Consider the following 50,767-nt stretch of genomic DNA (forward strand, 5'->3'; position numbering starts at 1 on the left):
ATGGCATCAAGATTTTGTCCGCTTTCTTTTAATCTCTGTAAATCTTGAATAATGCGTTCGGTTGCTTTTTCAGTATTTTCATTACGATTTATTTTTTGTTCGCCTACTAATTGGCGATCGAATGAATTGAGTTGAGTTTTAATTGCTTTTGTTAAGGTTAAGCTGTAAGGATCATCTTCATAGATCGTATAAATATTCTTCGCGTTCATGACATACTCAAGATAGTTTGCAAGAAATTTTCCTTGCTCTGTGTTACTGAAGATAGTACGAAAATACCACTTATTATTGGTAATCTTATCTGCAGTTGCACTTCCACTAATTGCAGGAATTCCATATTTCTGATAAATTTTCCCGGCTTCTAAAGAATTTTTGCTTGTATAATGTCCAAGTACAGCAACAGCAGCAGAATCGACAATTTCTTTCGCGGTAACTTCTGGATCGAGTCGATCGTCATGAATTTCTAATAGCAGTTGTTTTCCATTCACTCCTCCTGCTGCATTAATTTTATCGAAATATAGTTGAACACCGTCAATTATTTGTCCTCCTGTAAAATTTTCAGCCCTATCCTGTGTGGAAACAGCGATCGCGATCGTAATTGTTTCTTGTTTAAAGAGGTTGGGTAAAAATTGTATGGCAATAATACCTATCAAAACAAGTAGAAACAATATCTCGAAATAGTTCTTTTTTGTCCAGTTTTTCATTACGTTTCAAAATTAAAAATTAAAAATTACTGTATACTGTTCTGTCAAAGCCAAACTCTAGGCGCGATCGCCTTTTCTCCAAAATTGGATTGACGGTAAAACTGCCAAGTTTGTATAAACCAATTTTTTGCCTCTGTTACTGATGCCCCACGATAGCGACAAAGCAAGCCATTTCCTTGCATTTGCGTGACTCCTGCTTCTCCTTGTCTTTGATTATTTGTCCAGAGTTGCTGTTGCCGCATTGTTAATCCCTAAGTCTACACTACAAACATATACAGATGAAGAATATCAAGAAACCGAGCGATCGCAACTTTTACCCGATCTCAATCTCGATTTACTTCATCGCTGTATTAGGATTGAGAATCACGCACGATCGCTGCGAGAATTTCGTGCAGAAATTGGCATGAGATAAAAAAAGTTTGTAGAGGCATAAAAGTTTACATCTAATCTCTTTGTATGTGAACTTCCCTTTTTTTACAGACTATATATTGTAGAGCAAAAAAACAAACAATTGTGCATCTTTTTCAAGCGTCACAGGGATAAAAAAGTAAATAAAATCTAGGAACTTTTCTATTTTTGAAACGACAAAAGAAACACGCAACAAAAATAAATTGAGGGATTTAACCATGCAACGACTATTAATCAAAAGCGCGATCGCGATCGCCGCAATCTCTACTGCTTTATTCTCAGCCAATGCCGCATTTGCCGAACAAGATAATAAACCCGGCACTGATGCCACATATATTGGCGCTGGGGTTTCTGCGGGCGTAACCAATGGGGGACAAACTGGGGATGCTGCTACTTTTGGGGGCAATATTCAAGGACGTTTTGCGGTTCCTGAAGCCCCGGTTTCTGTCAGAGGGGCAATTCTCTTTAGCGATGAAACCAGCGCCCTGATGCCCATCGTTTCTTACGATATTCCTATTACGAATAACGCTAATGTTTACGTGGGTGGTGGCTATTCTTTTGTGGAAGCAGACGGACAACCCACCCCATTGGGCAATCGTAACTCGGTTGTTCTCACCGCCGGGGCTGAGGCACAATTTGGAGATAGCATCATCGTTTATGGCGATACGAAATGGGGGATCGATGCTTATCAAAACAGTTCCGCCGATGCCCTTAGTTTTCAAGGTGGTGTAGGCTACAAATTCTAGCTTAAGGAATCGTAAACTAGAAAGTGCGATCGCGCCCTCGCTGAGTTGGTATAATAGGGAGTCTAAAACGCCAGAATGCTTAAGGTTTTCTGGCGTTTCCCTGCCAAAACGATCGCCATAATTTAATTTCCTATGGTTCAAACACCTACCGCCCCTGCCAAAGTTTCTCGACTGGAGGGCATTAAAGAACGCAGTAATTGTTTACGCGAACCCCTAGCGACAGAACTGTTAAACGATTCCACCCATTTCAGCGAAGATGCCATTCAAATCCTGAAATTTCACGGTTCCTATCAACAAGATAATCGGGATAATCGAGTCAAAGGGCAAGAAAAAGACTATCAGATGATGTTGCGAACCCGCAGCCCTGGCGGTTATATTCCCCCAGAACTTTACTTAACTTTAGATCGCTTGGCGGATGAATACGGCAATCATACCTTGAGAATCACTACCCGCCAAGGATTTCAAGTTCACGGCATTCTCAAAAAGAATTTAAAAGCCACCATCAGCGCGATCGTTCACAATTTAGGATCGACTTTGGGTGCCTGCGGCGATCTCAATCGTAACGTCATGGCACCCCCAGCCCCTTACAAAAACCGCCCTGAATATGTATTGGCGCAAGAATATGCTAATAAAATCGCCGATTTGCTGACACCGCAAACTGGGGCATATTACGAGATTTGGTTGGATGGGGAAAAAGTCATCAGTGGGGAAGAAGCCCCGGAAGTAAAAGCAGCCAGGCAGCGCAATGGCAATGGGACGATCTTCCACGACAAAGAAGAACCCATTTACGGCACCCAGTATATGCCTCGCAAGTTCAAATGTAGCGTCACGGTACCGGGGGATAATTCCATTGACCTCTATACCCAAGATGTGAGTTTTGTGGTCATGACAGACGAACGAGGGGAATTGCAAGGCTTTAATGTCTTTGCTGGGGGAGGAATGGGAAGAACCCATAATAAGGAAGAAACCTTTGCACGGATGGCGGACGAGATCGGCTATATTGCCAAGGAGGATGTTTACGATCTGCTTAAAGCTATTGTTGCGACTCAACGAGACTATGGCGATCGCGTTCAACGCCGTCATGCGAGAATGAAATATCTCCTCAATGATTGGGGGGTAGACAAGTTTAAAGCGCAGGTTGAGAAATATTTCGGTAAAACTATCGAACCGTTGAAACCTTTGCCGGCATGGAAATATGAGGATTTTTTAGGCTGGCACGAACAGGGCGACGGTAAGTTATTCTTGGGCGTTTCCGTCGAAAACGGTCGGGTTAAAGATGAAGGGAAATTCCGCTTAAAAGCAGCTTTAAAGGAAATTGTAGAGACTTTTAATATTCCCATGCTGCTGACGGCCAATCACAATATTACCCTGTACGAAATTGCTCCAGAAGCGCGGGAAAAAATTGAGAGTATTTTGGTGCAGCATGGTGTCATTGTCGATCCTGGTGCGATCGCGCCCCTCGTCCGTTATTCAATGGCTTGTCCGGCACTCCCCACCTGCGGTTTAGCGATTACGGAGTCAGAACGGGTATTACCAAGCATTTTAGACCGCATTCAAGCCCTATTAAAGAAATTAGGCATGGGAAACGAGGAAATCGTCATTCGCATGACTGGATGCCCCAATGGTTGCGCCCGTCCCTATATGGCAGAATTAGGATTTGTGGGTAGTGCGCCAAAAGCCTATCAGATTTGGTTGGGAGGAAGCCCCAATCAAACTACTTTAGCGCGGCCTTTTGTGCAGAAAATGCCCATAGATGATTTAGAAACTTTCCTCGAACCTTTATTTGTTTATTTCAAAACAGATCGAAAACCTGGGGAAAGTTTTGGGATTTTCTGCGATCGCGTCGGTTTTGAAGCCTTACGAGAGTATGGGGAAAATTATCAGCCAGCGCCCCAGCCAATTAAATCCCGTCGTCCCCAAGGGCGTAAAATTCGCTATCGGGTGGGGATTTATGACGAAATTTACGATCGCATCAAAGTTGCAGCCAAAGAAAAGAATGTTTCCATGACTCAGCTTGTCGGTGATGCGTTAGAGAAATATCTCGCCGATCTTTAACACAACTGGTGAGGGATAAAAAATCCCCCTAGCAGCCAAACCACTAGGGGGATTTTTAAAGAATTGGTTCACCGCTTCGCCGTTTTACCTCAGTTTTTGACCTGGGCAAACCCAGGTGGGTGTCGTGTCTGCTGCATAAAGTTTCCGAGTACAAGCTCGGTTTACTGCCGCGCAAACGATTAAGGACTCCCTTATTATCAAAGCATAGATCTAAAAACAATATTGGCAGTCACCAACGTTGCAGCCGAACCAACTCTATTTTAGTCAATTTTGCCGGAAAGAGGAACAAAGAAGCAAAATAAAAAAATGCGATCGCGAGATGCTCCATTCTATTTTAAAATCTGCTATACTATATAACTGTCGAAAAAATTAACTCGGGGGCGTGGCGGAATGGTAGACGCTGCGGACTTAAAATCCGTTGACCTTTATCGGTCGTGAGAGTTCAAGTCTCTCCGCCCCCACTGCTTTAGCCCTTCTTTAATAATGAACAGGAAATCATTAACTCTTACACTCTATTTTTGCACTTTAGGACAGGGTTTTAGGGATTGTTTTCCTAAAGAACACTGGTTTGCTAAACAAGGCTGGCTGTAGGCTCGATCTTCCTCTGGAGGAGGGGGAGTCTGTCCAAAAATCATCTCGCAACTGAGGTCTTCAAAATTGGGAATCATGGTGAGGGGAATGCCAAATTTTTCTGTAAAGAATTCTTGAGTCGGAATTTTGCACATATTCACGCACATTCCCACGCAACCACTGTTCTCTAAATATCTACATTTTTTAATATGAATGCCACTTTTTTGGCTTTTTATGGTTTCATTTTCTGTGGGAATTTCTACTGCAACGACCTCACAAGAACCTACTAACCATTGAAATAAATTCGCCCCAAACCAAGCATTAAGTTCGCAAACTAATTTAGTCGGCGAAAAAACACTCCGCACGATCGCCAGAATTTGTTCGGGGACTAGGGACTGTAAAACAACTGCAACAAGTTCTTGCTGTTCCTTGGGGGTGCGACCGCGTACAATCTGTTCGGATAGGTCTACAAAGCCGTCATAACCCTTTAGTTTCGTTGTTTTATCCAAGACGATCGCCATTTTGTGGGTAAATAACGCGATAAATAGGCGATCGAAAAGATTATCATTGTAAATTTCCGGTGCGGTAGTATTCATCGAAAAATTGGGTAGAAACCCCGTCCTTATAGGACGGCTTTATATTAGTTTAGCTACCGCCTTGGAGTTGTTTAATTAGGGTGCTTTTGCATTGCACTTTTAACAGGACAATTACTGTATCTAATTAAACAACCCTGTACGCATAGCGGTTTTGCTCTTTCGAGCCTCCCTTTCGGGGTAATGTTAGCTTCGACAATGTTATTAGGGCTTGTTAGGTTAGCAGCACTATTTCAGTGACCTTAAAATTGTTTAACTGCTAACGACAGAGCGAGGAACTAGCTTCGCATTCCCAGGTGTCGTGACCCAAATAACGTAGTACGCTGGGTACTTAGTCTGGTCAGAATGGCTTGTCAGATTTCTCTTTCAAGCCTCACGCCTTTAGGCTGAGGTTCCTGACCGCCAAACTTTCACCCTATTGGTTTTTATGCCTTTCTATCATATCGCTTCCAACAGTGAAGATTCGCGATCGCGATAATTTCTCTCCCTGAGTCATACCATAGAAGGAGGAAATATTGTTTGCATTTCTGCACCCATGAGTTATTGTGTCGATCCCAACTGTTCTCAACCGGAAAATCCCGATGATGCGAAATATTGTCATGCTTGTGGGGGAGAATTAAAGCTCAAAGATCGCTATCGCACTCTCAAACCTTTGGGACAAGGGGGTTTTGGGAAAACATTTCTGGCGATCGACGAAGATAAACCTTCACAACCTTATTGCGTGATTAAGCAATTTTTTCCCCTCGCAACTGGAAAAAGTGCGATCGCCAAAGCCGCAGAATTGTTTCAACGAGAAGCAATTCAGTTGGATGAGTTGGGAAGTCATCCCCAAATTCCCGATTTATTGGCTTATTTTTCTTTGCGCGATCGCCAATATTTGGTACAGGAATTCATTGCGGGGGATCATTTAGGGAGAGAAGTTGGAAAATTAGGCATATTTGATGAAATTAAAGTTCGGGCTTTATTGGAAAATCTCCTCCCCGTGTTAGCATTTGTCCACGAACATCAAGTCATTCATCGCGATATTAAACCGGAAAATATTATTCGCCGTCAAAGCGATCGCTTGTTATTTTTGGTCGATTTTGGTGCATCTAAAGTCATTAATGCGGAAACTTTGCAAGAAACGGGAACGGCGATCGGATCTGCGGGATTTTTGGCACCGGAACAGGCGATCGGTCGGGCAACTTATGCCAGCGATATTTATAGTTTGGGGGTGACTTGTATTAGTTTATTAACGGGTTTGCATCCTTTCGATCTCTTCGATATTCATGAGGGATCGTGGACATGGAAAAAATATCTAAAGCACCCTATTCGTGCAGATTTAGGACAAATTCTTGATAAGATGTTAATGGCAGCAATGAGTCAGCGCTATGGTTCTATCTCAGAAATATTGCAAGATTTGCAAACAATTTCTACTGCGATCGATTTGGAGTTAGAACAGTTACAAACTCAATTTACTGGGGTAAGTTCACAAAAGGCGATCGCGCCTCCTACAGGAACATCTCAAAGCCAAATCGATCGCGAATTAGAAGAACTACAATCGGAATATTGGGGACAAAATAAAACAACCAATTGAGTATAAATTAGGATTGCTTGCCTTCATAATATTCGTGACTTAAAAATGGTACAGCAATCAATTCTCCTGTACTTTCACCTATTTTAACTTTTAAACCTTCTCCTCCTACTTTTGTTTTCAAATAAGCCAACCCTAATGACCCTTCGTTAGTATCGATAGAACTGGTAATTTTACCCACTTTTTTTTCCTCAATAATAATAGGAGTATCTGGTGCAACAGGTGCATCTAACTTGATCCCCCATAAGCGTTGTTTGACTCCTTTATAAGTATTAAGACGGGCGACAGTTTCTTGACCGATATAACAGCCTTTCTCAAAAGAAATCCTACTCCATAAACCCGCTTCTAAAGGATTGTATTCATCTGTTAATTCGGCTTTAGGAAGAGGTCTTCCTTGTTGAATTCGCAACTGTTCCCAAAGGCGATCGCCGGCAGGTATTGCTCCTTTTTTTACCAATTTGTCCCACAGTTTCCCTGCACTTGTCCCAGGCATTATCAAAGTATATCCAGGCAGTCCCAAACCATTTCCTACTGCAATTCTCACCTCCTCTCCCGCTAAGTTAAATTGGGTATGATTGCCCTCTAACTGACTCGATAACCCCTCTAAACCCAGATTTTTAGCAAAATCTTCACTTCCCTCGCCAATCAGGGTAAAAATCGCCATTTCTGCGGAAATATCCGTTAATTTAACGCGATCCATCGGGAAAAGATAGCGATCCAACCATTTCATCATCGATTGATTTTGACCAGGAGAAAGCCAAAGCAATAACTCTTCTTCTGTCGCGTAAACTGTTGCGAGATCGATTGTTCTAGCTGTAGAGGTCACAAATACCGTTTGACAGCCTTCTCCGGGTTGCAAGCGTTTAATATCGTTGGTACTTTGATTGTGGAGAAATTGGATTCTATCTTCTCCCGTCAGTCGAATTAGTCCAGAATTAGAGCGATCGCACAAGATAACACCCTTTTTAATCGCTGACAAAGCCGCTAAATCATTGCCAAAACTATTAGGAATCGTAGATTCTCCCTCAAAAACTGCTCCTAAACTGACCTGAATTTCTTGCAATGTTTGTGTCATATTCCGAATAACCGATAACTGATGACTAAATACTAGGATAAATCGGCAAAAATTGCATCTACCAATTGTTTGACTTTATCATCGAGTATATTCCAATCCACCTCTCCTTGTTCATCAAACAAGCGCAAGTCAATCTCAACTTCGACTTCCCCCTCGGGTTGGCAATGAGAAGGGGGAGGATAATTGAGAAAACAGGCTTGAAAGCATAAATCCCAAATATCGAAGGTAAGCGATCGCTTTTCATAAGTCAAGCGCAGTCGATGACCCGGAAAAGGTTCTTGAATATCCTCATAAGTCCCCTTCCAGCGAGAAGTATCAAGCTGCGTCCTAATATTATCGATAACGCGAATTAAGGAAGGCTGCATGAGAATTTGGGCTTTCTCCCAATCTTGAGTTGTTTTAAATTTAGGTTTCATTGATTTGTTGGGGTTTCTAGAGTTTGATACTATTTGTGTTATCCTTTTATTTTTAAAAATGACCGCGATCGAGAACGCGATCGATAGATGGACTCGAATCATCAATTATAGTTTGAATTTTATCGATCATTCTTTGAAAAACATCAGCATAATATTTTGAAGAATCCAAAAATTCTTCATACTCCGATCGATGGATATATCTTGCTTCTGGTGTTTTATATTCTTGTCTAAGATTAGCTGACATTCGCTTTGATTTGCGGACAATGAGAACATCATCAATCTGTGTTGACACAATTGAAACAGGCTTCATATCCAAAAATTCACAAATCAAAAAATATAGAGAACCAGGAACAGCTATTTTTAAGTCTCTGCTTGTTGCAACAGCTTCTTGAAACATAGTTTTATCTAAATTAGTTTTACATTCTGCACAAATATAACCAAGATGAGATTCAATTAACTGATATTGTTGAAAATTTGGCTCGAAAGATGTTTTGAGATATAACTTTTTCCCTAATATAAAATCTTGATCTTTAGAACGAATTGATGGTTTACCTGCATCGCCAAGATCGCCAATAGATGAAGAAAAACTCAGACCAGAAAAGGTTTTCTTTGGTCCCAACTCAAAGGATTCATCAATTCCTCGTAAACTGCGAAACATAAGATGAGGTAAAAACTCTTCTAAAATTGTATTGTCTAACTTTAGTTGTCCTTTTTGTCTGTAGAGAAAATTCTTGGAACTATCAAATATAAGATCGAGTTCCACAAACTTTTTATATCGATTGGTTGCATCTACCAATTTCTGAATACTATTAATTTGTCCACATTCAACTAACTTCAATTCCTCGATCCATTCGTGATATTTTTTGATTGCTTCTTCAACGCGATCGCGATCGGCACTAGGTAAGCGAGGATTATTCAGACAAGCTATTAACTTTGTATAATGCGGCTGTGGTAATTCAGGCATAGTTTTACTACAATGAAGTAATAGAGGAAGTGATGCTGATTTAAGTTCAATTTTTTCAAATTGATAGATATTTTCTTTGGGATTTAGAATTTTTGTTTTGCCAATATCAAAAACTTTTTCAATCGTATCTTCTAAATAAGTATGATTTTTGGGAGAAACTTGGCCAATGCTTTTTTCTAAAACATCGAGAGCCACATTTCTCGCAATAGAAGAAATATCTGTATGACAATTCTTTAAATTGCTAAAGTTTAGAATATCTTCTCTAATAATTTTACCAAATTTATTCTTAAATTCTCTCTTCTGCCTTAAAATTTTTTCATATAAACCCGATGCAATTCCAATTCTTTCAATAATGTCGGCATTATTGAAAGGAACACCTAGGACTTTAGATTCATATCCAACAATTAAAATAATACGGGCAAATTTCTTACTAACTCTTGAAAGTTCCTGTAAAACATCTGCCATATCTAAACAATATTGAACAACAGTATAAAAGCGATTTCCTCGATTAGCTCTATTTGAGCCAATTTCAGATTTTGCTATTTTTAGAACATCCCATCCTAAAATTTCAACAGATTTTCTATAATTTTGATGATAGTTAAAAACATTAATGTAAGGTGGAGAAGTGATAACAAAATCAACTATATTGTTATGAATAGGGAGTTGTCTTGCATCAGAAAAATCAACTTTAATTGCTTTGTGAGAGAAAGATAAACCTTCAATTATTTTAACTAAACAGAAAAACTTTTTTTGGATCAAATCACTGGTAATTTGATTTTTTCCTAGATCGAGAAGAATAATTAATGCTTCAAATAATATTTTTGTTTCCCGATCGAGTTCGCTGTCAATTTTCAGTATTGTCTCTTCTAAATTTTCAATAGTTTGTCCATATTCCATTAATATTCTTACAGGAAACTCTCGTTCTAGTTTTTCTCTAAACCGATCTATAACATCTTTTTTATTAGATTTATTAATAAACTCGTAGGTTTTACTCATCAGTAACGCGGCTGGATTAATTTCAAAACCATAGGCTGCAAGAGATAAATTCCCCGATTCAAATAAAACCGTTCCGCTTCCTGCAAAAGGATCGAGGACAATTGAATCAGGGAGACAGTAAAATTTGAGAAAAGTCTCAATCAACTGTGGAGAAAATTGACCGCGCCATGCAAATAAGTTTTTTCTCTTTTTATCAACAATATTTAATAATTTCTGTGGGATCGGCTTATCGAATTCTTTCAATTTTCGCTATTCCTTATGTCTAAATTCTATCACCTATATTTCTCCTTAATCAATCTAGGAAATTTCACGAAATAAACTTGCGAGTTAATGCGTTGAAAATTCAAGAGATTTTATACCATTCACTCTCTTTTTGATAATTTTATCAATTGTAGGATTAAGCACTTGTTCAATTTGATTATCTTGGCTATAAATTACGACCTCACACCATTGGACTTTGGCAATGCCAAGAGCATATTTTAATGCACTTTCCCGATCTGTAAAAATTCTTGCAGGCAATTCTTCATTTCTTTCAATTACACCCCATCCTTCTTCATGAGGTAAGACTTTTAAATGATGATTCAATTCTTGTTGAATGCGCTTTCGCAATCCAATTAAAGTAATGCCAACTACACGATCTCCTTCCTCATTGTAACGTGCAAGTACGCCATCTTCAATTTCAACAGCAACTGCTTCAGCCGGATCGCCCAAAGAAAGATATAATACATCGGCTTCCTTATCATAAAATCCTGTAATTTTATCAGAATCTTCAAGAATCTTTATGTTGTCCATATAATTTGTTTCCCCGATAATGGTTTTTTCTGTCATTTTCTCTAGAAAATATTCAAACAGGAAAGGACACTCAAACAAATGTCCTTTCCTCTCATCATAGCTTATGCGCCTACAGCTTCTTTGGCTGCATACATAACCTCTAAGGTGATTTCGCCGATATCGCGATCGCGGGCAAATTTCTCGGTATTGCGCTTGACTTTTCCGCGCACAAAACCAGGAATTTTATTCAATTCTCCTTTTGCTTCTTTACTCCAATTGAGATCGGAATCCGCCGAAATTCCTTTAGTAATTACTTCCTTGGTATCGTGACCGCCAAATATTTCTAAGAGGTGATCTTCCATGCCTAAAGTAAAGGAATTATAGACCAAATCGGCAATTTGATTAGTGCCTTCATAGCCCATAAATGGACTGTAACCGATGGGGAAATTTTGGATGTGAATCGGTGCCGCAATGACCCCACAAGGTATGCTTAAACGCTTACCCACGTGCCGTTCCATCTGAGTTCCAAAGATAGCAGAAGGCTCGATCCGCGCGATCGCATCGCCAATTTCTCCATTGTCGTTACTAATCAAAACTTCATCGCAATATTCGCTAACTTGTTCCTTGAACCAGTCTGCATCGTACTTGCAATACGTTCCCGCAAGAACGACATGAATGCCCATTTCTCGTGCTAGAATTTTGGTCATTGCTGCTGCATGAGTATTATCCCCAAAAACTACAGCTTTTTTACCCGTTAAATTCTGACAGTCAATGGAACGAGAGAACCATGCTGCTTGAGATACATAACGAGTTTGATTGTCGATAAAACTTTCGTAGTTAATATCTGCACCTTGCTCATTAAGTATCTTTTGTATGAGGCGAATACAGCGAGCAGTTTCAACAACTCCCATCGGTGTAATATCAACATAAGGCATATCAAATTCCTTTTGTAAATATTCTACCGTCATCATGCCCAATTCCCGATAAGGAGCGAGATTAAACCATGCTTTCGGCAGGTTTTTAAGCTCATTAACACTGGCACCTTCAGGAATCACTGCATTCACTTCAATTCCCAAATCTGTCATCAAACGCTTCAATTCCGTGCAGTCGTGTTGGTTGTGAAAACCAAGGGTAGAAACGCCGATAATGTTAACTGAAGGTTTCTCGGTTTTCCCTTCAGGAAGTTCGCCTTTTTTACGCGCTTTCTCAATGTAAAATTCAACGATTTGTTGGAGAGTCCGATCGCCAGCTTGCAATTCATTGACTCGATAGTGATTGACATCCGCCAGCATAACATCGCCTTTTGAGTCTAATTGCGCGCGATCGACAAAGTTTTGTAAATCTTCTTGCAAAATACTCGAAGTACAGGTAGGAGTCAGAACAATGAGATCGGGGGTTTCTTCTTGGTCTTTGCGGGTAATATTATCGACGACTTTTTCTTGAGAACCTCGCGCTAAAACATTGCGATCGACAACACTGATTGTAACGGGGGTAAACTCTCGTTCTCGTTCCAACATCGATCGCATGACGTTAAAATAATCATCCCCCAAAGGTGCGTGCATGATCGCATGGACATTTTTAAAAGAACTCGCAATGCGTAAGGTGCCAATGTGCGCGGGTCCAGCATACATCCAATAAGCCAATTTCATAAAAGATTGCCTCCAGCAAGTAATTGTAATATTTCGTAATGTTTGTCTGTTCGTTGCTAGAGCATTGTCTCAGAAATTTGGGCGATCGCAATTTTTGACGCATTCTCTTTATAAATGCTGCGTAAAACCTTGTATTTCTTGATGTTCGCTGCTTTTGCCAACTATTTAAACAACAAAATCATTGTTTAAATGAAATAATTCTTAATTCTTCTTTATTTTTGTTTGTCTCCATAACTTTTATCTTGTCGTAAGCTATGATCCCGAGGAACGAACATAAAATCGACATTCCACATCGCCAAGTCGAGAGGACGACGCCAAAAACCACAAATATCATAAGTCTCCCAATTGCGTTGGCTAAACCATTGCACCACTTCAGAGAGTAAAGGCGTTCCTTGATAAAGCTCTAAAACCGCAAGTTCTGCAATAATGACTTGAATTCCTGCCAAATTCTCTTCTACACCCTTAAGAATTTCTAACTCGTAACCTTGCACATCTAATTTAACCAAATCCGGTGCCTGACCGTTAAAATCTTTAGCAATGACATCATTCATGGTTCGCATGGGATGATATTTAGGTGGGAGGTTAAAAGAATTCGTCGCATCTAAAATACTCGACGCTGTTTCCGCATCTCCTTCTAACTCATAAAAGGGGATGCGATCGCAATTCTTTTGTCCCAAAAGTACGGGAAAAACCTTGACATTGGGATTTTTCTGTTCTAATTGTTGCAGTTCGACAACGCGATGGGGTAACACTTCAAAACAAGCAATTTGAGCATCCGGCCAAAGCTGAGTACAAAAGTGCGTAAAATCTCCTTTATTTGCACCACCATCAAAAATCAATTTCGGTTTAAAGCCTAAATTGTTAATCCGAATCAATGAACTTTCTATGTTATTAATGCGATTATTTAAAAGTCGATTGCGTTCGTGATCTAGATTAATCTTATAAATGACAGATTTGAGCAGAGATTTGATAAAAGCGATCGCGTCTCGGCTTACATTCCCAACCATTTTTCCTCTCCTCTGGATAGCAGGATTTGAGTTTAGAAAATATCACAAAATTCACCAAGATTTGGCGATCGCAATAAATCTTTACAGAACAAAGGTATTTAAACTGAGATCGGAGAGTTGTTAGTATTTATCTCCAAAAATCAAATAACTACCATAAACAAATTTGAGAGGAAAATAGTAGCCGAGATAGCGAGATAATTTTCCAGAACCCAATATTTGCACCCGAGAAAATCCGTGCATTTGTAAGCGTAATTTGAGAATTTGGGGAAAATGCTGGGTCAAATGACTGACTCCATAAACTGTTCCACCCGTTAATTTGTTTTTGAGATAATGGGGATGAGGTGTAGTTAATAATAAACGTCCCTTTATTTTCAAGATTCTTTGAAATTCACAAAGAGTGCGATCGACATCACTCGGGTATAAATGTTCGAGAAATTCTCCTGCAACAATGGCATCAAAAGATTCATCTTCTTGAGGAATATCATTCGATAATCCATAAATTTTTCCCGTATAGGCATCGGGTAAAGCATTTAATCTGTTTTGAACGCAGTCGAGTCCAAAAATTTCTAAAGTAGGATTGAGGGTTTTTAAACGTTCTCCGCCTCGACCGGTATTGCAGCCAACATCTAAAACTCGCCGTACATTTTGTGGGAAAAATCGACAAAATTGTTCGTATCGTTCTACTGTAAAAGGATCGTCTTCAGAGAACGTTTGTAATTGGTTTTGGCTTTCATATTTCTGTTGAATTTCTTGCATTTTTGTGAATGTAATTTGATTAAAGAATAAAGTCTATTGGGATTTTGTTGCTTGTCGGCAATTTCTGATAATTGTAATCGGAACACCTTGCCTGGAAACATTATGAACGATCGGACATTCGGGAAATAAATCGGGCAATTCGATATAAGGCATGGCAACATAGTAATCGGGACGACCTTTTAAACCATAATCTAAATCAAATTCTATATCTAAAACTTTAAGATCGGGTTTAGCAAACATTTGTCCGATATAAGTCGCACCGCCAATGGAAAGGGTAGAATTAGGCTCGGCATTTTCGTTAACCCATTCTGTCCCCTCTCGTAAAGTTAATCCCCAGTAATCCGTATCAAAACGCCCATGAGCATGACTCAAGCCTCCCGATATGCGACTAAAATAAAGATATTGGTGAGGGTGTAGCGTAATTGTATCAAAAATAATGGGACTAATTAAAACAATGAATAAGGCGATCGCGAATAATTTGCCCCAGTTTTGCCAGATTTTTTGATAAATCCAACTGAGAGTTGCAGCAGCAATAGCCGCAACCCCTGGAATAATAAAGAGAAATTGACGCATTCCCGAGTAAATGTTTGAGTGTAAGACAATGGCAAGGAAAGGAGAAAAGAAAACTTGTAGTAAAACCAAAACAATACAGGCACGTTGTAAATTGGTGAAAACTCGATAGTTTTGAACGATAAAAATTAGACCGAGAAGAAGAGAAACCAGCCAGATAAAAGGATTAGAAAGAAAGAACCATAAGGGCAAATAATACCAAGGATTTTCGCTGGGTTTAATCTCCACTCCTGCAAATAAATTAACCCCCGGCCAGCCATGATTAGAAGTATAGTGAAGCGTATCGAGAAACCAGCCAACAGGATTCGACCAAGAAGCCGGGTAAACTAGGGTTGTTGTCCCCATCCAAGCAATACCAATGAGAAGATAGAAAAGCCAATAACGAGGAATATCTCGCCCAATCTGGGGCAGATCGAACCGTGTCAAACAATGAGCCAGAACAATAAAAAATAATAAGAAAAATCCGCCAATTCGCGTTCCTGTTACTAAACCCACTAAAATACCATACAAGATAGAATAGAGAGTAATTTTATTCCATCCTACTTTGAGTTCCCATTCCTTCCTTTGCAAGTAAAAATTGACTAAAAGTGCGCCCATTAATGTTCCTAGAGTAAACATCGCTGCAAAAGGAATATCTTTAGGATTAAAAAATCCATGCGCCCAAAAACGAGGAAATAAAGCTAAAACAATGGGACCAAACCAAGCATAATCAATACCAACCAGAATACCAACGATCGCGGCAACACAAATATAAGCAATCATAGCCACTAAAAAAGTAACAGGATGCTTAACTTGTAATCGTTCGTAAATAGCTTGAGCCATTCCTGCATCACCTTCCTCGATCGCCTGTGCTTCTAAAGGATTGTGGGATAGTCCTTTGGTTGCATATTCTTTAATTTGAAAAGCAATTTCGCTGGTAACATTAAAAACAATGCCATAGTATTTTAAATCCTTGGGAATTTCGCGACCTCGTGTAATCAGTTCGTAATTGTACTTTACCGTGGAAATTTCTGTCCCTGCATCCCAGCAGACACCATAATCACCAACAGTCGAGAAGCCAATCGTTAACAGCACCAATAAGACCGTTGCCACCTTGAGGAGAGCCAACTTGAGATTGGGTTGTGGGAGAAAAGTTTTCATTACAGAAGTACAGACTTAACTTTGGCTCGATTATCCCATTTTTTTCCCTCCTGCGATCGCGCGATCGAGGCAATTCTGCAATCTTTGTCAAAAAAAGCTATTTTAGGTTAAGGATGTGGAAAAAGATTAAGAATAAAATACGATCTTTCTTAATCTAGACCTACGCATCAATCTTTATCGTACAATAGTGTTATTTATTGCGATCTCTCTTTGTAACTGTCACTAATGAAACGACTAGCGCTTTGGCAAAAACTCTTTTGTTACTTCTGTATTGCGGTTCTGGCTTGGAGTTTGCTTCCCAGCCGTGCTTTCGCCCAACAGACGACCTCGGCTTCTCAAGCGAATCTACAACCCTATCTCGATCGCGCGATCGAAAAGGTAACGGAATTTACCTTGGACAATGGCTTGAAATTCATTGTTTTGGAACGTCACGAAGCCCCAGTTATTTCCTTTGCCACCTATGCTGATGTGGGAGGGGTTGACGAACCTGATGGACAAACAGGAGTTGCTCATTTTCTCGAACACCTTGCCTTTAAAGGAACCAGTCGCATCGGGACTCGAGACTACAAAACCGAAAAATCTCTCCTCGATCGCCTTGATGAACTGGTTGCTGAAAAAAAAGCGGCGATCGCCGGCGATCGCAGCGAAGAAGCCAAAAAACTGGAAGCTGAATTCCTCGAAGTGCAAAAACAGGCTGACGATCTCAGTATTAAAAACCAATTCGGCCAAATCGTCGAACAAGCAGGGGGACAAGGTTTAAATGCAGCAACTTCAATCGATTTCACCGTTTATAGTTATAGTTTGCCCGCCAATAAACTTGAACTTTGGATGTCCCTCGAGTCGGAACGCTTTCTCGATCCCGTCTTTCGCGAATTCTTCAAGGAACAAGATGTTATTCTCGAGGAACGGCGGTGGCGTACCGATAATTCCCCCGTTGGACAGTTGGTTGAAGCCTTTCAAGATGCCGCCTTCACCGTTCACCCCTACAAACGTCCTATTATTGGTTACAACGAAGATATTCGCAATTTAACGCCGGAAGATGTGCGAAATTTTTTCGATATCTATTATGTACCGAATAATATTACCGTAGCCATCGTCGGAGATGTCTATCCCGATCGCGTCCGAGAACTGGCGCAAACTTATTTTAGCCGCTACTCCGCGAAACCTATCCCTCCAGAAGTCACTCTCGTAGAACCTCCGCAACGAGAAACCCGCGAAGTGTCCTTAAAACTCAAGTCTGAACCCATTTACCTAGAAGGCTTTCACCGTCCTTCCCTCAACCATCCCGATAGCGCTGTTTACGATGCGATCGTGGCAATTTTGAGCAACGGTCGCACATCTCGCCTTTATAAATCTTTAGTCGAAGAACAGCAAATTGCTCTCAGTGCATCAGGATTTACGGGATTTCCGGGAGATAAGTATCCTAACTTAATGATGTTGTATGCAACCACGGCTCCCGGCCATACTTTAGAAGAAGTAGAGGCCGCCTTAGATCGGGAAATCGAACGTTTAAAAACAGAACCCGTGACCTTGGAAGAATTAGAACGGGTTAAAACTCAGGCACGTGCCGATGTTCTTTATACTTTAGATTCTAATCAAGGGATGGCTTATTACCTCGTCGAATATCAAGCAAAAACAGGAACTTGGCGCAATTTATTCGAGCAATTGAATAAAATTGGAGCAGTAACTGCCGAGGATATTTTACGGGTTGCTAACCTAACATTCACCTCAGAAAATAAAACCATTGGACGACTTTTGACGGACGAAGAATGAATGCTGAAATGAAATTGTTCTTTTATTCCCTATTCTCTAAAACAAGAATGAAAAAAACACAAAACTATTTCAAGTGGTTGGTATTGTTTGTAAGTACGTTACTTTTGATTGCATTTTCGGCGCGATCGGTGACGGCTGCAACTCCAAAACATTACGACGAACTGGAATTCCCCCCGCTTTCAGAAGTTCAACTTCCTGACTACGATCGCTATCAACTCGATAATGGTATTGTCGTTTATCTCGTCCAAGATCGAGAATTACCTCTTGTGGGAGGAACGGCTTTATTTAAAACCGGTTCTCGTTTAGAACCCGCCGATAAAATCGGTTTAGCCGGACTCACTGGGGCAGTAATGCGGAGTGGAGGAACCCAGAAACATCCTCCCAATGAGTTAAACGAAATCTTGGAAAGTCTTGCCGCTTCTGTGGAAACAGATATTGGAGAAACGTCAGGAAGTGCAGGATTTAATACCCTCAGTGAAGATTTAGAACAAGTTTTTAGTCTCTTTGCTGAAGTCATTCAAGAACCTGCCTTCGATACCGCACAATTTGAGTTAGCAAAAAAGCAGATTGAAGGGGGAATTGCTCGGCGAAATGACGATCCCGATAGTATTGCCAGTCGAGAATTTTCTAAGCTGATTTACGGCGATAAAAGTCCTTATGCTCGTACAATAGAATACGAATATCTCGATAATATTTCTCGGCAAGATTTGATTGATTTTTATCATCGCTCTTTCCGTCCAGAGCAAATGTTGTTAGGAATTATTGGGGACTTCGATCGCGATCGCATGAAAGCCTTAATTGCGGAAAAATTTGGACGTTGGCAACCGAAAGCCACCGATCCATTGCCACCTATTCCCAATATTTCCGATCGACAAAAAAGCGGTACTTTTTTTGTCGAACAACCTCAACTGACCCAAAGTTACATTCAGATCGGTCATTTGGGAGGAATCTTAAAAAATCCTGATTATCCAGCTTTGAGTGTCTTAAATGGGGTCTTAAATGGATTTGGCGGACGATTATTTAATGAAGTGCGATCGCGCCAAGGGTTGGCTTATTCAGTCTATGGGTTTTGGAGTCCTCAATACGATTATCCTGGGATGTTTATTGCGGGAGGACAAACGCGATCGGATGCAACGGTGCCGTTTATTCAAGCCATTTTTAAAGAAATTGAAGTCCTGCGTACTTCCCCCATCTCGCAAGAAGAGTTAGACTATGCGAAAGAGTCTATTCTTAACTCTTTTGTTTTCAACTTTCAAGAACCCGGGCAAACAATTCAACGCTTAATGCGTTATGAATTTTATGGCTATCCTCCGGATTATATTTTCCAATACCAACGAGGAATTAAAGCCACGACTATTGAAGATGTGCAGAGGGTGGCTCAAAAATATCTCTATCCCGATCGCCTCACAACTTTAGTGGTTGGCAATTCAGCAGATATTCAACCGCCTTTGAGCAATTTAGATGATAATGTCAAGATCGTTGATATTACCATTCCCTCTTCTCAAAAAAGTTAAATCGAGCCAAGGTTATGAGTAAATATTAATTGCTCATAACCGCGATCGCCTCTTTTTCATCCTCGATCAAAATGAAAATCAAAAAGACAATCTCAAATCTTGCTATTTATGCTGGTATCTTTACCTTAAGTTATGTTTCTTTGACGACTTTGATGCCCTCGATCGCCTTCGCGCAGAATACCAAAGTCACTCAATGCGATCTTGTTATTAATATTGCCAATGAAGCCGTCACAGCAACACAGTCAGCAACCTCAGACGAAGGTGAAGATGAACTCCAAGCCCTTTTAACGGCTACCAATTTAATTGATGAAGCAGCTAATGACATGGCAAATTTACCCTTAAATGATGATACTTTGAATGGATATCGTCAAGAATTTATCGCCATGTATCGGCAAACCAGCCTCATGACAAGACGTTTTATCGATGCTTTTACAGCAGAAAACCGCGAAGCTGCTTTTGCTGCCCTTGATGGCTTACAAGTTGCTACCGAGGTGGAAGATCGCTTGGTAACAGAACTTAATCGTTATTGCGATCGCACTTAAATTTAATTGATTCCGGCGATCGCCAAAGTAACAGGCGATCGCCATATTAAGAGTTAATAACCTTCTTTTTGATGTTGTACTTCAATAACAGTATGGACATTTCCTCGAGGAGTAAAATCACCCTTAACCGTCACTGCCAAGGGATCGCAAGCTGCCACAAAATCATCTAAAATTTGATTTACCGATTCCTCATGGGAAATATAGCGATCGCGGTAACTATTGATATATAGTTTTAATGCTTTGAGTTCTACCACCCGCAGATTGGGAGAGTAAGTTAGATAAATCGTAGCAAAATCAGGATAGCCAGAAAAGGGACATTTACAAGTAAATTCCGGTAAAGTAATCTGGATATCGTATTTTCGCCCAATGCGAGGATTGGGAAAAGTAATTAGTTCTCCTTCATTGATTAATCTTTCCCCATATTTCACCTCTGGGGAAGTAATAATATCGCTTTGACTCATGTTCAATTGATTGATATTGAATGTTTTTTCCTTATTTTAAATTCTACAAAAAAGCTATTCTTTTTGTAATCGATTGAGTTTTTCTTTTAACGCTTCCACTTGACTACGCAAACGGTCTGCATCTTCTGTTTGTTTGCTATCTCCGGGAGAAGATTCTTCCTCCTCAGAAATCTCGATACGTCGAGGTTCTTTCTGTTTCGGGGGGGATTCTTCTTCCACAACAGGTTGCTGTGCCTTTTTCACCAGATCGTCTACAAACTTATTGGCTTCTTCAGCACTGAGTTCTCCGCGCTGTACCATTTCATCTGCTAGTTTTTGAGCCTGAACTCGCAACTGTTTTAACTGTTCTCCCGCTTTTTCGCCAGCGTAGGAAGCCACTCCCATGCCAAAATAGAAGGCTTTTTGAACTATATTCAAGATTCCCTCTCTTGTCTTGTCAATTCAACTCTTCAATTGTAACGTCTAGAACCCGTAAAAGTGTCAAGAGACGGGAGAGGCGATCGCCTTCTCTGCAAATTAACCAAACGCGATCGCCTATCACCAAAATACTCACACTTACTAGAATTAGAATGGTGAATACGGGGGCAAAATCCGTGTTAGCGAGTTTGTGGTATGTCTCTATATCACTCGCTCTCCCCATCTCACTTCTGCTAGTAAATCCTTTTTAACTGAATTATAGATTTACAAATTTGAGATGCACCTGTTTTTCCTGCAATTCATCCAAATGTTGCCAAATACTTTGTAAGAGGAGATCGAGTCCCGATCGCGTCACTGCGGAAACGGCAAAAATTGGCGAATCTGTGATTGTTGCAAATTCGGCTGTGAGAAAATCTTGCAATTCTGCATCGATCGCATCCAATTTATTGAGGGCGATAATTTGCTGGCGATCGCTCAATCCCTTCCCATAAGCCGCTAATTCAGCTTGAATGATGCGATAATCTTCAAGAGGATTATCTGCGGTACTATCAACTAAATGCACTAATAAGCGGGTGCGTTCGATATGGCGTAAAAATTCGTGTCCCAAGCCAATTCCCGCGTGGGCACCGGCAATTAATCCTGGTATATCTGCAAATACCGTCCCATCTCCCGATGGTTTGCGAACAACGCCCAAATTGGGAATGAGGGTAGTAAAGGGATAATTGGCAATTTTAGGACGGGCAGAAGAGAGGGAGGAAATTAAGGTAGATTTTCCTGCATTAGGTAAGCCAATAATTCCCACCTCTGCCAGTAATTTTAACTCCAAACGCAAGCGATATTGTTCCCCATCTAAACCCGGTAAAGCCTGTTGTGGAGCGCGATTTTGATTGCTGAGAAAACACTTATTTCCTAAGCCTCCTTTGCCGCCTTTGGCAATACAAAAAATTTGCGAAGGATGCACTAAATCGGCGATGGTTTCTTCGCGATCCAAATCGTAAACAATTGTCCCGCAAGGCACCTCAATTTCTAAGTCTTTTCCTGATGCCCCAGTACAATTATTAGAACCGCACCGCTTACCATGATCTGCTTTGAAGTAACGAGCATATTTGAAATCTAAGAGGGTTTGCAGGCGTTCTGAGGCTTTTAAAAAGATAGAACCACCCCGTCCTCCGTTTCCCCCGGACGGACCCCCTGCCGGGACGTATTTTTCCCGGCGAAAGGCAACGACTCCATCCCCTCCATTGCCAGCTTGTACTTCAATTTCTGCTTGGTCGATAAATTGCATTTGGGTAATGGGTAATGGGTAATGGATCATGGGTAATTAGCCCTTTAACAATATTTCGAGACATCTTCTTCACAATCATCGGCAAGATAGGTGAGGGCGCGGAAACGCAAACCCACTAATTGATCGTAAAGGGGATTGAGCTTGCACATGGGGGGAATATGCACAATTTTATGGCCAAAAAGTTTAATATCTCGTTCAAAAGGACATTGCGGGGGAACCATTTTACAGACAAAACGGGCAACGCGAGGGTCTTTCATGTCCATTCCCTCTAACCAATCTCTTACCGGTGCCAAAACGTCAACAGAGGGATCTTGCGGAGGGTTGAGGGCATTGGTTTCGAGTTTGTGTTTTTCGGGGTCGTAAAGGGTCTGTTCTAAAGATTTTAAGGCTTTCACCTCTAATCCCAAAGCGTCGAGAAATTCATTAATCACTTTGGCTTCTTCGAGGGAATATACGCCATTGGCCAAGGCCATCATAACTGCTGTTCTGATAAAGTTTTCGGCAGTGTCGCGATCGCCTCCGAGAATGGCGGCCAAATCTTGGGGAGAAATGGGTTCTAATGAACCTAATGCTGTAGCGGGGGCGAGTTCATCTTGGGTGAGTTGGGCGATCAATTCTTGTTCTTCGGGATCGAAGTGACCGTCAGCCCAAGCGATGGTTAGCAAGCCGCGCAGCCATGCAGCAATTTGTTGGTCGGTATATGGGGAGTTAGCCACAGTAGTAGTCATGGGAAATCACCAAATCCAAATAGAAGGTTATTTGTTCAATTTTAAGCGTTCGATCGCCGGGTTTGGGAAATCGGAGCGATTCTCTTACAATTTTGGTGTATGAATGGGAATAGAAATGCGGAATTGAGTTCCTTGACCCACTTGAGAAACACAATCCAATTGACCGCCATGCTTTTCAACGATAATTTGATAGCTAATAGAAAGTCCTAAACCCGTTCCTTTGCCGACTCTTTTGGTGGTGAAAAAGGGATCGAAAATTCGCGATCGCGCGGCTTCGGAAATCCCGCTACCATTATCAGCAATCTCAATATTGACGCGATCGCCTTCTGCGCTGGTGCGAATTAATATGGTCGCATCTTCCTTGGAGTTACATTCCTCGATCGCATCGATAGCATTAGTGAGGAGGTTCATAAATACTTGATTGAGGGGGGCGGGATAGCACTCAACTAAGGGTAAATCGCCATAGTCTTTAAGCAGTTGAATTGGGCGATCGCCATGAGAGTTCCAGCGATGTTGCAAAATTAAGAGGGTACTTTCTAACCCATCGTGAATATCTACTGCCTTGATTTCTGCTTCGTCAAGTCGAGAGAAGGTTCGTAAGGAAAGAACGATTTTCCGAATGCGATCGCTCCCCATTCGCATTGATTCAATAATTTTAGGCAAATCTTCTCTGACAAAATCAAGATCGATCTCGTCAATTTTTTGGCAAACACCATCCTGGGGGACGGGATAGGCTTTGTCATAAGTATCGATTAAATCGACTAAATCTCGAACATAACCATCTACATGAACGAGATTACCAAAGATAAAATTAACGGGATTATTGATTTCATGGGCAATTCCTGCCACCATTTGTCCCAAACCTGCCATTTTTTCGCTTTGAATTAATTGGCTTTGGGTCTGTCGTAGTTCTTTCAGGGTGCGGGAAAGTTCGTCAGCTTGGGTTTGAGTGGTTTTTAATAATTCTGCCTGTTGTAGGGCTATTCCCAATTGCGTCCCGATTTGAGCCAGTAAATCCACTTCATATTCTTGCCAGTGACGGGGTTGGGCATTCTGGTAGGTTGCCAGGAGTCCCCAGAGAATATCTCCTTGCAGGATAGGAACAATAATACAGGCTCTAGCTTCCAAGTTTTCGAGGAGTTTGATATGACAGGCAGAATATTGCGTTTTATAAATATCGTCAATCACTGTAGTTTGATTGCGACGATAACGCCCACCTTGGGTTTCTTGCAACATCGTATCGGCAATAAAACCCCGATCTTTCATTAGGGGAGTCCAACCGGGGGCGATCGCTTCGGCGACGATCTGACCGCTCCAATCGGCATTAAAGTGATAAATAACAACGCGATCGCTTTCCAGAAGTTGTAATGCCTCTTGAGTGGTGGTCTCAAAGATGGTATCGATGTTAAGGGAACGGCGAATTCTATCGATGGTACTGACTAGGGTTTTATGGCGTTGGGCGGCTTTTTCCCGTTCCTTGGCGATCGCCAGTTGAGCGGCCTGCTCTTGGGTTTGTTTGAGGTATTCTGCTTGTTGGAGAGCAATGCCGAGATGAGCGCCAATTTGGGCGAGAAATTCGGCTTCGTATTCTTGCCACTGACGGGACTGAGAGTTCTGATAAGCTGCCAATAAGCCCCAGAGGTTTTCCCCTTGTAGGATTGGAACGATAATATAGGCTCTGGCTTGGAGTTTTTCCAAAAGTTCGATGTGACAAGGGGAAAAACTTGTTTGGTAAATATCATTGACGATCGCGCTTTCATTATGGCGATACCGTCCTCCTTGATTGTCTTTCAGAAAACTATCGGCAATGATAGAACGGTGGTAATTTTCCACCAGAGGAGTCCAACCACTCGCTAAAGATTCCGCGACAAATTCCCCACTCCAATCGGGGTTAAAGCGAAAAATGGCAACTCTTTCGGCGGCAAGGAGTTGACGAACTTCGCGAGTTGTGGTAGAAAAAATAGTCTCAATATCAAGGGAACGTCGGATGCGATCGATCACTCTCGCTAATGCCCGATAAGATTGGGAGCTTTGGTTGAGGGTATTGCCTGAATAGGTCTCAACCTCAGCATTTGTCGTCGTATAAGCGTGTTTCATTAGGGATAATACTACCGGGATTATCGAGAATGCGATCGGAATCTGTAATGTTAAATATAACACTTTATTTATATTTTCTTTATCTTTCCCGAGAATGAGATACAGACGCGATCGGGCATTTAACTCGCGATCCCCGTGTCAATTGAGAGAATACTGCGCGAGAATTGCTATCTAAAAGTACTACTAAGAGAATTAAAAAGCCTAAGAATTTCTCTTGCTTGTTTTTGTAAGGTGTGATGGGAATACCAGTCTCGAGCGCAATTGGCAATAGTCTGTCCTTGTTTTAAATTTAAGGTAGAACAATCACTATCTGCTAAATAATAATGCCGATCGCGTTCTAAACCATCAGTTGCATTAGCAGGATATCCCGTTAAAATTGGAATCACGCCATGAGCGCAATAAGAGGCAAATACCCCTGATTTTGCTAAATATTCGGGAGGGATAAAGCATAAAAAACCTGCAACTGCGTCTAACATTAATTGACCGATCGTCTCGGCGTTTGTCACTCCCATTTCTGTCACGGTGATATTATTAACTTGTGGCAATTTTAAACCCGTAGGCACACCAATATCATAGATTTCCTGAATCTCTAAGGCTTGACAAACGTTTTCGAGAATGGGTAAATTATCTCGATAAACGAGGGTTCGACTGTTATAGTGTCCAAAAATCACGATCCGTCGCCGACGTTGTTTTAAGGGAAGAATATTTTGTGGTTCACCAATATTACAAAATACGGGTAGAACTAATATTTCCTGATTTTTTTTGCGGCTTAACTGTTGAAGAAGATCGGCATAACTTTGTTTGCTGGTTATCGCGCGATCGCTAATTTGTAATAATTGGGTGGCGAGTTTTTTTTGCCAAGGAGATAGCCAAAATGAACTTGTCCAGGGAGGACCGTGATGATAGGGATAAATTTCGTGAAACATGGTAATCAAAGGTTGTTGAGATTCTTTTCGCCATTGTTGTAATCCTTGCAGCAACCAAAGAGGATAGCCGCGTTGAGCATAGCCGTATCCTTCATAATTGAGAAAAATAGGGTATTCTCGGGGTAATAGGGACAGCAGAGATTGTGGCGATCGCCGAGAAATTTGACTGATTGCAAATCCTTCAATTGTTTCTTTTCCTTGCCAATGAGGATTACCAATAATAAAATGCGTTTGAATCGCAAAGTCGCGATCGAGTTGTCTTGCTAAATTTAAGGAATAGTCTCCTAATCCATCAATTGAGGGGGGAAGACGGGGAACAATTTGAAATAAGATTTTTGAGTCTTTTAGCAACATAAATTTTAATCAAGATTGAGATCTGAAAAATAAACTGAAACACTCGCATCTAAATCGTTTGCAATATCTAGTTTATTCCAAGTTAATGCTTGAGGAAACCTCTCTTTCAGTTTGAGAAGTCGTTGAGGGTCATTTTCAATGAGTGGAGAAACAACTAAAATCACTCGTAAATTCTGAGAAGATAGAAAGGGTTGATTGCTATAAATACTCAGTTTACCTCCGTGACTTTGAAAAAAAGCACCATCTGCTCTGAGTAAAGGAATCGTGTGCTGTTTCATTTCTAACCATGCTTCAAAATTTGTATTTTCATCAATTGCCAAAACAATAATATCTTGAGGTGATGTAATAACAGAATGGATTTTGGAGACAATGGGATTAAGATTAGTTTTTGATAAAATTGGGATATAAAGCTGATTTTCAGTGGGTATATAGGGAAAACCAGAAAGACGTTCAATCACTTTGTCTTTAAAGAAAAAAGAAATGTGAAAAAGATTAGGAAGAATAACTAAAAAAGAGATTATGCTTAAAACAATTACTTTTTTTTGTATTGTCTGGTAATTCTGTTTCTGGAAGGTTTGAGTGAGTAAATTCCAGAGACTTGCTACTACAACGGCTTCGATTAGTAAAAAGGAACTGGAAGCATGGCGAGTATTGTAGATTAAATAATTATAGTTTAGCTTTTGCGCTAAGTAAGCTAAAACAAATAATGGAGAAAAACCCGTCCAACAAGCAAAAATAAGAAACTTTGTATCGATGATTTTTCGCGCTCTCAAAACAAGCCAGATTATTAATAATGTTCCCAGAACACCAATGATAGATAAAGGAATACCTTTTTCATTAAAAGACCAATCAATAAAAGGATTAAAAGAAGTATTAAAATAGATGAGATGAGTAAATAATTGAGATGCTTGAAATAATGATAATCCAGCAGTTCCAATTAAAGCAATCAAGAGAAATATGCCATGATTGGTTGGATCGTAATAATGAGAAAACTCTGTGGAACTTGCAGCTTGATTGATATAATCATAAGACTGAGAAAAAATAAAGTTGATTTGACCTAATAATAGATAAGGAATCAAAAAAAGTAAAACACTCAGGAAAGTCCCTATAATTTTTTCTCTTAAATGAGTTTTTTGTTTGTATTTTATGAGCCAATGATAATGCAAATATAAAAATAAACAGAAAGCTACAATAAATGCTGAATATTTTAGCCAATAAATCAATCCTAAAAGAAAAGAAAGGAGAGATAAATTGGTTACTTTTTTCTTATTATTTATTATACTTTTATTTAATAAGTCAGTTACAAATAGAACATATAAAAATAACCACGGCATAATTCCAAATGGGAATACTTCACCGTTGATTAGCTCTGTTGCTCCACCAATTCCTAAAACTGTAGAATAAAAAGGCAGAATACAGGCAAAAATACTCAGACTTATGCGATCGATACCAACTCGACTGGCAAGAGTTATCCAGCCAAAACAGCCTGATAAATAGAAGAAATAAGCTGTTAATTTACTACTGATCCCTAAAGGAATTCCCAATGCGTGTAAAGGATAAAGTAAGACAGTAATTCCAGGGGGATACCACACAAGCCAAGTGTTTTCATTTTGAGCTAAATCTGTTGCATTCGGTAGGTTAACAAAGTGTAAAAATGGTGTTTCTCCGCGAACAAATTGCTGCACAGAATTGAGAAGTAAAGCGATATCATCTTTGACGGTTAAAGGATATAAAAAACCGATAAAAAATAGTAAGCTGACTAAAGAAAATGATATACAAAATGCTGGAAAAAGTTTTTTTTGTTTAATTGAATTAATAAAATTAATCATTTTTTTCATTAGAATAAAGGGCGAATATAACTTATTTGTTGGTAGAGATTTTCTCAAATCCTCCTGCTAGTCCTTTTTCAGGATTGCGTAAGCGAATATTTTGATGCGTTAGAGAAGGAGTACAAGGAAGTTCCGCATTCCAACAACGATCTTCTGAAGTAATGAAACCAGGCGATCGTTCCCATTTATAATTAGGATTGGGAGTAAGATAAATAATATCATTAGTTTTGCGCTGAACAAAATAAGAAGGATCGAGGGTTTTGATGCGATCGGGTGATAACCAATGGATTTGATGCTCTGAGGAACTCAAAGTCGTTTTAAGAGGAACTAAGCTGACAAGCAGTAACAAAAAAGCCAAAACAAAGTATGCTTTGATTGTGCGATGATATCGCCACACCAGAACACTAAAAATGGTAGACAAACTGAGCAATAATATCAAAGTTAGGGATAGATTAAGCCATAAATTTGCCGTTCCAAAAATAACCCAAATTCCTGTTATTTGCCAAGGAGAACGCTGATGGAAATAAATAGCAAGTAGTAAAGCAGGAATGACAAAAAAGTAGGTAATTCCTATTCTTAGGTAAGGGCTTCCATACATCACAAAAATTGTTCCGATCGCACCTAATCCAATTAAATGATTTTTACCAGCAACTTGTTTTTGTTTTTGCAAGATAAAAAAGGCTGGAATAGAGAAAAGGATTAAAAAGACGGCACGTTCTTCTTCTTGTAACCAACTTTCCATCCATTCCCATGTTTGATAGTTTAGAGGTGTTGAGGAAGGACAGGTCCATCTCGCACAGTCTTGGATAATTTGAGAAATTGCTTGAACTGTATCTGTACCAAGAGACCAAGGTAAAAAATCAAAACAGAATAAGGAAGAAGGAAAGAGAGGACATCCTGTTGCAATGATAGCATAAGTAAATAACGGGAAGAGTAAAATGATAACAAAAACTCCTCCTCTAATCATTCGTTTCCATTGAAAAGAAGTACTAAAATTAAAAAATATTATAGCAGTTAATAGTAAGGGTAATGCACTTAATTTACTGGTAACGGCAGTTATGGCTAAAATAATAGGAATGAGATAAGGATTGAAAAGGGGTTTCTTGAGATTTGGGCTTTCCTCTGCTAAGACTAAAATTGTCCAAGTGATCACCATTGCCAAAATAGTAACGGCAATATCAGGAGAAGGAGAAACCGGAAGATTAAACCAGACAAGAACAGGAAGACAAAGAAAGGCAGAAATAACAAAAAACCAATCGCTTAATTGCTGTTTTTGTCTATTAATTCGGATGCTACAAATTGCGACTTGAACTAATGCTAGTAAAATCGCAAAACCTCCTGTTACTGTCGCTGTGCGATCGGTCAGAATTCCAGCATTGAATGATGCTGCTAATGCCAACCATGAGGAAGGATAGCCTAGAGGATAGTGAATTAAACTTAATCCTGGAACAACACCGTATTCTGATAGCCATTTAATTGTCGGAAAGTGATAATACCCAGTATCGTAAGCAACAATTTGTTGCGATTCTAAATTGGCTAAAATTAGAATGAGACAACTGAGAAAAATGCCCCATTGCCAAGAGAAAAGATGCCACAATGTGTTGATTGCTTGAGGAGTATTTTTAGGGTGGTAGGTTAGAATTATAAATGCGATCGCGATGAGGAACCCTACTATTGGTGAAAGGGGTACAAATAGAGAAGCAACGAGGAGAGACATGGCAATTAAAGATATTCCCAACCAGATCGCTAGGATTGCACGATCGCCTTTTTGTCCTAGAGATTTGGCATCAAGCCGATCTAAAATACCTGTTCCAATCAACCAACAAATAAATGCCAAGATTGGCCATACTATTGCTAAAAATAACATCGATCGATTCAAATTATAATTTTGCCCAAGATTTTACTATAATCTTTAAAATAGCTTAGATACATTCAAGATAATTCGATCTCTTTTAACCAACGATTATAGGCTATTTCGATTTCTTGAATTGCTTTTTTCCAAGTTAAATTTTGAACTTTTTGATATCCATTTTGAGCAATTTTGTATCTTAATTTTTCGTCTTCTAATAACATTTTAACACTTTTATATAAATCGGAATAGGCAATCTGATTTAATACAATAATTTCTTTTCCAGAGGTAAGATCGGCTGCAAAACCAACGCGACTGGCAACGACTGCACAACCACAAGCCATTGCTTCTGCGATCGCCAAACCAAAACTCTCATAAATAGAAGGAACAAGCATAATTGAAATGGATTGATAGACTTTAGCGAGTTCTTTTTTGCTTTCAATAAAAGGAATTACTTCAATGCGATCGCAAATTTCAATGTGAAAATAATCTTCTTTGTGAAAATCTTTTCCTACACCAATAATCTTGAACTGACATTGAGGAAATTCTTTGAGAATTTTCGGAATATCCTGTTGTATGAGTTGAATTCCTTTCCGTGCAATCCACGATCCACAATAACCTAAAATAGGAGGGCGATTAAAATCAACAGATAGCCCTAAATAATCCTCTAATAGTCCTGAAGAAATTGTCAAGATATGTTCTTTGTCTCCATATTGGTGCTGAAGGGCATAATCGCGATCGTAGTTAGATTGAGTAACAATTCCATGCGCGAATTTAAAAGCATTTTCAAATAAAAAACTTTGATCGATTTGATACCATTTTTGATGCGTATTTAAAAGTTTTGCATATTTATTCATGACTTCATTGAATTGTGTTTCTAAACCATTAGAATGACTGACAAGAAGATATTTGTTTTTCCAGAAATAGTTTAAAATGAGTACAGTTAGCCAGGAATCTCCACCATAAAACTCAATAATATCATAATCTTTTTGGCGAATTTGTTGGAGGGTAAATCCCAACATTCCTAAAGCAATACGATAATTATTAGCTCTTCCTCGCATAAATTGCCAAGGTTCATAAGTATCAGGTCCAAAACTATCGACTGCATGGCCTAATTGACTCAAACCTTTACAAAAATTAACAGTTACGTATCCCGAACCTTGAGACTCGATAAGGGGGCAATTACTAATTGATAAAATTTTCATAGGTTTGTTGTGGATTTTTCCCATCGCGATCGCACTTTTGCTAAGATATCTGGAACATAAAATAGAAGATTTTTATGTTTGCCTAAATAGAAAGAATAAGAGGCTAAATAACGAAGAAATTTGCAATAGTTTCTTTGCAAATAGAGATTATAACAGATACTCGAATAAAGGCGACTTTCATACATACTAACGGGACGACGGGTAATTGTTTCCGATTCTGCATAATGTTCGATATAAGCCCCCGAAATACAGCGACTGCGAAAACCATTCATATACAAATATGCCCCAAATTCAAGATAACTTTCACCATAATTATAATCTTCGATCGCGCGAAATCCGCGATCGTAAATCAAGCGAGGATAAATTGTGGAACCATCAGCAATACCCCAATTATTATCGGGGTTGGTAATGCCAATTCCTGTCCCCGAGGCAGAAAGTTGATTAGCTACGGTAACTTTTTTGTAAAATTTACCATCAATAAATCCCAATTCTCCTGTTGTCCAAATGGCTTGGGGATCGATGGCGATCGCGTCTAAACACTGTTGCAAATGACCGGGAGGAAGGATATGATCGTCATCCATTGTGCGGATGTGGGTCCCATGACAGGCTAAAGCAGCATGGTTTCTATTAGCATATAATCCCCGTTGACTTCCTTTAATATAGCGACAATCCCAGCGATCGGCTACCTCTTTTATCGCATTTGTCCATTGTGCATCCGAATCATCGGAAATAACAACTTCAAAGGGCTGTATATTTTGCGATCGCAGGCTTTGTAAGCAGCGATTTAAGGAGTAGGGACGGTTGCGGGTGAGAAGTGCAATACTTAAGCGAATTTCTGAAGGTTTCATGGTAATTTTTGCAAACTCTCTTGATAAACATTGAGAGTATCTTTCGCTATTTTACGCCAAGAAAAGCGTTTGGCAATTTTTACGCATTCTCGGGACAGGCGATCGCGATCTCCCTTGGATAATTGTAAAAGTTCAATTAATTTGTTGCTAAATGCGTCTATATCTCCTGCTTTTACCATGAGAGATATTTCCACGTCGTGCAACATTTCGCGAGGCCCAGGAACATCATAAGCGACGGTAGGCAGTCCAGCCGCAAGTTTTTCTAAGACAGCAAAACCGAAGCCTTCAATATAACTGGGAAATGCCCCAATGGTTGCATTTTTCAATAATTCAGGAAGATCGTCGCTATGGTAACTGGGAATAATTTCAATGTTGTCTTCTCTCGATAATTGTAAGTCTGCAATAATTTTTTTACTTCCTACTCCTGTACCTAAGAACAGAAAGCGAACTTTGGGAATACTGTTGCGAACTTTTTGTACAATTGATTGCCAATCTCTTGAACCCTTACGAGGACACCATGTACCGATAAAAACAATTTGAGGAGGGAGTGGATGAGAGGTTTTAGTGTTAACAATTTGAGTGAGTGTTTCTTGTCGAGATTGGGACAGACCAAAAGGGAAAACAACACATTTTTTGCCCAATTTTTTAGTTTGTTCGAGATATTGTTTTTCGTCACTATTGAGGAGATTAATTATATCACAGGTTTCGTAAGTACGAAAACAATAATTGAGTTCTTTGCGATCGCGCCATTTTAACAATTTATGAACAATTTTAGTCTTCAAGTTTGTTGTGGGAAGTTGGGCAATTTCAGTGCGATTAAATTGTTCGTATAATGGATAAAGTCCCACAGAACGAGTCACTAATAAACCGGAAAAACCCAAGGCTGTTTTAGAAATAGGCAAGTTTCCTTGATGTGCGTCGATGATATCAAAACGATGTCTATTTTCTCGAATATAGGCGATCGCTTTTTGAGAAAAATGCGCTCGGGTTAAAGTTGCCAAAAGTGAGGGATTTTGCTGAGGAAAAGCATCTTCTAGATCGAATTTTTCAATAATATGTCCTTCTTTTTGCCATTCTTCGGCGAGTTCTAATTGTACTCGAGATGCGCCCAAATTTGGCTTTAAAGGAATGTGAATCATTAATAAGATTCTCATTTTTTAGATAATTTATTTGATTATTATTTTATATTTGAGGAGGAAACAATTGAGATAAAGAAATTTCTAAATCGGGAAAAGCGAGAGGTACAATAGTTTCCGTTGTATTCAATTGTTGTTCGGATTGATAGCCAGATGGACTCGGATCGCGGAAAATATAAGCTCGATTTTCGCTAACATTTAATAACCAATATTCGGGGATATTTGCCCTTGCATAAATTGGTGCTTTTTCCTGATAATCTTTATTAAATGTTGTGAAAGCAATTTCAATGAGAAGGAAAATATCTTCTGGATGAGGGTGGCGATCGTAGTAGAAATTAGGATCAATGCGGACAATTGCAAGATCGGGTTCGGGTTCGGATGTGGTTAGGGTAATGGGGAGTTGAATACGGACTGAAGCAAGACCTCGCAATCTATTTTTCAAGTATTCATCGCTTCGTTGTGTTGTTCCAGCATGGAAAGTACCTTGAGGTGACATTTGGACAATACGACCCTCTAAAAGTTCTACTTTATCATCTTCTGTCAGAATACCTGCTTCTATCATCTGATGGTATTCTTCAACCGTCCATAAGCGAATTTGTGTTGCGGTCATTTTTCAAAGTGGGAAAATAAAGTCTCTAGACTTATTTTAAACTAAATATTGAGGATTGCACCAAAATTTGTGGCGAACTGGGGTGACATAATGCCTTAATACAGTTTCCTCTGTTGCATAGCGATCGCGAAATATAAATTCATCATCTCGACTCATAATATACCGATCTTTTGGTAATGGTTTTGACTTTTCTCGATGTAAGGTTAAGTGCATCATAGTTTGTTCTGTAAAATAATTAGGAGGTTCTTGAAGATTCAAAAATCGTTCCATTGCTAAGTCCCAATTGGCTTTTTTCTTAAAGAGAATAAAGCCACCATTAATCGGGTTTTCACGTTCTGATTCTTGGAGTATTCGTAAATCGAAAGCAGGATCGATATCTGGTAAATAATAAGAGTGAGGATCGGCAGTTTGGATTAAACTTTCCAGTTCTTTTGCTTGAGGGAAGAAGAAAATATCTGAATCTGTATAAATTGAAACGCGATCGCCAGGAATAGATAAAATTGCTGCTAGTTTTTTTCCCATTGGATTAATCGCTGCATATTCATAAACTTTTTGAGGTAATCCTCGCGTAAATTCAGACAAAGAAATGACGACAATACAAGGATGTAGATTTTTCAGTAATTGGCATTCTCGATCTGAATAACCATCAGAAATGACAGTAAATTGTTCTGGAATTCCTGCATAATTTAAAAAGCTACAAATGCTGGCAATTTGTTCGGGTAAGTCTCTGGGACAGGATAGGGAATAAATAGCAACTTCGAGTCGTTTTTCTTGTTGAATAGGACGGCGAATAATTCGACGCATTTGTTTCTGATAAAGCGATCGCGTAATTTTTCCTTGTAGTCTTGCGAGACGATAACCAATGTTAACCATTTGATTTTATCTGAGAATAAATTTGTGAACGTATTTGTTCTTTTAGTATAATTAATTTCTTTAAATTCTCTTCACCTACCCAAGATAATCCATATTTTAAGCCGATTCCACTAATAATAGATTGGATTCCAAACATTTTAACAAGTTCTCCTACTGTTTGACGAAAAATTTTAGCCCGTCCTTTGGCAAAATTATCTAAACATAGTCCATAAAGGCAGCTTTTTGCCTTATCTCGAATCTCGCGATCGCAAGTTTTATCAAAATAAACTTGTTGGCATAACTGAAAGGCTTCTATTGCCCAAATATCCATCTGTTGGGAGGATTTTGTCAAGTCATAAAGCCGCCAATTGGCAATAATTTTAGGCTCAAAAATAAACTTATATTGTTTAATTAATAATCTGAGAATAAATTCTTGATCCATGCAATGTTTTAGATTAATATCAATAAAATTCTCTTCCTGAAAAATCTTAGCAGTATAAAAAACCGAATGATTTGTCACCGCAGAATAGGGAATCATATTCTTAATTGTAGCAGGTTGTACGGGATAGTCTGCGATGAATTGACTCTCGCGATCGATATGCTTAACTAACCCATAAATAACATCAACTTCTGGATGAGAAAGATAAGTTTTAGCTGCATATTCAAAAGCATTAGGCTGATAGGTATCATCGGAGTTTTGCCAGCCAATTAAATCCCCTGTAGCACGTTTAAAACCCTTGTTGAGTGCATCGGATTGTCCGCGATCGCTTTCACTGACCCAATAAGCTAAATAGGGTTCGTATTTGCGAATAATTTCTACACTCCCATCGGTACTTCCTCCATCAATTATAATATATTCTAAATTTGGATAACCTTGCAAAAGAACGGAACGAATTGTTTCTTCTAAAAATTCTGCTTGATTATAACTTGGAGTAATAATACTAATGCGAGGATAGATGGAACTTTCTTGGGATAAGTTTACACTTTTTTCTGTCCAACACCATCCTTTTTTAGAAGATGGAGGAGGAGGTAAATCTTTAAGCGTGAGAGAAGTTGTTAAAATTGGCATTGATTAAGAAGTTTGGATAATCTGTTGATAAAGTTCGATATAGCGTTCGACTTGGAGAGATAAAGAATATTCTTTAATTGCAATCTTGCGGCAATTTTCACTCAAACGCGATCGCAATGTTTCATTCTCTAACAATTTTACAATTCCCCGAGACAAATCTCGCGCATCTTCTGGTTTTGCTAAGTATCCCGTAATTTCAGGACGGACTAACTCGGGAACTCCTCCAATATTAAAGGAAATAATGGGGGTTCCACAAGCTAAACTTTCTTGTATAGTTAAAGGGAGATTATCTGCACGAGTAGGAAGGATGAATGCGTTGGCTGCTGAATATGCGATCGCTTTAAAGCGATCGTGAAAAACATATCCTAAACTTATACTTTCTATTCCTAACGTTTCTGCTATTTTTTCACCTCCATTCCCAAAAGAAAGTAAGATAATTTTCTTTTGCAAAGATGTAGATAGATAAGATAATGCTTTCAACAGTAAATCACCTCCTTTGCGACGATAAGTTAGGTTTTCAACCCCAAAAAGTAGAATAAATTTATCAGAATTAAGTCCTAATAAGTCGCAACATTGTTGGCGATCGAGGGGTTGATAAATATCCAGATCGATACCGTTGGGAATGTGATGAACAGGAAAGTTTTTCAGCATACTTTTTTTAACTAAAGATTTAAGCCATTGACTGGGAGTAACAATTGTTAAATGAGAATGAGAATAAACCCAGTTTTTTAACTTCCATTCCCAAGGAGTGCTATCTCGTTGAATTTCTGGATATTCGTTGGGATAAGGACATTTTCCGCAGCCAATTTTCCAGCGATCGCAATCATAACTATAGGCGCAATGTCCGGTAAAACTCCACATATCGTGGAGAGTATAAACACTAGGTTTTGCTTGAGTTAATTGAGGAATCGCTAAATAGTTAAAATATCCCGTATGTAAGTTATGAAAATTGATAATATCTGCTTCTTGGAACCAAGAATGCTTGGGAATTGCAAAACTGCTAAGAATATTAAGATAATTTAAACTCAGTCGGCGATTGAAACGAGAAAGCTGATTTTCTAGCCATTGATTTCTGGAAATTTTGGCTATGCGATCGCTATTGGTTTTTGCTTCTCCGACTAACATTTTTGCATCAATTCCGCGATCGAGGAGTTTTTGATGTAACCGATAGGCTGCAATTCCTGCACCTCCAGAAATATCAGATTGATTGATTTGTAAAATGTTCATGGAATTTATTTAATATTTTTCTGATTTAAAAATTTACCTAATTTAACAAAGAGTTGGACTAAAAAAAATCTAATTTTTAAAAATAGAGGACTGATGAGAATTCTAGCGATAAAAGAACCTCGAATTTGAACTGCGGGAAACCAGATAGAATGATAGCTATCTCGATTTAAAATTAGGCGTTTTAGACTTGCAATGATTGTATATTTTGGTGCAAGTTCGTGAAATTTAGTTTCATTTTGATCCTCAGAAACTTGAAAAGAACCAAAAATATCTGCCTCTAAACGATTGGGATGATCGATAAATTCCTTTAATAAAAGTTCAGCACTTTTCAAACCCAACTCATTAGAATAACTGTCTTTGTTTAGGTTTTGCGTGAATATTTGGCAAAATTTTATAATTGCTTCCTGTTGTGTTTTAAGTCCCCATTGAATAGCTTGTTGGTTAAGTTGAGAACGAAGAACAGGATAATATATCCCTCTATTATTTTCAAAACATACTGTTCCTCCATGATCCGCAGCTACAAAAAGTTCAAAAAGTTCTCGATAATAACATAAGCGATCGCGATCGTGGGGACAATCTACATCTGAAAAGTAGGCAAATAACTGTTCTTTTTCAAAACATTTAAAACGCCGAGACAGTGCAAAGTAAAAACCAGATATTCCTTCTTTGGGATAAATTCCACCACTGTTTAATAAACGACTTAAAGAATATTGTAAGCGTCCATTCCAACCAATATCAACGATACCAAAATAAACCGGATTGGCCAGACCTTCTTGATGAAAATAACCTAAAGCATTCTCTCGAAATTTTAATGCTCTTTTGAGAATAATATTAGTGACTTCTTGGGTTTGAAAAACACTTTTCAATAATTCTCTCTCATGGACTTTTAAATTATCCGTCCAACGGAAACGAGGAAATCCAGACTTATTTAAGGGAACTTCAATTTCATCTGGTTCTAAATGAACTCGTTTGCAGAGAGACTCAATAGATAAAAAAGAAGTTGGATCGAATAACCATTCTAACTCATACTTTCCAATTTCTTGAATAGCTGGAAAATGCCACGATTGACGAGAGCCATATAAGTATCGACAATCTATAGAATAGCCCCAATTTTGGCAAATAATCTGGGCAATTTTTAATAAAATTTGTCCATCTCGAGCGATAAAATAAAGTCTTTCAATACCGCGATCGCGTGCTGACTGCAAACACCAATAAACAAAACCAAATAAAACAGGTGCAATAACACTGGCTGCAATTTCCCAAATTACGCTTTGAGAGAATATTAAATTAAAATTACTTAATCGAGTTAAGCGACTACTTCCGGCTAATATTGAACGAAATTCAAGAGAAAGCTGAGGATGATTGGCTATTTTGTCTTCGTAACGATTGAGATTTGTTTTGGTAAATAAATGTGCCTGAATGCCTAGTTTTTTGGCAACTTGAACATCTGAATAAAAGTTATCACCGGTATGAATTAATTGTCTATTTTGTAAAGATTCTTGGTGCAGACAATCCGTAAAAAGTTTTCCCGATGCTTTGGTTGATTTATAGGTTGAAGAGACATATAAAGAATCTTTTTTTTGCCATATTTTATGTATTTCTAATAACTCTTTAAGGGTTGATTCTGGTAAATACATATCAGAAATATAAATAATTTTAGCTTGCTCTTGACGGTGTTGTTGAATGCAATTATATATTTCTGGTACTAGAAATAGACTCTTTTTCTCCAGTGCGATTTCTAATGCGATCGCTTTTTCAATATCCCATTTCGACCAATTTAATAAAAGAGACAAATCTCCATAAATTTCTTTTAAGGTAATCTCTTCTCTTGCAGAATTTTGGCGAACTTTTTGTTCGGTATTTTTTCGCAGTTCATACCAAGAATCTACAGAAATAGGTAATAAATTATTTTCTTTTAACGCTTGTCCCAATTTCCAGAATAAATGGCAAGGTTTTGCCCAAATCCTGACTAATACTGTATCAAATATATCAAACGAATATACTTTTTTCATGTTTCTAAATGAGAATCGATTGTTTCCGATTTTCTCGCACTCACTAATAGATTTAAAGATAAAGGAATTTTTAAACCTTGTTCCCAACTTAATTCTGCGATCGCGGTCAAGCGGCGACTGTAACGAACACAACGAAAAATAAAATAGTGAAGTAATGTCTTCCAATAGGACTTTTTCAAAATAGCACGACTGAACAGAAAATTAAAATTGGGAGCATCAAAGAACTCTGTTTCATAAATACAAATATCTTGAAAACCTGCATTAAACAAAAGAAAATCTAAGCTGTATTCTGTAAAACTTAAATAATGCGTCCAATCAATATAACGCCATCGACTTGCTAAAGAAGAATTAGCATTGGGGACTGTCCCAATTAATTGACCTCCTTCTTTTAATGCTTCTTGAATCTTTCTTGTAAAAGTGAGTTGTTTTTCTAAGGGAATATGCTCTAAAACATCTAATAACAAGATTAAGTGATATTTCTCTTTGCGATCTGCTAAAAAAGCGATCGTATCCTCAACTTGTGTCACCTTCAATTTTTTTTGCAAACAAAAATTGATTTGCTGTTCATCGACATCAATTCCTTCAATTGTCTTGTAACCAAGTTCTTGTAAAGTCATCATTGCGAATCCTTGACCGCAACCAATATCTAGAATAGAACTCTGGTAATCTGAAGGTAGAAATTTACCGAGAAGTTTTTGATAATAAAACTTCATCTGTTCAAAATGTTCTGGCGTATCGGAGTGCCACTGATTATAATGTCTACTGTAGTCAATTTGGCTGTAATCAATAGATTCTGACATATAAATAACAAACGTTACTAACAAACTTTATCAAAGTTAAGAGTATTATACAAAATCCCTCAACATTTAATTACCATTATTCAATCTTCATAATTTGAGGTTCGGGAAAACGAATCGATCCCCAACCTGAATACCAACCTGCTTGAGTTCCGTCAATTCCCTCGGGAGGCATCACTTCAAAATGTAAGACATCATTAATGATATCAAAGTCTATGTGGCCTTCTCGATGATTTCCTTTTCCTGTCGCAATATCAAAATAGTACATTCCAGGAGCAAGATGAATATCTTGCAAAATAATTCTAAAAAAGGCCGAAGAACCTTTGGGAATTGAAGGGAATTCTGGGGCAAACATACTACCGACAGGACTACCATCAATTCGGAAAATCGTCATACTAAAACGAAAACTTTCCAGTTGTTTATTTGCTCTTACAGCAATTTTTAGATGTAGGTCTGCATCAGCAGGAACAAGTTTGTTGGGATAGTTTTCTAACTCTAATGTTAAAAATTCAATTTCCCTGTCTAACTCCGAATGACGACGGGAGACATTTTCCATATTATACACCACTAAAGAGCGATTCATTGCTCCACTAAGATAATAATCGATCGCTCGATCTGTTGCTCCAGAAAATATTAGTTGTCCTTCTTGAAGAACAAAGGCTTGGTGAGTTAACTGCTGAATAGCGGCCATATTATGACTAACAAATAAAACAGTTCTTCCTTCTCTTTCAGAAACATCTTCCATTTTCCCCAAACATTTTTTTTGAAAGGCTGCATCTCCAACTGCTAGAACTTCATCAACGACTAAAATTTCCGGTTCTAAATGGGCAGCAACTGCAAAAGCAAGACGAACATACATTCCCGAAGAATAGCGTTTGACGGGAGTATCTAAAAAGCGTTCTATTTCAGCAAAAGCAACAATTTCATCGAATTTTTTACTAATTTCTGTCTTTCCCATTCCCAAAATTGAACCATTGAGATAAATATTTTCTCGTCCAGTTAGTTCGGGATGAAATCCTGTTCCTACTTCTAATAAACTGGCCACTCTTCCTCTCAGTCGAATGCGTCCCGTTGTGGGTTCGGTAATGCGGCTGAGAAGTTTGAGCAAAGTTGATTTTCCTGCGCCATTTCGTCCAATAATGCCAACGCGATCGCCTTGTTTAACTTGAAAAGAAATATCTTTTAATGCCCAAAATTCATCAAGATTTCTGTTTTTATCTTTACCTGTAAATAGCTGGCGTTTCCAGTTTTTGATTTGATTGGCGATCGCATAACGTAATAAGTGACTATCCTGTTGTTGATGGCCGATGATATATTTTTTTCCTAGGTTTTCGATTTTAATGGCAAACTGAGACATAAGCAATTATTGTATTTTAATGCTAACAAATTTCACGAGTTGTTTCAAAATCATCCATTTCTGGCATTTGTACATCCATCAAAATGATATCATAAGATTGGCGCTCCAAAGAGGCAAATTATTGTCTTGAATATTGTCTTGAAGAGTAGTAACAATTTTTTTTGCAGCAATGAGCATTGCTTGATAATGAGGCTCGATCGCCGCAAACATTTGCGTCACTTTTTCGCTATTTTGGCCGGGAAGCCCTAACTTCCGATCGCCTTGTTGCAAACCCCGATGCGAAATTTCCCAAAGTGCGATCGCTTCTTGAAGTTCTGTTAAGCGTTTTTGAGATTCAGGGCGATCGCGCGTATGCCGTAAAGTTAGTGCAGCTTTACTTAACTTCTGGCTCAACATTCGCTATAGTTAATCGACGAGAGCGAATTATCAAGATAATATTGTGATTATAGCCTTATCACTGTTGACAATTTTAAAATGCTAAGGTTTGACTAGATAGTAAATCAGGAAAACTAATGATATTTCTTTATTCAGCAAAAAAAATATGCTCTTGTTTTGCTGTCAATCTCGTTTTTCCTGTTCTACTTATTGGGGTCTAACCCTGCTTGGAAAACGCAAGCTAAATCCGTTACAATATCCCTAAGTCGAGTTTTTAATATCAAATCCAGAAAATTAACCGTAGTAAAAAACCTAGGGAGTGAGACGCTCCCACTACGATAATATTCAATCATTACAGTAGCGTGGGCATCTTGCCCGCTTGTTATAACCATTAACCGGATTTGATCTAACAACCATTTTTACTAACTCGCAAATCTGGCGATCGCCGAGATTACCCCATCTAATTCTCTCTCTCTTATTATCTCCCTTTATCGTTTATCACAGTCCGAGCTATGTTCCTTGCGACCAATTTACTGATCGATAATCTTGTTCAACAATTAACCTCTGGCTATCGTCGAACCTATGGTGGCTGGAAATCCGAATATGCGGAGATCATCGCTTGGGCTGCGGCGATGGCTCTCGAAAATATTGCCAATAGCGATGCGCTCTACCACAATGTCGAGCATACCATTTTTGTCACTCTTGTGGGACAAGAAATTTTGCGCGGCAAGCACATTAAAGATGGCGGTGCAACCCCGGAAGATTGGTTACACTTTCAGATTTCACTTTTATGTCATGATATTGGCTATGTTAAAGGAGTTTGTCGTCCCGACGATCTGGTTAGTAATCGCTATGCAACAGGAATTGGCGATCGCATGATTCAGCTTCCTGCGGGTGCGAGTGATGCCAGTTTGGCCCCCTATCACGTCGATCGCGGTAAATTATTCGTCCAAGAAAGATTTGGCGGTCATAAATTAATTGATGCGGAAATCTTAAAAGAAAATATTGAATTAACTCGTTTTCCCGTCCCTGCTGACGAAGATCATAAAGATACGGAAAACTACCCCGGTTTAGTCCGAGGAGCAGATTTAATCGGTCAATTAAGCGACCCTCGCTATCTGCAAAAAATCCCCGCACTTTTCTACGAATTTGAAGAAATTGGCACGAATAAATTTCTCGGTTATAAAAACCCAGGAGAATTGCGCGCCAACTATCCCAGCTTTTATTGGAAAGCCGTTTATCCCTACCTCCACACAGCATTAAAATACTTAAATTTAACCCAATCTGGAAAACAAATTATTGCCAATCTTTACGCAACCGTTTTCCGAGTCGAACACGAAGAAGACGCGAAGACCTCAGCAGCAGCCTAAATCAATTTAATTATCAACTATCAACTATCAACTATCAACTATCAACTATCAACTATCAACTATCAACTATCAACTATCAACTATCAACTATCAACTATTAAACATTGCTTTTAAACCATGAAAAATCGCATCTGGCTATACGATACAACCCTCAGAGATGGAGCGCAACGAGAAGGACTAGCACTGTCCATTGAAGACAAACTCAAAATTGCCCGCAAACTGGATAATATGGGCATTCCCTTCATCGAAGGCGGATGGCCGGGAGCCAATCCTAAAGATGTACAATTTTTCTGGCAACTGCAAGAAAAACCCCTCAAACAAGCAGAAATTGTTGCCTTTTGCTCCACTCGTCGCCCCAACAAACTCGCTTCAGAAGACAAAATGCTACAGGCGATCCTCGCTGCGGGGACGCGATGGGTGACAATTTTTGGTAAATCTTGGGATCTGCACGTCACCGAAGGACTCAAAACCAGTTTAGACGAAAATTTAGCCATGATTCGCGATACCATCGAGTATCTCCGCACTCGAGGCCGTCGCGTCATCTACGATGCAGAACACTGGTTCGACGGTTATCAAAAAAACCCCGAATACGCCCTCAAAACCCTCAAAACAGCTTGGGAAGCAGGAGCAGAATGGTTAGTATTCTGCGATACCAATGGCGGAATGCTACCCCATGAAATTACCAGAATAGTCGGAGAAGTTTTTGCCGCCTTTCCCGAATTAACCCAGGATAGTGAAGCGCCGAAACTTGGCATTCACACTCACAATGATTCCGGAACCGCCGTTGCTAACGCCCTTGCTGCTGTCCTGGAAGGAGCGTGTATGATACAAGGAACCATGAATGGCTATGGAGAACGATGCGGTAATGCCAATCTTTGTACCCTCATTCCTAACTTACAACTCAAACTCGGCTATCAATGCCTTGAAGAGGAACAACTCACGCAACTGACTAAAACCAGTCGTTTAATTAGCGAAATTGCCAACCTTGCCCCCGACGAACACGCACCTTTTGTCGGTCTTTCTGCCTTCGCTCACAAAGGTGGAATTCATGTTTCTGCGGTAGAGAAAAATCCCCTGACCTACGAACATATTAACCCCGAATCGATTGGGAACGAGCGGCGCATCGTTATCTCCGACCAAGCGGGAATGAGTAATATTGTTTCCAAAGCTCGCAATTTTGGCATTGAATTAGAGCCAAAAGATGCCACAGCGCGGGGACTTTTAAACCAACTGAAAGAATTAGAACGCGACGGCTATCAATTTGAAGCGGCTGAAGCCAGTTTTGAGTTGTTGATGCGATCGGCTTTGGGACAGCGCCAGCAAATGTTTGAACTAAAAGGTTTTCAAGTGACTTGCGATATTTTACAAGGCGTTCAAAGTATTAGCAGTAATGCCCTAGCAACTATTAAAGTGAATGTGAAAGGGGAAGACTTATTAGAAGTCGCCGAGGGAAATGGTCCAGTTTCAGCCCTTGATGCAGCGTTGCGGAAAGCATTAGGGAAGTTTTATCCGGAAATTGCTACTTTTCATCTTACAGATTATAAAGTGCGAATTCTCGATAGTAATTCGGGAACTTCAGCGAAAACTCGCGTGTTGATCGAGTCCAGTAATGGAGAGCAACGCTGGACGACGGTAGGCGTTTCTACAAATATCATCGATGCGTCTTATCAAGCCGTTGTAGAAGGCATTGAATACGGTTTGTTATTGACGAGACTATCTGCTAGAGCAAATCCTACGCTAAAATAAATCCAAACTTTTGTTGACCGTTTACCCTCGTCGATCGCCTAATCATGTCTATTCCTTTAAGTTCCTTGGGGATTGCCGCGCTCAGTGCCACTCTTTCCAGCGCGATCGCCCTAACCGTTTCGACAACGATCTCTGTTCCGTCCGTCCTGGCTCAGTCCGTCGGTTCCCATCCCATCCCCTTTAAAACCATCCCCGAGGCTTTTGACGAAGCCATTACCCACCGCTCTCAAGATGCGTTTTCCACAACATTTACCACGGGACGGCAGATAGATTGGCTCTTTGGGATTGCGGGGTTTCCCGAAATTGAAGTCACTCGCGACAGTCAACTCGCTCACGAACTTTATGTAGACGTTTGGCGACAGCAACTTTGGAGCGGTCCAATTATTCGCACCCCCGATATGCCGAGTCCTTTTAATTCCAATACCCTCAGCAATCCCACCTATCTGCGTCCATCACAACCGGTTCCCGGTAGCGAGTTTGGTTTTGAGCGTTTTCCCCTTCGTTAAATTTCTGGGTTGTCCAGAAGAATATCAACTGGTCTTATCCAGGGTGCAGGAGTTGAACCTGCCTGGGGCGAATTATGAGTTCGCTGCCTAAACCGCTCGGCCAACCCTGGTCAAATCAAACCCCATTATAATGTTTCTCTCCCTGAAGTGGGAAGACTCAATTATCATTGTTAGTTGATAATAAATAATTATTTTTTGAGAATTGATGAAAACCAATTCAACTGTAGCCCTGACGATCGCCTTGCTGTCCCTGATGTCCCTTGCTGGAACCGCCAGTGCTTTTTTAGGGTACTCCCTCGGTCGCGAAGCCTTAAAAGGCGTGACCCAACCCGATATTAGTCCCACAAAAAAACTGTCGAATAATAACCCCGAATCAACCGATAAAGAATTAAAAATTTTACTCACGGAAGCAGAACTGCTCAAGCAAGCCGAAGATATTATTAACGGGAAAGTCATCCCCGAACCCATTGCGGAGTCTGAAAACCCGGAAAACAAGGACGAAGAAGGGGCAATTTCTTCAGAGCAGGAAGAAGAAGAGACTTCTGCTGAAAAATCGGATAAATTGTCCGATTTAGGGGAAATTCTGCCCATTAAAGACAGCGATCGCGGGGTGACATTGGCGATCGTGGAAGGAAAACAAGAAGGAAGTTCTTTGGTTTTAAATGTCGATCTTAAAAATGAGAGTGAAGATTCCGTGCGATTTTTATATAGTTTCCTCGATGTCAGAGACGACCAAGGACGCGCTCTGAGCGCCATTACCGATGGTTTGCCAGGAGAATTACCCGCCAATGGGAAAAACTTCTCGGGAACGATTAAAATTCCCACCGCTTTGTTAGAAGATGCGAAAGAATTATCCTTAACCCTAACGGATTACCCCGATCGCAACTTAGAATTGAATTTAGCTAAAATTCCGATTAAGCGTTAAGGAGCAATCGGGAATTAATCATTGGAAATAACAGTGGAGGAAGCGGCGGGCATTCTGAGACACGATCTCTGGCTGAAGTTATTATCAGTCCTGTTGTTGATTGTCATTAATGCTTTTTTTGTGACAGCAGAGTTTTCCATGGTGGCGGTGCGGCGATCGCGCATCAACCAACTGGTGGAAGAGGGAGATGTTCCGGCGAGGACGGTACAGGCACTACAGCGACAGATTGAGCGGTTACTCTCCACCACGCAAATCGGTATTACCTTGTCGAGTTTGGCCTTGGGCTGGATCGGTGAAAGCAATGCGTCTATTCTGGTTCGAGGCTTTCTCCTGCATCTACCTTTACCGGAGGAAATAACCTTAACGATCGCCCATTCCTTCTCGGTTCCCCTCGCCTTTTTTGGGGTGGCCTACTTACAAATTGTCTTAGGGGAATTATGTCCAAAATCCCTAGCCCTGCTTTATTCCGAGCGTTTAGCACGCTTATTGGGTCCGCCGAGTTGGGCGATCGCCCGCATTTTCAATCCTTTTATTTTGACCCTCAACCATTCGACGCGATTATTATTGCGCTTGGTGGGGGTTCAGTATTTGGGTCAAGGTTGGTACACCCGCGTTACCCCAGAGGAATTGCAATTAATTATTACCACGGAACGAGAATCGACGGGTTTAGAAGCAGAAGAACGAGAATTATTAAAAAATGTTTTCGAGTTTGGCGAAGTTTTGGCGCGAGAGGTGATGATTCCCCGTACCAGTTTAATGTCCTTAAACCGTGAAGCAACCTTTGCTGAACTGGTCGATTTAGTAGCAGAGACAGGGCATTCTCGCTATCCCATCACTGGGGAATCTTTAGATGATATTGTCGGAATTATTGATTTTAAGACCCTTTCCGTCCCTCTCGCAGAAGATCGATTAGAGAAGGATACCCCCATCGCCCCTTGGGTTAAACCCGCCCGCTTCATCCCAGAAACAACCTTTCTGGGGGACCTTTTACCCTTGATGCAGCGATCGCATTTGGCGATGGCGATCGTGGTGGACGAGTTTGGCGGGACGGCGGGACTAATTACTTTAAAAGATTTAATCGCCGAAATTATCGGGGAAGAACCGGAAAATTTAGGTGAGGAAGAACCGGATTATCAAATCCTCAACGATCGCACATTTTTAGTGCAAGCACAGATGGATTTGGAGGAAGTGAATGAGGAATTGGGCTTTAATTTTCCCCTGAACCAGGAATATAATACTTTGAGTGGGTTTCTGCTCTACCATTTCCAAAAAATTCCCGTTCAAGGGGAAATGTTGACCTATGAAAATCTGGATTTAACAATTATTTCGGCGGAAGGTCCTCGCCTAAACCAAATTCAAATTTATTGTCACGAGGATATTAACCCACCTGTATTGGAGGAAAACTCCAAGGATAACGCCTATTGGGAAAATGGGGCGATCGGGTTTGAGGAAGAGGAGAAATAATGGGTTTCGATGGTTACAAATTTTGTAACTTGAACACTATCAACCGTCGTGTCGAACATAATCAAAGATAAATTGAAAATAAGGATTTACAGCCATGAAACCGCAAATTTTCGGCGCGATCGCCTGTGTGGGTCTCGCCTTTACGGGATGCGCTTCAGCCCCAGAAATGAGCAAAATGGAAGCCCCTGCTGGGATGGAACAAAATATAGCCCAAGATGCTACAGAGGAAGCCAAAGAAGTCGCCGCAGTCGCCGGGGAGGATGTTCCCAGAGTAGACCCTCAGTTGGTTAAAACCGCAGAAATCGATTTAGAAGTGGAATCCATTGACGCGATCGTGACAGCAATTACCGATACAGTTAAGCGCAACCAAGGGGATATTCTCGAGTTGCAAAATAATAAACCCAGCAATGTCCGCGATCGCCATCGGGCTTTTCTGCGCTTGCGGGTACCTCAACAGCGATTAGATCGGGTGCTTGCTGAGATTGGAGACTTGGGAATTCCTCAACGACAAACTTTAAGTGCGGAAGATGTGAGCAATCAACTGGTGGATCTCGATGCGCGGTTGCGAAATCTGCGAAAACAGGAAGAGTCCCTACTGAAAATTATGGATCGTTCTGGTTCTGTGGGGGATGTCCTCAAAGTCGCGCAAGAATTGGGGAATATAAGGGCGCAAATTGAGCAAATTGATGCACAACAGAAAAACTTGCGCGATCGCGTCTCTTTTTCAACTATTCTTGTGAACTTGGAAACCGCAACCACCACCATTCCGCGATCGCAGCCCTTGGGGGGTCAACTGGGGGAAACTTGGGACAATGCGGTGTATGGGGTGAGTTCTTTGACCACGGGTTTGCTGAAATTAACCCTCTGGTTACTCGCCTTTAGTCCCTATTGGCTGGCGATCGGGGTCGCTTTTTGGCTAATTCGTAAATATGGTAAAAAAATGACCGAAAAAAACGATCGCTAATTTTGGCGATCGCAACAAACTGAGACAAAAAGAACCGCTACTCATTGAAAATCGGGAATTGAGAATTGAGAATTGTTTGGTATAATTTGATGCTTGTCCGTCATTTCAGAATTAAACTCGGGAGATCGTTTTATGGCACGAATGTATTATGACGAAGATGCTAATTTAGACCTACTCGCAGATAAAACCGTTGCAATTATTGGTTATGGTTCTCAAGGTCACGCTCATGCGTTGAATTTAAAGGATAGCGGTATTAACGTTATTGTTGGCTTATATTCGGGCAGTAAATCTGTCCAAAAAGCAGAAGCAGCCGGATTAAAAGTTCACTCCGTCGCTGATGCGGCTAAAGCTGCTGATGTGATTATGATTCTTCTTCCTGACGAAGTACAAAAAGCAATCTATACTGATGAAATTGAACCCAATTTAAGCGATGGAAATGTCATCGCTTTTGCTCATGGATTTAATATTCATTTTGGGCAAGTTGTCCCTCCAGACAATGTTGATGTAGTGATGATTGCGCCGAAAGGTCCCGGTCATTTAGTGCGCCGAACTTACGAACAAGGAGAAGGAGTTCCTTGTTTATTTGCGGTTTTCCAAGATGCTTCTGGACAGGCACGCGATCGCGCGATGGCCTATGCAAAAGGCATTGGTGGCACTCGGGCGGGGGTTTTAGAAACAACTTTCCGAGAAGAAACTGAAACCGATTTGTTTGGAGAACAAACTGTATTATGCGGCGGTTTGAGTGCTTTAATTAAAGCAGGTTTTGAAACTCTTGTTGAGGCAGGATATCAACCGGAATTGGCTTATTTTGAATGCCTCCATGAAGTTAAATTAATTGTCGATCTCGTAGTAGAGGGCGGTTTGGCAACCATGCGAGATAGCATTTCCAATACTGCGGAATATGGCGATTATACGCGAGGTCCGCGCTTGGTGAATGCAGACACTAAAGCAGAAATGAAGAAGATTCTCTCGGAGATTCAATCGGGACAATTTGCCCGAGAATTTGTCCTTGAAAATCAATCAGGAAAGCCCGGTTTTACGGCAATGCGTCGTCAAGAAGCCGAACATCCTATTGAGGAAGTTGGGAAGGATTTACGGGCAATGTTTAGCTGGTTGAAAAAAGGATAATCTTCAATGTAAGGTGGGCAATATCCACCTTACAGAAGTATAAAAATGGAATTAGATTTTTTAGTTAATATCGCCTCTCAATTTAAACCCGATCGCCAGATTCTAGAAGTTCAAGAATTTGGCAATGGCAATATTAATAAAACGTTTCGAGTAAGTTTAGATGCTTCTGAGGAACGCTATTTTATTTTACAGCGCATCAATACACAAGTATTTTCGCAACCAGAATTGGTAATGCAAAATATGCGGGTTTTCTGCGATCGCGCCCCAGAAAATCTCCAAAAAATCAATTTAGAACCCGATCGCCGATGGGAAATTCCGTCTATATTATTAACTCAAAAAGGTCAGGAATATTGGCGCGATCGCGAAGGGGGATTTTGGCGGGCAATTCGTTTTATTGAAGGACAAACTTATGATATAATTACGAATAGCCAGCAAGCCAAAGAAGTAGGATATGGACTAGGATTATTTCATACGCTTTTAAGCAATATTCCTTGTGAAGAATTAGCGGATACTTTAGAAGGCTTTCATATTTTACCCCGTTATTTAGAGCAGTACGATCGCATTTTAGAAAAAACTTCCCCCTCTACAACTGCTGAAGTTAAATACACCCTGCAATTCGTCGAAAATCGCCGCCATTGGGCAACAATTTTAGAAGATGCCAAACAACTCGGAAAACTGCCTTTGCGTCCCATTCACGGCGATCCCAAGGTCAATAACGTGATGATGGATGCAAGTACCGGACAGGCGATCGCCATGGTAGATTTAGACACCATTAAACCCGGTTTAGTTCACTATGATATTGGGGATTGTTTGCGATCGGGGTGCAATCTTCTCGGAGAAGAAACAGAAAACTGGGACGAGGTTTCTTTTAATACCGATCTGTGTCAAGCTATTTTACAAGGCTATTTATCAATGGCGCAGAGTTTTTTAACTGAAAATGATTATGCTTATCTCTACGATAGTATTCGCGCGATCGCCTTTGAATTAGGATTAAGATTCTTTAGTGACTATCTCGCAGGAAATGTTTATTTTAAGGTTAAATATCCAGAACATAACTTGAATCGTGCTATGGTTCAATTTAAACTGGTAGAAAGTATTGAGCGACAAGAAAGCATTATTCGCGATCTGATCCAAGAATGTTTAAGCGATAATTGAATAAAATCAATGCAAAAATTTGTATTATCTCCCTTTCCCTCTGATATTTTGCATCATAATCTAACAATTTCTGGGGCAATTTCTCGCTGCGATCGCCTTCTTTCACTCCATTACCAACTTACAGGAAATTTGGAACAATTGGCTATTCCTCCCCTAGTCAATCAACCTAGCCGCAAACGCGAACTTGGGCAAGAAACCTGTTTTGAATTTTTCCTAAAACCCAATAACACATCACAATATTGGGAATTAAATCTCT

Annotated in this window: 45 protein-coding genes, 2 tRNA genes, 1 other RNA gene and 3 pseudogenes; 17 read left to right on the top strand and 34 right to left on the bottom strand. The window is 39.9% G+C overall.

What is annotated here, in order from left to right; all coding sequences use genetic code 11:
- Positions 1 to 701: ABC transporter substrate-binding protein (locus VB714_RS00550; protein ID WP_323220100.1), on the bottom strand; the 701-nt coding region annotated here is incomplete at its 3' end.
- Between the two features lie 44 nt (positions 702 to 745).
- Positions 746 to 943, bottom strand: a complete 198-nt coding sequence (locus tag VB714_RS00555; protein ID WP_323220102.1) for a hypothetical protein — start codon at positions 941 to 943, stop codon at positions 746 to 748.
- Between the two features lie 59 nt (positions 944 to 1,002).
- Here VB714_RS00555 and VB714_RS27255 point away from each other — a divergent pair.
- From VB714_RS27255 to sir, 3 genes and pseudogenes are all read left to right on the top strand, one after another.
- Positions 1,003 to 1,113: pseudogene (locus VB714_RS27255) on the top strand (Uma2 family endonuclease); the annotation flags it as partial.
- Between the two features lie 214 nt (positions 1,114 to 1,327).
- Positions 1,328 to 1,855 carry a hypothetical protein gene (locus VB714_RS00565; RefSeq protein WP_323220106.1) on the top strand — a complete coding sequence of 176 codons (528 nt, stop codon included), beginning with the start codon at positions 1,328 to 1,330 and terminating at the stop codon, positions 1,853 to 1,855.
- A 132-nt stretch (positions 1,856 to 1,987) separates the two neighbouring features.
- Complete coding sequence (gene sir / locus VB714_RS00570) at positions 1,988 to 3,910, top strand: sulfite reductase, ferredoxin dependent (RefSeq protein ID WP_323220108.1); 1,923 nt, start codon at positions 1,988 to 1,990, stop codon at positions 3,908 to 3,910.
- 65 nt (positions 3,911 to 3,975) lie between these two features.
- Here sir and ssrS read toward each other — a convergent pair.
- A non-coding RNA gene (ssrS, locus tag VB714_RS00575) (6S RNA) lies at positions 3,976 to 4,160 on the bottom strand.
- Positions 4,161 to 4,286: 126 nt separating this feature from the next.
- Between ssrS and VB714_RS00580 the strand changes: the two genes are divergently transcribed.
- Positions 4,287 to 4,371 (top strand) — tRNA-Leu (locus VB714_RS00580).
- 51 nt (positions 4,372 to 4,422) lie between these two features.
- On the opposite strand, the gene VB714_RS00585 is transcribed toward VB714_RS00580, so the two are convergent.
- Positions 4,423 to 5,076 carry a DUF4033 domain-containing protein gene (locus VB714_RS00585; RefSeq protein WP_323220110.1) on the bottom strand — a complete coding sequence of 218 codons (654 nt, stop codon included), beginning with the start codon at positions 5,074 to 5,076 and terminating at the stop codon, positions 4,423 to 4,425.
- A gap of 532 nt (positions 5,077 to 5,608) precedes the next feature.
- On the opposite strand from VB714_RS00585, the gene VB714_RS00590 reads away from it, so the two are divergent.
- Complete coding sequence (locus VB714_RS00590) at positions 5,609 to 6,649, top strand: serine/threonine-protein kinase (protein WP_323220112.1); 1,041 nt, start codon at positions 5,609 to 5,611, stop codon at positions 6,647 to 6,649.
- Between the two features lie 7 nt (positions 6,650 to 6,656).
- On the opposite strand, the gene VB714_RS00595 is transcribed toward VB714_RS00590, so the two are convergent.
- From VB714_RS00595 to VB714_RS00635, 9 genes and pseudogenes are all read right to left on the bottom strand, one after another.
- The gene (locus VB714_RS00595; RefSeq protein WP_323220114.1) at positions 6,657 to 7,721 is read right to left on the bottom strand and encodes a folate-binding protein; all 1,065 of its coding nucleotides are present in this window, start codon (positions 7,719 to 7,721) and stop codon (positions 6,657 to 6,659) included.
- A 32-nt stretch (positions 7,722 to 7,753) separates the two neighbouring features.
- The gene (locus tag VB714_RS00600; protein WP_323220116.1) at positions 7,754 to 8,137 is read right to left on the bottom strand and encodes a hypothetical protein; all 384 of its coding nucleotides are present in this window, start codon (positions 8,135 to 8,137) and stop codon (positions 7,754 to 7,756) included.
- 52 nt (positions 8,138 to 8,189) lie between these two features.
- A complete protein-coding gene (locus tag VB714_RS00605; RefSeq protein ID WP_323220190.1) occupies positions 8,190 to 10,097 on the bottom strand; it encodes a Bpu10I family restriction endonuclease in 1,908 nt (635 codons plus the stop codon).
- Positions 10,098 to 10,112: 15 nt separating this feature from the next.
- Positions 10,113 to 10,340 (bottom strand): annotated as a pseudogene (locus VB714_RS00610) (DNA methyltransferase); the annotation flags it as partial.
- A gap of 84 nt (positions 10,341 to 10,424) precedes the next feature.
- Positions 10,425 to 10,925 carry a DUF2283 domain-containing protein gene (locus tag VB714_RS00615; RefSeq protein ID WP_323220118.1) on the bottom strand — a complete coding sequence of 167 codons (501 nt, stop codon included), beginning with the start codon at positions 10,923 to 10,925 and terminating at the stop codon, positions 10,425 to 10,427.
- Positions 10,926 to 10,990: 65 nt separating this feature from the next.
- Entirely contained in the window at positions 10,991 to 12,517 is a 1,527-nt protein-coding gene (bchB, locus tag VB714_RS00620) for a ferredoxin:protochlorophyllide reductase (ATP-dependent) subunit B (protein WP_323220120.1), read from the bottom strand.
- A 212-nt stretch (positions 12,518 to 12,729) separates the two neighbouring features.
- Positions 12,730 to 13,524, bottom strand: a complete 795-nt coding sequence (locus tag VB714_RS00625) for an FkbM family methyltransferase (RefSeq protein WP_323220122.1) — start codon at positions 13,522 to 13,524, stop codon at positions 12,730 to 12,732.
- A gap of 120 nt (positions 13,525 to 13,644) precedes the next feature.
- Positions 13,645 to 14,280: a class I SAM-dependent methyltransferase gene (locus VB714_RS00630; RefSeq protein WP_323220124.1), complete on the bottom strand. Its 636-nt coding sequence runs from the start codon at positions 14,278 to 14,280 to the stop codon at positions 13,645 to 13,647.
- Between the two features lie 33 nt (positions 14,281 to 14,313).
- The gene (locus VB714_RS00635) at positions 14,314 to 15,990 is read right to left on the bottom strand and encodes a hypothetical protein (protein WP_323220127.1); all 1,677 of its coding nucleotides are present in this window, start codon (positions 15,988 to 15,990) and stop codon (positions 14,314 to 14,316) included.
- 225 nt (positions 15,991 to 16,215) lie between these two features.
- Here VB714_RS00635 and VB714_RS00640 point away from each other — a divergent pair, with 225 nt between their 5' ends.
- The 3 genes from VB714_RS00640 to VB714_RS00650 all read left to right on the top strand — a co-directional run bounded on the left by VB714_RS00640 (position 16,216) and on the right by VB714_RS00650 (position 19,819).
- Entirely contained in the window at positions 16,216 to 17,763 is a 1,548-nt protein-coding gene (locus VB714_RS00640) for a pitrilysin family protein (RefSeq protein WP_323220129.1), read from the top strand.
- 47 nt (positions 17,764 to 17,810) lie between these two features.
- The gene (locus tag VB714_RS00645) at positions 17,811 to 19,277 is read left to right on the top strand and encodes a pitrilysin family protein (protein ID WP_323220131.1); all 1,467 of its coding nucleotides are present in this window, start codon (positions 17,811 to 17,813) and stop codon (positions 19,275 to 19,277) included.
- Between the two features lie 71 nt (positions 19,278 to 19,348).
- Positions 19,349 to 19,819 (top strand): hypothetical protein, encoded by a 471-nt coding sequence (locus VB714_RS00650; RefSeq protein ID WP_323220133.1) that lies wholly within the window; start codon positions 19,349 to 19,351, stop codon positions 19,817 to 19,819.
- Between the two features lie 53 nt (positions 19,820 to 19,872).
- On the opposite strand, the gene queF is transcribed toward VB714_RS00650, so the two are convergent.
- The 20 genes from queF to VB714_RS00750 form a co-directional block, all read right to left on the bottom strand.
- Positions 19,873 to 20,280 carry a preQ(1) synthase gene (gene queF, locus VB714_RS00655; RefSeq protein ID WP_323220135.1) on the bottom strand — a complete coding sequence of 136 codons (408 nt, stop codon included), beginning with the start codon at positions 20,278 to 20,280 and terminating at the stop codon, positions 19,873 to 19,875.
- Positions 20,281 to 20,334: 54 nt separating this feature from the next.
- Entirely contained in the window at positions 20,335 to 20,697 is a 363-nt protein-coding gene (locus tag VB714_RS00660; RefSeq protein WP_323220137.1) for a phasin family protein, read from the bottom strand.
- Between the two features lie 19 nt (positions 20,698 to 20,716).
- Entirely contained in the window at positions 20,717 to 20,920 is a 204-nt protein-coding gene (locus VB714_RS00665) for a hypothetical protein (protein WP_323220139.1), read from the bottom strand.
- Positions 20,921 to 20,953: 33 nt separating this feature from the next.
- Positions 20,954 to 21,982, bottom strand: a complete 1,029-nt coding sequence (gene obgE / locus VB714_RS00670; RefSeq protein ID WP_416309570.1) for a GTPase ObgE — start codon at positions 21,980 to 21,982, stop codon at positions 20,954 to 20,956.
- 44 nt (positions 21,983 to 22,026) lie between these two features.
- Positions 22,027 to 22,710 carry a Mo-dependent nitrogenase C-terminal domain-containing protein gene (locus tag VB714_RS00675; RefSeq protein ID WP_323220143.1) on the bottom strand — a complete coding sequence of 228 codons (684 nt, stop codon included), beginning with the start codon at positions 22,708 to 22,710 and terminating at the stop codon, positions 22,027 to 22,029.
- Positions 22,711 to 22,794: 84 nt separating this feature from the next.
- On the bottom strand, positions 22,795 to 24,807 hold the full coding sequence (locus VB714_RS00680; RefSeq protein WP_323220145.1) for a GAF domain-containing protein: 2,013 nt from the start codon (positions 24,805 to 24,807) through the stop codon (positions 22,795 to 22,797).
- A gap of 167 nt (positions 24,808 to 24,974) precedes the next feature.
- Positions 24,975 to 26,087: a hypothetical protein gene (locus tag VB714_RS00685; protein ID WP_323220147.1), complete on the bottom strand. Its 1,113-nt coding sequence runs from the start codon at positions 26,085 to 26,087 to the stop codon at positions 24,975 to 24,977.
- A gap of 5 nt (positions 26,088 to 26,092) precedes the next feature.
- A complete protein-coding gene (locus tag VB714_RS00690) occupies positions 26,093 to 27,916 on the bottom strand; it encodes a hypothetical protein (RefSeq protein ID WP_323220149.1) in 1,824 nt (607 codons plus the stop codon).
- Positions 27,917 to 27,947: 31 nt separating this feature from the next.
- Positions 27,948 to 29,783 (bottom strand): LIC_10190 family membrane protein, encoded by a 1,836-nt coding sequence (locus tag VB714_RS00695; protein ID WP_416309569.1) that lies wholly within the window; start codon positions 29,781 to 29,783, stop codon positions 27,948 to 27,950.
- A gap of 65 nt (positions 29,784 to 29,848) precedes the next feature.
- Entirely contained in the window at positions 29,849 to 30,889 is a 1,041-nt protein-coding gene (locus VB714_RS00700) for a glycosyltransferase family 4 protein (RefSeq protein WP_323220153.1), read from the bottom strand.
- A 77-nt stretch (positions 30,890 to 30,966) separates the two neighbouring features.
- The gene (locus VB714_RS00705; RefSeq protein WP_323220155.1) at positions 30,967 to 31,818 is read right to left on the bottom strand and encodes a glycosyltransferase family 2 protein; all 852 of its coding nucleotides are present in this window, start codon (positions 31,816 to 31,818) and stop codon (positions 30,967 to 30,969) included.
- Complete coding sequence (locus VB714_RS00710; protein ID WP_323220157.1) at positions 31,815 to 32,972, bottom strand: glycosyltransferase family 4 protein; 1,158 nt, start codon at positions 32,970 to 32,972, stop codon at positions 31,815 to 31,817. The genes VB714_RS00705 and VB714_RS00710 overlap by 4 nt, the downstream gene beginning before the upstream one ends.
- 28 nt (positions 32,973 to 33,000) lie before the next feature.
- Positions 33,001 to 33,564 carry a Uma2 family endonuclease gene (locus VB714_RS00715; protein ID WP_323220159.1) on the bottom strand — a complete coding sequence of 188 codons (564 nt, stop codon included), beginning with the start codon at positions 33,562 to 33,564 and terminating at the stop codon, positions 33,001 to 33,003.
- Between the two features lie 36 nt (positions 33,565 to 33,600).
- On the bottom strand, positions 33,601 to 34,437 hold the full coding sequence (locus VB714_RS00720; RefSeq protein ID WP_323220161.1) for a hypothetical protein: 837 nt from the start codon (positions 34,435 to 34,437) through the stop codon (positions 33,601 to 33,603).
- Entirely contained in the window at positions 34,430 to 35,485 is a 1,056-nt protein-coding gene (locus VB714_RS00725; protein WP_323220163.1) for a glycosyltransferase family 2 protein, read from the bottom strand. The genes VB714_RS00720 and VB714_RS00725 overlap by 8 nt, the downstream gene beginning before the upstream one ends.
- Positions 35,486 to 35,488: 3 nt before the next feature.
- The gene (locus tag VB714_RS00730; protein WP_323220165.1) at positions 35,489 to 36,712 is read right to left on the bottom strand and encodes a glycosyltransferase family 4 protein; all 1,224 of its coding nucleotides are present in this window, start codon (positions 36,710 to 36,712) and stop codon (positions 35,489 to 35,491) included.
- A gap of 5 nt (positions 36,713 to 36,717) precedes the next feature.
- Entirely contained in the window at positions 36,718 to 38,724 is a 2,007-nt protein-coding gene (locus VB714_RS00735; RefSeq protein ID WP_323220167.1) for a hypothetical protein, read from the bottom strand.
- Positions 38,721 to 39,524: a class I SAM-dependent methyltransferase gene (locus tag VB714_RS00740; protein WP_323220169.1), complete on the bottom strand. Its 804-nt coding sequence runs from the start codon at positions 39,522 to 39,524 to the stop codon at positions 38,721 to 38,723. Before VB714_RS00740 ends, VB714_RS00735 begins: the two co-directional genes overlap by 4 nt.
- Positions 39,525 to 39,600: 76 nt before the next feature.
- Positions 39,601 to 40,878: an ABC transporter ATP-binding protein gene (locus VB714_RS00745; RefSeq protein ID WP_323220171.1), complete on the bottom strand. Its 1,278-nt coding sequence runs from the start codon at positions 40,876 to 40,878 to the stop codon at positions 39,601 to 39,603.
- 78 nt (positions 40,879 to 40,956) lie between these two features.
- Complete coding sequence (locus tag VB714_RS00750) at positions 40,957 to 41,274, bottom strand: type IV pili methyl-accepting chemotaxis transducer N-terminal domain-containing protein (RefSeq protein WP_323220172.1); 318 nt, start codon at positions 41,272 to 41,274, stop codon at positions 40,957 to 40,959.
- A gap of 491 nt (positions 41,275 to 41,765) precedes the next feature.
- Between VB714_RS00750 and VB714_RS00755 the strand changes: the two genes are divergently transcribed.
- The 3 genes from VB714_RS00755 (at position 41,766) to VB714_RS00765 (ending at position 44,875) form a co-directional block, all read left to right on the top strand.
- A complete protein-coding gene (locus VB714_RS00755; RefSeq protein WP_323220174.1) occupies positions 41,766 to 42,623 on the top strand; it encodes an Npun_R2479 family HD domain-containing metalloprotein in 858 nt (285 codons plus the stop codon).
- 117 nt (positions 42,624 to 42,740) lie between these two features.
- Positions 42,741 to 44,369, top strand: coding sequence for a citramalate synthase (gene cimA, locus VB714_RS00760; RefSeq protein ID WP_323220176.1), 1,629 nt, complete (start codon positions 42,741 to 42,743; stop codon positions 44,367 to 44,369).
- A gap of 44 nt (positions 44,370 to 44,413) precedes the next feature.
- On the top strand, positions 44,414 to 44,875 hold the full coding sequence (locus tag VB714_RS00765; RefSeq protein WP_323220178.1) for a hypothetical protein: 462 nt from the start codon (positions 44,414 to 44,416) through the stop codon (positions 44,873 to 44,875).
- A 37-nt stretch (positions 44,876 to 44,912) separates the two neighbouring features.
- Here the strand turns inward: VB714_RS00765 and VB714_RS00770 are convergent.
- Positions 44,913 to 44,985: transfer RNA gene (locus VB714_RS00770), tRNA-Ile, on the bottom strand.
- 95 nt (positions 44,986 to 45,080) lie between these two features.
- Between VB714_RS00770 and VB714_RS00775 the strand changes: the two genes are divergently transcribed.
- From VB714_RS00775 to VB714_RS00800, 6 genes and pseudogenes are all read left to right on the top strand, one after another.
- Positions 45,081 to 45,800 carry a hypothetical protein gene (locus tag VB714_RS00775; protein ID WP_323220180.1) on the top strand — a complete coding sequence of 240 codons (720 nt, stop codon included), beginning with the start codon at positions 45,081 to 45,083 and terminating at the stop codon, positions 45,798 to 45,800.
- Positions 45,801 to 45,821: 21 nt separating this feature from the next.
- Positions 45,822 to 47,264: a hemolysin family protein gene (locus VB714_RS00780; RefSeq protein ID WP_323220182.1), complete on the top strand. Its 1,443-nt coding sequence runs from the start codon at positions 45,822 to 45,824 to the stop codon at positions 47,262 to 47,264.
- Positions 47,265 to 47,358: 94 nt separating this feature from the next.
- A complete protein-coding gene (locus VB714_RS00785; protein WP_323220184.1) occupies positions 47,359 to 48,228 on the top strand; it encodes a DUF4349 domain-containing protein in 870 nt (289 codons plus the stop codon).
- Between the two features lie 102 nt (positions 48,229 to 48,330).
- Complete coding sequence (gene ilvC / locus VB714_RS00790) at positions 48,331 to 49,356, top strand: ketol-acid reductoisomerase (protein WP_323220192.1); 1,026 nt, start codon at positions 48,331 to 48,333, stop codon at positions 49,354 to 49,356.
- 45 nt (positions 49,357 to 49,401) lie between these two features.
- Positions 49,402 to 50,511 carry an aminoglycoside phosphotransferase family protein gene (locus VB714_RS00795; RefSeq protein ID WP_323220186.1) on the top strand — a complete coding sequence of 370 codons (1,110 nt, stop codon included), beginning with the start codon at positions 49,402 to 49,404 and terminating at the stop codon, positions 50,509 to 50,511.
- 9 nt (positions 50,512 to 50,520) lie between these two features.
- Positions 50,521 to 50,767 (top strand): annotated as a pseudogene (locus tag VB714_RS00800) (hypothetical protein); the annotation flags it as partial.

It is taken from the genome of Spirulina sp. 06S082 (assembly GCF_034932145.1).
GTDB lineage: Bacteria > Cyanobacteriota > Cyanobacteriia > Cyanobacteriales > Spirulinaceae > CCY15215.

Excerpts from the sequence above, each read along its gene's own strand:
- VB714_RS00555 (WP_323220102.1), bottom strand. The coding sequence starts at position 943 with ATGCGGCAACAGCAACTCTGGACAAATAATCAAAGACAAGGAGAAGCA.
- VB714_RS00565 (WP_323220106.1), top strand. The coding sequence starts at position 1,328 with ATGCAACGACTATTAATCAAAAGCGCGATCGCGATCGCCGCAATCTCT.
- sir (WP_323220108.1), top strand. The coding sequence starts at position 1,988 with ATGGTTCAAACACCTACCGCCCCTGCCAAAGTTTCTCGACTGGAGGGC.
- VB714_RS00585 (WP_323220110.1), bottom strand. The coding sequence starts at position 5,076 with ATGAATACTACCGCACCGGAAATTTACAATGATAATCTTTTCGATCGC.
- VB714_RS00590 (WP_323220112.1), top strand. The coding sequence starts at position 5,609 with ATGAGTTATTGTGTCGATCCCAACTGTTCTCAACCGGAAAATCCCGAT.
- VB714_RS00595 (WP_323220114.1), bottom strand. The coding sequence starts at position 7,721 with ATGACACAAACATTGCAAGAAATTCAGGTCAGTTTAGGAGCAGTTTTT.
- VB714_RS00600 (WP_323220116.1), bottom strand. The coding sequence starts at position 8,137 with ATGAAACCTAAATTTAAAACAACTCAAGATTGGGAGAAAGCCCAAATT.
- VB714_RS00605 (WP_323220190.1), bottom strand. The coding sequence starts at position 10,097 with ATGAGTAAAACCTACGAGTTTATTAATAAATCTAATAAAAAAGATGTT.
- VB714_RS00615 (WP_323220118.1), bottom strand. The coding sequence starts at position 10,925 with ATGACAGAAAAAACCATTATCGGGGAAACAAATTATATGGACAACATA.
- bchB (WP_323220120.1), bottom strand. The coding sequence starts at position 12,517 with ATGAAATTGGCTTATTGGATGTATGCTGGACCCGCGCACATTGGCACC.
- VB714_RS00625 (WP_323220122.1), bottom strand. The coding sequence starts at position 13,524 with ATGGTTGGGAATGTAAGCCGAGACGCGATCGCTTTTATCAAATCTCTG.
- VB714_RS00630 (WP_323220124.1), bottom strand. The coding sequence starts at position 14,280 with ATGCAAGAAATTCAACAGAAATATGAAAGCCAAAACCAATTACAAACG.
- VB714_RS00635 (WP_323220127.1), bottom strand. The coding sequence starts at position 15,990 with ATGAAAACTTTTCTCCCACAACCCAATCTCAAGTTGGCTCTCCTCAAG.
- VB714_RS00640 (WP_323220129.1), top strand. The coding sequence starts at position 16,216 with ATGAAACGACTAGCGCTTTGGCAAAAACTCTTTTGTTACTTCTGTATT.
- VB714_RS00645 (WP_323220131.1), top strand. The coding sequence starts at position 17,811 with ATGAAAAAAACACAAAACTATTTCAAGTGGTTGGTATTGTTTGTAAGT.
- VB714_RS00650 (WP_323220133.1), top strand. The coding sequence starts at position 19,349 with ATGAAAATCAAAAAGACAATCTCAAATCTTGCTATTTATGCTGGTATC.
- queF (WP_323220135.1), bottom strand. The coding sequence starts at position 20,280 with ATGAGTCAAAGCGATATTATTACTTCCCCAGAGGTGAAATATGGGGAA.
- VB714_RS00665 (WP_323220139.1), bottom strand. The coding sequence starts at position 20,920 with ATGGGGAGAGCGAGTGATATAGAGACATACCACAAACTCGCTAACACG.
- obgE (WP_416309570.1), bottom strand. The coding sequence starts at position 21,982 with ATGCAATTTATCGACCAAGCAGAAATTGAAGTACAAGCTGGCAATGGA.
- VB714_RS00675 (WP_323220143.1), bottom strand. The coding sequence starts at position 22,710 with ATGACTACTACTGTGGCTAACTCCCCATATACCGACCAACAAATTGCT.
- VB714_RS00680 (WP_323220145.1), bottom strand. The coding sequence starts at position 24,807 with ATGAAACACGCTTATACGACGACAAATGCTGAGGTTGAGACCTATTCA.
- VB714_RS00685 (WP_323220147.1), bottom strand. The coding sequence starts at position 26,087 with ATGTTGCTAAAAGACTCAAAAATCTTATTTCAAATTGTTCCCCGTCTT.
- VB714_RS00690 (WP_323220149.1), bottom strand. The coding sequence starts at position 27,916 with ATGATTAATTTTATTAATTCAATTAAACAAAAAAAACTTTTTCCAGCA.
- VB714_RS00695 (WP_416309569.1), bottom strand. The coding sequence starts at position 29,783 with ATGTTATTTTTAGCAATAGTATGGCCAATCTTGGCATTTATTTGTTGG.
- VB714_RS00705 (WP_323220155.1), bottom strand. The coding sequence starts at position 31,818 with ATGAAACCTTCAGAAATTCGCTTAAGTATTGCACTTCTCACCCGCAAC.
- VB714_RS00710 (WP_323220157.1), bottom strand. The coding sequence starts at position 32,972 with ATGAGAATCTTATTAATGATTCACATTCCTTTAAAGCCAAATTTGGGC.
- VB714_RS00715 (WP_323220159.1), bottom strand. The coding sequence starts at position 33,564 with ATGACCGCAACACAAATTCGCTTATGGACGGTTGAAGAATACCATCAG.
- VB714_RS00720 (WP_323220161.1), bottom strand. The coding sequence starts at position 34,437 with ATGGTTAACATTGGTTATCGTCTCGCAAGACTACAAGGAAAAATTACG.
- VB714_RS00725 (WP_323220163.1), bottom strand. The coding sequence starts at position 35,485 with ATGCCAATTTTAACAACTTCTCTCACGCTTAAAGATTTACCTCCTCCT.
- VB714_RS00730 (WP_323220165.1), bottom strand. The coding sequence starts at position 36,712 with ATGAACATTTTACAAATCAATCAATCTGATATTTCTGGAGGTGCAGGA.
- VB714_RS00735 (WP_323220167.1), bottom strand. The coding sequence starts at position 38,724 with ATGAAAAAAGTATATTCGTTTGATATATTTGATACAGTATTAGTCAGG.
- VB714_RS00740 (WP_323220169.1), bottom strand. The coding sequence starts at position 39,524 with ATGTCAGAATCTATTGATTACAGCCAAATTGACTACAGTAGACATTAT.
- VB714_RS00745 (WP_323220171.1), bottom strand. The coding sequence starts at position 40,878 with ATGTCTCAGTTTGCCATTAAAATCGAAAACCTAGGAAAAAAATATATC.
- VB714_RS00750 (WP_323220172.1), bottom strand. The coding sequence starts at position 41,274 with ATGTTGAGCCAGAAGTTAAGTAAAGCTGCACTAACTTTACGGCATACG.
- VB714_RS00755 (WP_323220174.1), top strand. The coding sequence starts at position 41,766 with ATGTTCCTTGCGACCAATTTACTGATCGATAATCTTGTTCAACAATTA.
- cimA (WP_323220176.1), top strand. The coding sequence starts at position 42,741 with ATGAAAAATCGCATCTGGCTATACGATACAACCCTCAGAGATGGAGCG.
- VB714_RS00765 (WP_323220178.1), top strand. The coding sequence starts at position 44,414 with ATGTCTATTCCTTTAAGTTCCTTGGGGATTGCCGCGCTCAGTGCCACT.
- VB714_RS00775 (WP_323220180.1), top strand. The coding sequence starts at position 45,081 with ATGAAAACCAATTCAACTGTAGCCCTGACGATCGCCTTGCTGTCCCTG.
- VB714_RS00785 (WP_323220184.1), top strand. The coding sequence starts at position 47,359 with ATGAAACCGCAAATTTTCGGCGCGATCGCCTGTGTGGGTCTCGCCTTT.
- VB714_RS00795 (WP_323220186.1), top strand. The coding sequence starts at position 49,402 with ATGGAATTAGATTTTTTAGTTAATATCGCCTCTCAATTTAAACCCGAT.